Raw genomic sequence first — 45734 nt, 5'->3', positions numbered from 1 at the left:
GGGAGCAGACCTGGAGAGTTCGCGGAAATAGCGCATGGGACGCGATGGTGGCCGGCGTCGAGGACGACGACAACGCCAGCCGCTTCGCCGGCCAGTTGCACCTGTCCGCCGCCGACCGCGCCCGCCGCGGCGCCGCGCGCGGCAAGCCCAAGCCCGCCCGCCGCACGCTGGAGCAGTCGCGCAGCGGCGGCGGCGCGCACGGCTTCGAGCGCCCGACCGCGCCGGTGGTGCGCGAAATCGCCATCGGCGACGCGATCACCGTGGCCGACTTGGCGCAGAAGCTGGCGCTGAAGGGCGGCGACGTGGTCAAGGCGCTGTTCAAGATGGGCGTGATGGCCACCATCACCCAGACCATCGACCACGACACCGCGGTGCTGGTTACCGAGGAACTCGGCCACAAGGCGGTCGCCGCCGAGGCCAACGACGCCGAATCCGAACTGCTGGCGCACGCCGAAGCGGTGCAGGGCGACAAGGTCCCGCGTCCGCCGGTGGTCACCATCATGGGCCACGTCGACCACGGCAAGACCTCGCTGCTGGACTACATCCGCCGCACCAAGGTCGCCACCGGCGAAGCCGGCGGCATCACCCAGCACATCGGCGCGTACCACGTGGAAACGCCGAAGGGCGTGATCAGCTTCCTCGACACCCCGGGCCACGCCGCGTTCAGCGCGATGCGCGCGCGCGGCGCCAAGCTCACCGACATCGTGGTGCTGGTGGTCGCCGCCGACGACGGCGTGATGCCGCAGACCATCGAGTCGGTGCAGCAGGCCAAGGCGGCCGGCGTGCCCTTGATCGTCGCGGTCAACAAGATCGACAAGTCCGACGCCGATCCCCTGCGGGTCAAGAACGAGTTGCTGGCCCAGGACGTGGTCGCCGAGGAATTCGGGGGCGACACCCAGTTCGTCGAAGTTTCGGCCAAGACCGGCCAGGGCATCGACAACCTGCTCGACGCGATCTCGCTGCAGGCCGAAGTGCTGGAACTGCGCGCCGTGCCGGAAGGCCGCGCCAGCGGCGTGGTGATCGAATCCTCGCTGGACAAGGGCCGCGGCCCGGTGGCGACGGTGCTGGTGCAGCAGGGCTCGCTGAAGAAGGGCGACTACCTGGTCTGCGGCATCCAGTACGGCCGCGTGCGCGCGCTGTTCGACGAAACCGGCAAGCAGCCCGATGCGGCCGGTCCGTCGATCCCGGTGCAGGTGCTCGGTCTTTCCGGCGTGCCCGATGCCGGCGACGATTTCGTCGTCGTCGCCGACGAACGCCTGGCCAAGGACGTGGCCCAGCAACGCGACGCCAAGCGCCGCGAATCGCGCCTGGTCCAGTCGGCGGGCAGCCGCATGGAAGACATCATGGCCCAGCTCGGCAAGGGCGAAGGCCAGCTCAGCCTCAACCTGATCGTCAAGGCCGACGTGCAGGGTTCGGTGGAAGCGCTGCGCCACTCGCTGACCGCGCTGTCCAACGAATCGATCCGCATCAACATCATCGGTTCCGGCGTCGGCGGCATCACCGAGTCCGACGCCAACTCGGCGGTCACGTCCAAGGCCACGGTGATCGGCTTCAACGTCCGCGCCGACGCCTCGGCGCGCCGCATCATCGAGGCCAACGGCGTCGACCTGCGCTACTTCTCGATCATCTACGACGTGATCGACCAGGTGAAGCAGGTGGCTTCCGGCCTGCTGGGCGTGGAGATCCGCGAAGAGATCATCGGCATCGCCGAGGTCCGCGACGTGTTCCGCAGCTCCAAGTTCGGCGCGGTCGCGGGTTGCATGGTGGTCGAGGGCGTGGTCAAGCGGAACAAGCCGATCCGCGTGCTGCGCGACTCCACGGTCATCTTCGAGGGCGAACTGGAATCGCTGCGCCGCTTCAAGGAGAACGTCGACGAAGTGCGCAACGGCACCGAGTGCGGCATCGGCGTGAAGGCCTACGACGACGTCAAGCCGGGCGACCAGATCGAGTGCTTCGAGCGCATCGAGGTGCAGCGCACGCTGTAACCATGCCGACCAAGTCCTTCCATCGCACCGACCGCGTTTCCGCCCAGCTCCGCCGCGAGCTGGGCACCCTGGTGCACAACGCCGTGCGCGAACACCGGCTGCCTTCGGTCAGCGTGTCCGACGTGGAGGTCACCCGCGACATGGCCCATGCCAAGGTCTTCGTCACCGCATTGATGCCGGAAAAGTCGGCAGAGGCGGTGAAGGGGCTGAAGGAGCTGGCCAGGGAAATCCGCATGCAACTGGCGCGGGCGATGAAGCTGCGCCACGTGCCCGAGCTGCATTTCCACTACGACGATTCGGTCGATCGCGGCGAACGCATCGACAACCTGTTGCGCCAGCTGGACGAGGATTCCGTCCCCGGCGACGAATGAAGCCGGCGGCCGGCGCTACGGTGCCGCCCGCGTGGCCTGGGTGAACACCACCTGCCAGCGCCCGTCGCGCTTTCGCCAGATGTCGGAGAAACGTAGCCGCGCCGAGAACGGCTGGCCTTCGCTCACTCCCTTCAGCGTGGCCACGCCAGCCAGCACCGCGCCGTCGCCCCAGTAACGCACGGTTTCGTCCTCCACGGTGAACGGCTCGAGCTGCATTTGCGCGTAGTCGCGGAGGAAGTCGGCCTTGTTCTCGACCTTACCCTGGCTGTTGTACAGCACGTAGTCGTCGGCCAGCAGGCGTTGCAGTTCGGCGGCATCGCTGTGCAGTTGCGCGCGGTCGAAATCGGCGACCGCCTTCTGCAGGTCGGGAGGAAGCTGTGCGTGCGGATTAGCGGCCATCGTGGTGAAGGGCAGGGTGGAGAGCAGCAGGGTCGACAGGACGGTGGCGATCTTCATGGCGATTCCCGTGATGCGGTCGGGGGAAAGAATACGACCCAGGCCGTGAAATCCGCCGAGATCGATTCGAAGCGGTGGTCGATGCCGGCGGCGACGAATAGCGCATCGCCGCGGTTCGCTTCCAATACCCGCCAGCCGTCGCCCAGGTCGCGCACGTGCAGTACGGCATGGCCGCTGGCGACCAGGTAGAACTCGTCCTCGTCGTGGGCGGTCTGGTGGTCTTCGCCACGTGGCGCGAACAGGGACAGGCTAATGCCGGGCGCCGCGAACACTTCGGTATCGAATACGCCCTGCGGCCATTTCGCCGTCGCGGGCAATGGCAGCTGCGACAGCACCTGCGCCAGTGGCCAGCGTGCCGCGCCAGCGAATTGGGTGGAATCGTGGTTTGCCGGCGGCATCGCGGAAATCCCTAAGTAACGCGCACTCGTCGCAGCCTAAGCTCGACAGCCGGCGGGCGACAACTACAATCGCAAGATGAATGGGCCGCGCCAACGCTTCCGCAAACTCGACGGCATCCTGTTGCTGGACAAGCCGCAAGGCCTGAGCTCCAGCCAGGCCCTGCAACAGGCGCGCAAGTTGTTCCGTGCGGAGAAGGGCGGGCATACCGGCGCGCTCGACCCGCTGGCCACCGGCCTGCTGCCGTTGTGCTTCGGCGAGGCGACCAAACTCGCCGGCAACCTGCTGGGTGCGCGCAAGGCCTACGACACCGTGGCGCGGCTCGGCGTGGTCACCGATACCGACGACGCCGAAGGCCAGCCGCTGCGCGAACGCGAAGTGGGACGCTACACGCTCAAGCAGATCGACAAGGCCCTGCGAGGCCTGACCGGCAGGATCCAGCAGCGCCCGCCGATCTATTCCGCGCTCAAGCGCGGCGGCGAGCCGCTGTACGCCAAGGCGCGGCGCGGCGAGGCGGTCGAAGTCGAGGCACGGCCGGTCGAGGTCCACCGCTTCGACCTGTTGTCGGCGGCCGACCTGCTCGACGGCGGCGAACCGCTGCTGCGCCTGCAGGTGGAATGCGGATCCGGCACGTACGTGCGCAGCCTGGTCCGCGACCTGGGCGAGGCGCTGGGCTGCGGCGCGCACGTGGCCGAACTGCGCCGGCTGTGGGTCGATCCGTTCCGAGATCCGCGCATGTGGACGCTGGACGCGCTACGCCAGCTGGCCGAACGCGATCCCCACGCGCTCGATGCCTGCCTGCTGCCGCTCGAAGCCGGGCTGATCGGCCTACCGCGGATCGACCTGACCGAACCGGCAGCGGTGCGCTTCGGCCAGGGCCAGCGCCTGTCCGGCGTGCCCGGGCCGGCCGGCACCGTGGCCGTATTCGACGCGGCGGGAAGGGCCGTGGGCCTGGGCCAGCTGAACCCGGATCGCCTGCTGGCGCCGCAACGGCTGTTCAATCTCGCCCCTTCGCCGCGGGCCTGATCCGGTACCGGCGGGCGGGACGCGGAAGCCGGAGCGGGGCGGATTTTTCGCCTAAAACCTTGTTCCGAAAGGCCCGGGCGACTACAATGCCGGCCGCCCATTCCGGGCAGCCCGCCCACGGCGGGATATTCCAGTAACCGTAGACGGCGAGCCAGGCGGTGCGCGCGGAGGACAGACCGCGTTCCTGCAGGCCACGCATCGCTAAAGAGAAAACCTATGTCCATCGACACCCAGAAAGTCATCGCCGACAACGCCCGCGGCGCCAACGACACCGGTTCGCCGGAAGTCCAGGTGGCCCTGATCACCGCCCGCATCGAACAGCTCGGCGAGCACTTCAAGACCCACAAGAAGGACCACCACAGCCGTCGCGGCCTGTTGCAGCTGGTCAACCGTCGCCGCAGCTTGCTCGACTATCTCAAGCGCAAGGACGGCGAGCGCTACAAGGCCCTGATCGAAAAACTCGGCCTGCGTCGTTAATCCGAACACCCACCGCGGCGCAGCGATGCGCCGCGGTTTGTTTTTCCGCCCGGAAAATCCGCTCCACCCGCAACGCCCGCGCGCGGCAAGGGCCGTGCCGGTTCAACCGACAAAGCATTCCAAGGAACCCTCGTGGCAAAGATCACCAAAACCTTCCAGTACGGCAAGCACACCGTCACCCTGGAGACCGGCGAAATCGCCCGTCAGGCCAGCGGTGCCGTCATCGTCAACGTCGACGACACCGTACTGCTGGTCACCGCCGTCGCCGCCAAGAGCGCGCGCGAAGGCCAGGACTTCTTCCCGCTGACCGTCGACTACGTGGAGAAGTTCTACGCCGGCGGCCGCATCCCCGGCGGCTTCTTCAAGCGCGAAGGCCGTCCGACCGAGAAGGAAACGCTGATCTCGCGCCTGATCGACCGCCCGATCCGCCCGCTGTTCCCCGAGGACTACAAGAACGAAGTGCAGATCATCGCCCAGGTGATCTCGCTGAACCCGGAAGTCGACGGCGACATCCCGGCGATGATCGGCGCCTCGGCCGCGCTGTCGCTGGCCGGTACCCCGTTCCAGGGCCCGATCGGCGCCGCCAAGGTCGGCTACAAGGACGGCCAGTACATCCTCAACCCGACCGCTTCCGAGCTGAAGGAATCGCAGCTCGAGCTGGTCGTCGCCGGCACCAGCAACGCGGTGCTGATGGTCGAATCCGAAGCTGCGCTGCTGTCCGAGGACGTGATGCTCGGCGCCGTGACCTTCGGCCACCGCGAAATGCAGAAGGTCATCAACGCGATCAACGAGCTGACCGTCGAAGCCGGCACCAAGCCCAGCGAATGGGTCGCCCCGGCCAAGAACACCGCCCTGATCGCCGCGCTGAAGGAAGCCGTCGGCGGCCAACTGGCCGACGCGTTCAAGATCCACGACAAGCTGCAGCGCCGCGACGCCATCGCTTCGATCAAGAAGGACGTCACCGAACAGCTGGCGGGCCGTCTCGAAGCGGAAGGCTGGGACAAGGCCGAGCTGTCGAAGGAATTCGGCGAACTCGAATACCGCACCATGCGCGACTCCGTGCTCGATACCAAGGTCCGCATCGACGGCCGCGCGCTCGACACCGTGCGCCCGATCAGCGTGAAGGCCGGCGTGCTGCCGCGTACCCATGGCTCGGCGCTGTTCACCCGCGGCGAAACCCAGGCCATCGTGGTCACCACGCTGGGCACCGCCCGCGACGGCCAGATCATCGACGCCATCGCCGGCGAGTACAAAGAGAACTTCCTGTTCCATTACAACTTCCCTCCGTTCTCGGTGGGCGAGTGCGGCCGCTTCGGCGCGCCGAAGCGTCGTGAAATCGGCCACGGCCGCCTGGCCAAGCGCGGCGTGCTCGCGGTGATGCCGACCCTGGAAGAGTTCCCGTACACCATCCGCGTGGTCTCGGAAATCACCGAATCGAACGGTTCCTCGTCGATGGCCTCGGTCTGCGGCAGCTCGCTGGCGTTGATGGACGCCGGCGTGCCGGTCAAGGCGCCGGTCGCGGGTATCGCGATGGGCCTGGTGAAGGAAGGCGACCGCTACGTCGTGCTGAGCGACATCCTGGGCGACGAAGACCACCTGGGCGACATGGACTTCAAGGTGGCCGGTTCCGCCGAGGGCATCTCCGCCCTGCAGATGGACATCAAGATCGACGGCATCACCGAGGAGATCATGAAGGTCGCGCTGGCCCAGGCCCGCGCCGGCCGCCTGCATATCCTCGGCGAAATGTCGAAGGCCCTGACCACGCCGCGTGCCGAACTGTCCGAGTACGCCCCGCGCCTGCTGACCATCAAGATCCACCCGGACAAGATCCGCGAAGTGATCGGCAAGGGCGGCGCCACCATCCAGGGCATCACCAAGGAAACCGGCACCCAGATCGACATCCAGGACGACGGCACCATCGTCATCGCCTCGGTCAACGCCGCCGCGGCGCAAGCCGCCAAGGCCCGCATCGAGCAGATCACCAGCGACGTCGAGCCGGGCCGCATCTACGAAGGCAAGGTCGCCAAGATCATGGACTTCGGTGCGTTCGTCACCATCCTGCCGGGCAAGGACGGCTTGGTCCACGTCTCGCAGATCTCCAACGAGCGCGTCGAGAAGGTCGGCGACAAGCTGAAGGAAGGCGACGTGGTCAAGGTCAAGGTGCTGGAAGTCGACAAGCAGGGCCGCATCCGCCTTTCGATGAAGGCCGTCGAGGAAGGCGAGACGGCGTAAGCCGCGGCCTTCGCGATTACCGACGAAAAAGCGGGCTTCGGCCCGCTTTTTTCTTGCCGGCGCGACACTTGCCGGGCCGCGCCGCACACGTTCCAATGCGGCATGGACGAGATCACGCCTGTTTCACTGCGCCGCCGCCGGCTGTTGGCGACTTCAGTTGGATTCGCCACGCTCGCGACTGGGGCAGGACGGTTGTGGGCCGCGCCGCGATGCGCGGACGATGCCGACTGGATTCCTTCGACGCGGTCCCTGCAGGACCTGCCACGGCAGATGCAGGCGCTGGGCGTGCCGGGCATCGGCATCGCGGTGGTCGAGCAAGGCAGGCTGGCGTGGTCGCGCGGCTTCGGCCTGGCGAATGCGGAGCGCGGTACGCCCGTCGGGGAAGACACCCTGTTCGAAGCCGCTTCGCTCAGCAAGCCGGTGTTCGCCTACGTGGTCCTGCAACTGGTCGATCGCGGCGAACTGGCGCTGGACAAGCCGCTGGTGGCGTATCGACGGCCGGATTACCTGGCCGAGCATCCGTGGATCGACCGGATCACCGTGCGCGACGTGCTGCGCCATTCGACCGGCTTGCCCGACTGGCGCAAGGACCCGGCGAACGAGAAGTTGGTGCCGGCGGTGGCGCCGGGAACGCGCATCGATTATTCCGGCGAAGCCTTCGTCTGGCTGCAACTCGTGGTGGAAACGGTCACCGGCGAAAGCCTGGACGAAACCGCGCGACGGATGCTGTTCGCACCGGCCGGCATGCGCGACAGCAGCTATGCCTGGGATTCCGGCCTGGCGGCGCGTTCGGCGTATGGCCATTACGCGCCGGGCGATGCGCATCCCGGCATGCCGCCGCAGATGCTGCGCGAAGCGTTCGAAGCGGCCTTGCCTATCGCGACGCAGTGGAACAAGCCATTGGCGGCTTGGCGCTACGCCGATGCCGAGCGCGCCTTGCCCTTGGTGCAAGCCCATGCGCCGCCTGGCGTGGCCAATTGGCCCAGCGACATCCTGGCCAATGCCGCGGCCAGCCTGCGTTGCACCGCGCCGGATTACGCGCGCTTCATGGCCCTGATGGTCCATGCGGGTCCAGCCTCGTGGGAACTGCGGCCGGCGACGCGCAGCGCCATGCTCAGCCGGCAGATCGACGTGCCCGGCCGCTGGACCGAAAAAGGGCTGGGCTGGAACCTGGAAAGCACCGCCCGCGGGCCGGTGTTCTACCACTCGGGCAGCAATGGCGGCATCTTCAAGACCTTTGCGTTGGGCGATGCCGCACGCCGGCGCGCCCTGGTCGTGCTGACCAATGCCGCCAACGGCAACCTGCTGTACCGGCGCATCGTGCGCGCGGCAACCGGGCTGGACCTGCTCGCCTTCGATCTGTGACCGCCCGTCGCGCCGGTCGGCCGGATGGCCACGGACTGAACGGCATCGACCGATCCGGGTCCGGCCGCAAGGCCGGTATCGCCCGATTCGGCCCCACGGCACGGTAAACTGCACGGCTTACGCAATCAGGCAAGACGACGCCCCATGCTGCAGAAACTCCGCGACAAGACCTCCGGCTGGATCGCCACGCTGATCCTCGGCCTGCTGATCATCCCGTTCGCCTTCTTCGGCGTCGAGCAGTACTTCACCGGCGGCAGCGACAACTACGCGGCGAAGATCCAGGCGCCGCCGACCTGGTGGAGTTCGGCGCCGTCGTGGTGGCCGGTGTCGCTGCTGTGGCAGCACGACGAAATCGGCGTGGACCAGTTCCGCGAGCGTTTCGACCTGGTCCGCCGCCAGCAGAGCCAGGCCCAGGGCGAACGTTTCGACGCGCGCGCGTTCGAAAGCGTCGACAACAAGCGCAAGGTGCTGGAACAGATGATCGACGAGCGCGTGCTGCAGCTCGCCGCCGGCCGCGCCGGCGTGGTGGTCAGCGACGCGGCGGTGCGCGCGGAGATCGAGAAGATCCCGGGCTTCCAGGACGCCAACGGCAAGTTCGACAAGAACGCCTACCTGATGGCGCTGCAGACGATGAATCCGCCGCGCACGCCGAAGCAGTTCGACCAGCTGGTGCGCGAAAGCCTGCTGCAGTCGGTCGTGCTGGCCGGCGTCGGCGAATCGGCCTTCGCCACCGCCGGCGAAACCGAGCGCGTGCTGAAGCTCAGCGGCGAGACCCGCGACGTGGTCATCGCCGGCCTGCCGCAACCGGCCCCCGACACGGCGCCGGTCGACGAGGCCCAGATCAAGCAGTGGTACGACAGCCACGCCCGCGACTTCCGCCAGCCCGAGCAGGTCAGCATCGAGTACGTCGATGTCGACGGCAGCCAGCTGCCGGTGGCCGCGCCGGACGAAGCCGCGCTGCGCAAGCGCTACGACGAGGAGAAGGCCCGCTTCGTCAGCCCGGAACAACGCCTGGTTTCGCACATCCTGATCGCGGTGCCGGCCAATGCCGACCCGGCCAGGCAGAAGGCGGCCGAAGACAAGGCCAAGGCGCTGGCCGCGCAGGCGCGTGCGCCGGGCGCCGATTTCGCCGCGCTGGCCAAGGCCAATTCCGACGACACGGGTTCCAAGGCCAGCGGTGGCGACCTGGGCTGGATCGAGCGCAATGGCGCGATGGTCAAGCCGTTCGAGGACGCGGTGTTCGCCCTGCAGGGCGGCACGGTCAGCGAACCGGTCAAATCCGAATTCGGCTGGCACGTGATCCAGCTGCGCGAGATCAAGCCCGGCCAGGGCAAGCCCTTCGAGGAAGTCCGCGCCGACCTGGAGCGCGAGCTGACCGCCAGTGCGCGCGAACGCGCGTTCAACGACCTCGCCGGCCGCCTGGTCGACCAGATCAACCAGAACCCCACCACGCTGGCGCCCGCGGCCAAGGCGGTCGGCCTGCCGGTGCAGACGCTGGGTCCGTTCTCGCGCGGCAATGCCAGCGGCATCGCCGCCGTCCCGGCCGTGCTGCGCGAAGCCTTCTCCGAACAGCGCGTCCAGGACGGCACCGCCAGCGACCCGATCGAAGTGGCGCCGAGCCACAGCGTGGTGATCCGCGTAGCCAAGCACGTGCCGGAACAGGCGCTGCCGCTGGCGCAGGCGCGCGAGGCGGTGATCGCCGCGATCCGCGCCGACCGCATGCAGAAGGCCGCGGCCAAGGCCGCCGACGCATTGCTGGCCGAGGTCAAGGCGGGCGGGGACCTGCTGGCGCTGGGCAAGGCCAAGGGCTACCTGGTGCAGGAAGTGCCGGGCGTTCCGCGCGGTGCCCCGGTGCCGACGCCGCAGGCGAACGAAGCGATGTTCGCCGCGCCGCAGCCGGCCGCCGGCAAGGTTTCCCCCGGCAAGGTCGACCTGGGCCAGGGCCGTTTCCTGGTATTCGCGGTGAAGAAGGTCAACCCGCGCGACATGGCGCAGGTGACGCCGGCCGAGCGCCAGCAGGTCGGCCTGCAGCTGGGCCAGCTCGACGGCGTCAGCGCCGCCGAGGCTTACACCAAGGCGATGCGCCAGCGCTTCACCATCAAGGTGGCGGAAGACAAGCTCTGATTCCGCGCCTTATCGCAGCAAACAAAAAGCCCGGCGATTGCCGGGCTTTTTCGTTTACAGAACGACGCGACGTCTCAATCAACCCAATCGAGCGTCTTCAGCGAAGGGAAGTGGCATTCCTTGTTCCAGAAGAATCGACTTGTAATGGCTGAGGTATCCCCAAAGCGTGTTCCTTAACTCGTTAAGTTCGGCATATTCATCATCACTGAGCTTTCCTCTTGCGGCACTACATGCATCATCGGCTTGCGCGCAGAGCCCGTGAAGTGAATCGCCTTGAATCAAGACGCCTGGAAAACTCCGGCCAGGGTGACGCATGACCGCTGCGTTGGTCTGGTCCGAATAAATTTCCACGTTCTCTACACGCATGACGAGAGTCTCGATCCCGAGAAGTTACGGACGTTATTCGGTATCGATCCCGGTCATGCCGAGGATGTTGTAACCCGCATCGACATAGGTCACTTCGCCGGTGATGCCCGCGGCAAGGTCCGAGCACAGGAACGCGGCCGTGTTGCCCACGTCCTCGATGGTCACCGTGCGGTGTAGCGGGGCGTACTGCTCGACATGGCCGAGGATCTTGCGGAAGCCGGCGATGCCGGAAGCGGCCAGGGTCTTGATCGGGCCCGCCGAGACCGCGTTGACGCGGATGCCGTCGCGGCCCAGGTCCAGCGCCAGGTAGCGCGTGGTCGCCTCGAGGCTGGCCTTGGCCACGCCCATCACGTTGTAGTTCTGCAGCGCGCGTTCCGCGCCCAGGTAGCTGAGGGTCAGCAGCGCGCCGTTGCGGCCCTGCATGAACGGGCGTGCGGCCTTGGCCAGCGCGGCGAACGAATACGCGGAGATGTCGTGCGACAGGGCGAAGTTCTCGCGGGTCAGCCCGTCGAGGAAGTTGCCGGCGATGGCTTCGCGCGGGGCGAAGGCGATGGCGTGGACGAGGATGTCGAAACCGTCGCCCCAGTGCTTGCCGACTTCGTTGAAGCAGGCGTCGATCTGTTCGTCGCTGGCCACGTCGAGCGGCGCGACGAACTTGCCGCCGTATTCCTCGGCTGCCTTCTCGACCCGGGACTTGAGCTTGTCGTTCTGGTAGGTGAAGGCCAGTTCCGCGCCTTCGCGATGCATGGCTTCGGCGATGCCCGAAGCGATCGAACGCTCGCTGGCGATGCCGGTGATGAGTGCGCGCTTGCCCTGCAGAAAACCCATGGTGTGTTCCCGGTTCGAGTAATCGCTCCATTTTGCCATGGGTCAGGGCCACCCGTTCCCGCTGCGTCCCTGCAGGCGCAGATACGGCGCCGTACGCGGCGGCTACCACCGGTATCGAAGAGGCCTCACGGCGTCGCTTCGCCATCCACCTGCAGCACCATGCCCGGCCGCAGCACGCTGTTCGCTTGGAGATGGTTGCGCGTCTGCAGCTGTTGTGCGGTCAGGCCGTAACGACGGGCGATGGTCCAGGTGGATTCGCCACGCTTGACCACGTGCGAACGCGCGGCGGCTTCGCCGGCGGGCGACGGCGCGGCATCGGGCGGCGGCGGTGTGACCGCGACGGCGGTCTGCACCGGCGCGAGGTCGGGCATGGCAGGCGCTTCGTCCGCCGTGGTCGGGGCCAGCACGCGCAGCGGCTTGTCGCCCCGCGCGGGCGTGCCGCCGGCGAAGGCGGGGTTGAGCCGGCGCAGCAGGGCGGGGTCGTGGCCGTTGCGGCGCGCCCAGGTTTCCAATGGGCCATTCAATTCATGCGGTGCCAGGCGCGGCACCTGGCGGTCCAGCGCACGCATCCATTCGGCGCGGTCGTCGGCCTGCTGGAACAGGCAGGCCAGCGCGTGCAGTTTTTCCACGTAGGCGTAGGTGATGCCGGACAGCCCCGGCAATTCGGCGGGTCGCGCATTGCTGGCGTTCATGCCGGCGCGGCGCATCGATTGCAGCACGCGGTATTCGCCGGCGTTGTAGCCCATCACCGCCAGTCGCCAATCCTTGCCGAACATGTTGTGCAGGGTTTTCAGGTAACGCACCGCCGCCTGGGTCGATTCCACCGGCGACAGGCGTCCGTCGTAGCCGCCGCCCATGCTCACGCCGTGGTTGCGCGCGGTGGTGCCGATGAACTGCCATAGCCCGGCCGGGCCGCCGGCGCTGCGCGCGCCCGGCTTGTAGCCGCTTTCGACGAACGGAATGAGCGCGTATTCGGTCGGCAGGTTGGCTTCGCGCAAGGCATCGACGACGTAACCGAACAGCGGCAGCAGGTCGTCGTTGGGTTGCACCAGCCGGCTGGGGGCGTGGCTGAAGTGCTGCTTCCAGCGCCCCTTGGTGGCGGTGGCATCGCATTGCGGGGCGGCGAGGCCGTCGCGGAAGCGCTCGTAGATTTCGCGGCCGCTGCGCAGCTGCGAAACGGGAATCGAAGCGACATCGATCGGCGGCTCGGCCGGCAAGGGCACGGCAGTCGCAAGCGGAGACGCCAGCGTGGCGACGGGCGGGGTGGCCGGCGGTTCCCCGGCGTGCGCGCACAGCACGCACAGGCCGAAGACCGCGGCCCAGCCGCGGCGCGCGCTCATGCGCGGAAGCCGTCCTTCCAGCGCCGCAATTCGGCGAAAGTTTCGACCCGGTCGGCCGGTGGGCGGCCCAGCCGGCGCGCGACCGCGTCGCGCACCTCCGCGGCATCGACGCGCAGGAACGGATTGCAGGCGACTTCCGAGGCGAGGCTCGAAGGCAGGCTGGGGCGTCCGGCTTGGCGCATGGCGGTGGCTTCCTCGATTCGACGGCGCAAAGCCGGGTTGGCGGGGTCGACGGTACGGGCGAAGGCGGCGTTGGCCAGAGTGTACTCATGGCCGCAGCAAACCGCCGTGGAGCCCGGCAGCGTCGCCAGGTGGTCCAGCGAGGCCAGCATCTGCGCGGGCGTACCTTCGAACAACCGCCCACAGCCCAGGCTGAACAAGGTATCGCCACAGAACAGATGGCCCTCGCTGCCGTTCCCCGGACGATGGAAGGCGACATGGCTGAGCGTATGCCCGGGCACGGCCAATACCGAAAATTCCCAGCCATTCAATGGGATACGCGCGCCATCCCCGACGCGTTCGGTCGCCGTGTCGATGCGCGGGTCTTCCGGGGCGAACACCGGCAGGGTCGGCCAGCGCTCGCGCAGGGCGGCCACGCCGCCGGCGTGGTCGGGGTGGTGATGGGTCAGCAGCACCGCCGCCGGCCACAGGCCGTGGCCGCTGGCGGCCAGCACCGGGGCCGCGTCGCCGGGATCGACGACGACCGCGTTGCCCTCGTCGTCGACCAGGGCCCAGATGTAGTTGTCCTCGAAGGCGGGCAGGGCGGTCAGGCGCATCGGCACGGCTATCCGGCTGGACTGGCGGCAGAGGGTAAGCGATAGACGTGTCCGGGCGCAGGTCCGGCGATAATCCGGGCATGCCCAGCCTGTCCGACAGTTGTGTCGCCGAGCCCCTGGCCTGGTGGGGAACGCCCGCCGGGGAGACCCTGCTGGCCGCGGAGCAGGAGGTCATCGTTTCCAGCCTGCAGGGCCGGCCGGCGTCGCCATGGCTGTGGCTGGCCCCGGATTCGGTCGCGATCGGCGACGACCCGCCGCCGCGCGGCCTGCGCCTGCATCGTCGCGGCGACGCGTTTGCCGGGCCGTTGCAATGCCGCCTGCCGCTGCCGTTGCCGACCGAGGCCTTCGGCAGCGTGGTCGTCCAGCACGTGCTGGACGACGGCGCGTTCCACGAACTGCTGATGGAATGCGCGCGGGTACTGGAACCGGGTGGGCGGCTGTGGCTGTTCGCCCTGAATCCGTGGAGCCCCTACCGTGCGCACTGGCGCAAGTCGGCGCAGCGGGCCCGCGATCCGCGCGACTGGCAGTCGCGCCTGCGCGCCGCCGGCCTGCACCTGGCCGGTGGCGAAGTCCGCTATCTCGGTCCGGTCTGGCGCGCCGAGCCGACCGCTGCCCAGCCGCCATCGGTGCTGGCCGGCTTGCGCGCGATCTGTCTGCTCGAAGCCGAATCGCGCGTCGCCGCCCTGATTCCGCCCGCACCGGTGCAGCGCAGATGGAATACCGGTACGGCGCCCGCATGAACAATGCGAACATATCCGGATGAATCAGATTTCGATGAAGCAGATCAGCATCCACACCGACGGCTCCTGCCTCGGCAATCCGGGGCCCGGCGGCTGGGCCGCGCTGCTGCGCTACAACGGCCGCGAGCGCGAACTGAGCGGCGGCGAAGCGCTGACCACCAACAACCGCATGGAACTGATGGCGGCGATCGCGGCGGTGGAATCGCTGAAGGAGCCTTGCGCGGTGGCGCTGTACATCGATTCGCAGTACGTGCGTCAGGGCATTACCGAGTGGATGCCGAACTGGGTGCGGCGCGGCTGGAAGACCGCCGGCGGCGATCCGGTCAAGAACCGCGATCTGTGGGAACGCCTGCATGCGGCGGTACGGCCGCACCGGATCGACTGGCACTGGGTCAAGGGCCACAACGGCGACCCGGACAACGAACGCGTCGACCTGCTGGCGCGCGAGCAGGCGACGAAGTTCCGCGACGCCGCCTGAGCGCAGGCCGCACCCAGCCGGTGAGACGGCTCCCGGTTACCCTTCGTCCGACTTCCGATTTCCCGAACACCGCATGCGCCAGATCATCCTCGACACCGAAACCACCGGCCTGGAATGGAAGAAGGGCAACCGCGTGGTCGAAATCGGCTGTGTCGAGTTGCTGGAACGGCGCCCGACTGGACGCACCTACCACCAGTACATCCATCCGGATCGCGAATTCGAACCGGGCGCGGCCGAAGTCACCGGCCTGAGCCTCGAATTCCTCGCCGACAAGCCGCGTTTCGCCGAAATCGCCGACGATTTCCTCGCCTTCGTCGATGGCGCGGAACTGGTGATCCACAACGCCGCGTTCGACATGGGCTTCCTCGATTACGAACTGTCGTTGCTCGGCCCGCAATACGGACGCCTGAGCGATCGGGTGACGGTCGAGGATTCCCTGCTGCTGGCGCGACAGCGCTTCCCCGGCCAGCGCAATTCGCTGGACGCGCTGTGCAAGCGCCTGGGCGTGGACAACGCGCATCGCCAGCTGCACGGCGCGCTGCTCGACGCGCAACTGCTGTGCGAGGTCTACCTGCACCTGACGTCGGGGCAGAGCGAAATCGGTTTCGACGCATTCGAGGCGGCCTCGGCAACAGAGGTCGTCGCGGTTCGCCACGATTTCGGTCCGGCCACCGGCGCGCGTCCGCGGGTGCGGGTTTCCGAGGAAGAACTCGCCGCGCACGAGGCCAGGCTGGAGAAGTTGCGCAAGAAGGCCGGCGGCGCCTGCGTGTGGGATGCAGTCGAGGCTGCTCCCGCGGGATAGGAGCTAGTGGCAGCGCACCAGGATCGCGGTGACGTTGTCCGAACCGCCGCCATCCAGCGCCGCTGCGACCAGGCCGTCGACGCATTCCTGGGCGCTGCAATCGGACTGGCCCAGCACGCCGGCGATGCCGCGGTCGTCCACTTCCTCGGTCAGCCCGTCGCTGCACAGCAGTAGTTGCATGCCCGGACGCAACTCGCCGGTCATGGTCTCGACATTGAGGTGGGCCGGGTCGGTCACGCCCAGCGCCTGGGTCACCACGTTGCGCTGCGGGTGCGAACGGGCCTGTTCGCTGGTCAAGGCGCCGTTGGCGATCAGTTCCTGCACGTAGCTGTGGTCGTGGCTGAGCTGGGCCAGCTGGCCGTCGCGCCACAGGTAGGCGCGGCTGTCGCCGACCCAGGCCACTTCGAAGCGCGGGCCCTGCACGCGCACGGCGACCACCGTGGTGCCCATCGGCAGGGCATCGTTGCGGCGCCGCGAGGCGCGGATGATTTCTTCGTCGGCGATGCGGATCGCCTGCGGCAGGGGGGTGCCGTCGCGGACCTCGCGGACGATGGTTTCGCGGGCCAGCGCGCTGGCGACCTCGCCGTATTCGTGCCCGCCCATGCCGTCGGCGACCAGCCACAGGCCCAGCTCGTTGTCGCCGTAATAGGTGTCTTCGTTGAGTTCGCGGCGCAGGCCGGTATGGGTAAGGTGTCCGAACTCGATCATCGGGTGTCTGGTGCGGGGGATGCTTGTGTGGTCGAACGCAATCATTGCGGCAGAACGGCCGGCCGGCAAGCAAGTATTCGGAAAGGGTTCACGGCGAGGGTACGCCACGGGCCGTGGGGACGGAATGAGGGCCTTCGCCCTTGTCCGCGCGCGGCCCGCCCCGTATCATGCACGCCCCCTGTCGCGAGGCAGGGCTGCACCCGGGAAGGTGGCAGAGTGGTTGAATGTACCTGACTCGAAATCAGGCGTACGTTTATAGCGTACCGGGGGTTCGAATCCCCCCCTTCCCGCCAGATACGCAAGGGCCCCCGCAAGGGGGCTTTCGCATATTCGGGTTGGGGAAAGCCGTACCGGGCTAAACTGCTAGTTCCGAATGCTCCGGCCGAATCCATGTCCGAAATCCACACCCCTGTCTCCTTCGGCGAGTTGCTCGACAAGATCGCCATCCTGCAGATCAAGTCCGAGCGCATGACCGATCCGGCCAAGCTGGCCAACGTGCGCAACGAGCTGTCCGCGCTGGAGAAGACCTGGATGGCGCACCCCGCGGCCGGCCACGACATCGCCCAGTTGCGCGCCGACCTGAAGGCGGTCAACGAGCGCCTGTGGGTGATCGAGGACGACATCCGGATCAAGGAGAAGGCGCAGGAATTCGATGCCGAATTCATCCGCCTGGCGCGCAGCGTGTATTTCGAGAACGACGAGCGCGCGCGGATCAAGAAGGAAATCAACCTGGCGCTGGGGTCTTCCTACGTGGAAGAGAAGTCGTACCAGGACTACAGGACCGGCGCGGCGCCCTAAGCCGCTTCAGCCGTCCGTTTCCAGCTGAAGGTTGCCGTCCAGGTATTTCAGGTTGAAGCGGAACAGCGTGATCCGCCACGCCCCGTCCATGCGCGCCAGGCGGAAGTCGTAGCTGCCGACGAAGGTGCGCACGTTGCGGCCGCTGGCCGTGGGCCGGTAATGGGTGGCGGTGCCGTAGCAGAAGGCTTCGGCGGCATCGCCGTCGACCGCGATGCGCAGGTTGCCGGTCTGGTGATGGACAGCCTGGATCGGCCGCAGTCCCGTTTCCCACATCGCGGCCAATTCCGCGCCGTCGATTTCGGATGGTGAGCCGCCTGCGACCGAGGTCATGTCGACGTGCAGGCGCGGGGCCAGCGCGGCGCGTACCGCGGCCCAGTCGCGATCGTCGGTGCCGACGAACAAGCGGTTGATGACGTCGCCGATGGCGTCCTTGTCGAGCAGGGTCTGCAGGTTCACGGAAGGTCCCAGGTGCGGTCAGGTGCGGGGATGGTCGGAACGATAGCGTTCGAATGCGGCAATCGCATCCTCCACCCGGATCAGGTCCATCACGCCGTCGAACTCGATCTTGGTTCCCCACTTCAGCGCCTCGGCCGGCTTGCCGAGGTACTTGCGCGCGGCCGCGTCGTACTTGTCCACGCAATAACGGCGGTCGGAATACGGCCCGCTGCGCGCGGGGTTGCTGGCCGCATGCAGGCCCAGCACCTTCGCGCCCATCGCGTTGGCGATATGCATCGGGCCGGAGTCCGGCGTCATCACCAGACTGGCGCGTGCCAGCAGCGCGGGCAGTTGCTTCAGTGTGTCCTTGCCGACCAGGTCGAGGGCAGCGTGCTTCATCGAAGCGAGGATCGCATCCGCTGTGCTTCGTTCCAGGTCGCTGCGTCCGCCGCACAGCACCACGCGCCAACCTTTCGACGCGGCGTGGTCGGCCACGGCCGCATAACGGTCCGCGTACCAGTTGCGGCGCACGTGGCTGGAGCAGGGCGAGACCATCAGCACGGGCATTCCGTCGTCCGGCCATTGCGCCCGGGCCCACTCGAAGGCGGCCTCCGGCACCGGCATGTTCCAGACGACTTCGGTCTGCTTCAGTCCCAGTGGCTCGCAGAAGCTGCCGATCGCATCGAGCACGTGGATGCCCGGGCGGTCGGGAATGCGTTCGTTGATGAACAGGCCATGCAGGTCCTTCGAGCGCGCGCGGTCGTAGCCGATCCGCCGCTTCGCCGGGACGAACGCCGACAGCAGGTTCGCGCGCAGCGCCACCTGCATCTGCAGCAGCGCATCGAAGCCCGCCTTCGGCAACTGGCGACGCAACGCCCGCATCCCGGCAAGACCGCTGTTCTTGTCGTAGACGTGGAAGTCCACGCCGGGCAGGCCCTCCAGCAGGCGGAAGCCGGCCTTGTCGATGATCCAGTGCAGGCGCGCCTGCGGCCACGCCGAGCGCAGCGTGTGCACCAGCGGCAGCACATGAGTGACGTCGCCCAGTGCGGATAAGCGCAACAGGCACAGCGATTGCGGAGTCGAGCTTTCCAATGCCGCGTTTCCTAAATCCCGGACAAGTGTTGTTAGACTCGCCGGATGGCCGAATTCGACGCCAGCGAAGCCCTGACGCCGTTCCGCGAAGGCCGCGGCTATGGCGCGATTCTGTTCGACGGCAAACGCTTCAGGCAAGCCGATCCGGACTGGATGCGGCCCGAGCACTGGGGCGAACGCGCGCGGCCGGTGGCCGAAGGCGGTCGCGGCAGTGCGTGGTTCGTCGATGCCAGCTTCGGTCCGGCGGTCCTGCGCCAATACCGGCGCGGCGGCCTGGCAGCACGGATCAGCCATGATCGCTATCTGTGGCGCAGCGCGGCGCGCACGCGCAGTTTCAGCGAGTTCCGCCTGACCCGCGCATTGCTGGAGAAGGGCTTGCCGGTGCCGCAACCCTACGCGGCCAGCTACGTGCGCGATGGCCTGGCCTATCGCGCCGCCCTGTTGCTGGAGCGCCTGCCGGGGGTGCGCTCGCTGGCGACGCGCATGCACGACGATGCCGCCACGGCGCCATGGCAGGAAACGGGGCGATTGATCGCGCGCTTCCATCGCGCCGGACTGGACCATGCCGACCTCAATGCGCACAACATCCTGTTCGACGAACGCGGTCGCGGCTGGCTGATCGACTTCGACCGCGGCGCGCTGCGCATCCCGGCCACGCGCTGGCGCGAGGCCAACCTCGCGCGGTTGCTGCGTTCGCTGCTGAAACTGCGCGGCGAACGCGAGCAAGGGCAGGTACAAGAGGACTTCGCGAAACTGCGCCAGGCCTACGAAGACGCATGGGCGAGGGGTTATTGATGGCTTGGGCATTGCGTTTCCTCGGCGTCGGCAATGCGTCGGCGGTCGAACTGGGTTCGGCGATGGCGGTGATCGAACGCGACGGCACTCCGTGGCTGACCATCGACTGCGGTGCCGAGAGCCTGACTGCCTACCAGGCGCGTTATGGCCGCTTTCCCGACGCGCTGTTCGTCACCCACACGCACCTGGACCATGTCGGCGGCTTCGAACGCCTGTTCGTCGACAGCTATTTCAATGAGGTCCGGCGCGGCAAGGTCAGGCTGTACGTGCCCGCGCCGTTGCTGCCGTTGCTGCATAAGCGTGTCGGCGACTATCCGAACGCGTTGGCCGAAGGCGGGGCGAACTTCTGGGATGCGTTCCAGGTGATCCCGGTCGGCGAGGCGTTCTGGCACGACGGCGTGCGGCTCGAGGTTTTCCCGGTGCGCCACCATTGGCCGGACACCGCGTTCGGCCTGCGCCTGAAGGGCAGCATGGTCTGGACCGGCGATACCCGGCCGATCGCCGAAATGCTGGCGAAATTCGCCGACGACGGCGAGCAGATCGCCCATGACTGCGCCCTGCATGGCAATCCGTCGCACAGCGGCATAGAAGACCTGGAGCGCGAATACGCGCCGGCCCTGTTGCGGCGCTGCGTGCTGTACCACTACGCCAGCGCCGCCGATGGGGAGGCGCTGGCCGCGCGGGGCCACCGCGTGGCGAAACCGGGCGAAGCCCTGCCGCTGGCCGAGCCGACGGCGCCGCGATCCGCGCCGTAAGCTCGTCCCGGGAGGGGCGTTACGGTCGAGATTGGTTGTGGTAACTAGCTGATATTCATGGAGTTTGTGGCTCCCGTCCCGGGTCCGCGATACGCCAGACCGCAGTGCACCATGGATTGACACGAAGGGTGAATACCCTTCAAAATCACGCGCTTATGTCCACCGAATCACCGTCGTCGCGCGTGCCCGAGGCTGTCGATGCCTGGCGCATGGTTGCGGCGCGACGCGGTTTCGAGGGGCGGGTGGCCCTGTCGGCGCTGACCCGGCTGCAGGGGCTGTTGCACGACGCACAAGGCGAAGCGAGCTACACGCTCGAATTCGACCAGGATGCGTTGTTGCAGGTGCCTTACGTGCAGTTGCGGATCGAGGCCGAGCTGCCGTTGCTGTGCCAACGCAGCCTGGAACGTTTCCTGTTCCCGGTGCGGATCGAGCAGCGGCTGGGGCTGGTTCGCGACGAAGCGGAGGAATCCGCGTTGCCGCCGGACTATGAAGCGTTACTGGTGCCCGAGGATGGGCAATTGCATCCGCTCGACCTGATCGAGGACGAGCTGGTGCTGGCAGTACCGGTGGTGCCGGTGAACCCGGACGCGCCGGAAGTGCAGGCCGATTGGCCGGCACGGGAAGAGGAAGTCGCCAAGGCCAATCCGTTCGCGGCGCTGGCGACGTTCAAGAAGAACTGACCATCTCGGTGGCAGCATTTCCAAAATGCAATACAACTAAAAAACCACTTAGATCCAACTGATATCGGAGCAATACCATGGCTGTCCAGAAGTCCCGCGTCACCCCGTCCCGCCGCGGCCAGCGCCGCTCGCACGACGCCCTCACCGCCAAGCAGCTGTCGACCGATCCGACCAGCGGCGAGACCCACCTGCGCCACCACGTCACCGCCGACGGTTACTACCGCGGCAAGAAGGTGATCGCCAGCAAGGCCGTCGTCGTCGACGAAGAATAAGCTGCACTCCGCGCCGCGGCCCCATGCCGCGGCGCCAGCGGCGTCCCCGGCCCGCGGCCGGGCGGTGACATCCATTCGGAGAAAGCATGAGCGAGCCGGCAGCAACGGGACGTATTTATTCGCGCATCGCCGGAACCGGCAGCCATTTGCCGGCCAAGGTGCTGACCAACGACGACCTGTCGAAGATCGTCGATACCAGTGACGAATGGATTCGCACCCGCACCGGCATCCGCGAGCGGCATGTCGCCGGCGAAGGCGAGACGACCAGCGAGCTGGGCTACCAGGCCGCGCTCAAGGCCTTGCAGGCCGCCGGCGTCGAGGCTTCCGAAATCGACCTGATCATCGTCGGCACGACCACGCCGGACCTGATCTTCCCGTCCACCGCCTGCCTGATCCAGCACAAACTGGGCGCCTCCGGTTGCCCTGCGTTCGACGTCAACGCGGCGTGCTCGGGCTTCGTCTTCGCGCTCAGCACGGCCGACCAGTTCATCCGCGCCGGCACGGCGAAGACGGCGCTGGTGATCGGCAGCGAAACCCTGACCCGCATGGTCGACTGGACCGAGCGCACCACCTGCGTGCTGTTCGGCGACGGCGCGGGCGCGGTGGTGCTGAAGGCCGACAGCGAGACCGGCATCCTCAGCACCCACCTGCACGCCGACGGCGGCAAGAAGGAATTGCTGTGGAATCCGGTCGGCGTTTCCGCCGGTTTCCAGCCGGACCAGCCCAACGCCGGCGTACGCATCCTGATGAGCGGCAACGAGGTCTTCAAGCATGCGGTGAAGGCGCTGGATTCGGTTGTCGACGAGGCGCTCGATGCCAACGGCCTGGACAAGCACGACCTCGACTGGCTGATCCCGCACCAGGCCAACCTGCGCATCATCGAAGCCACGGCCAAGCGCCTGGACATGCCGATGGAGCAGGTCATCGTCACCGTCGACAGGCACGGCAACACCTCTTCCGGTTCGGTGCCGCTGGCGCTGGACGAGGCGGTGCGCTCCGGCAAGGTGCAGCGCGGCCAGTTGTTGCTGCTCGAGGCCTTCGGCGGCGGTTTCACCTGGGGCTCGGTGCTGCTGCGTTACTAGGCTTCAACCCTTCGCGCGCTTGAAGTACTGCACTTCGCGCTCGTGTCTTTCGGCGGCGGCGCGGGTCTTGAACGTGCCGAGGTTGCGCCGCTTGCCCGTGTCCGGATCGGGTTTTCGCGAATACAGGCGGTATTCGCCGGACGCCAGTTTGCGGATCATGTGCCACCTCCTTCGTCCATGCCAGCACACGACCGGTAAGCGGCCGGTGATGGCGGCGTAATCCCGACGATACGCACTCGTACAGACAAATCGCTTTGTCTGAACGTATCATCGCCGCTCGTTTTTCAGCCGGAATCCAGCGTGACCGCAGCGCAACTCGCTTTCGTATTCCCCGGACAGGGTTCGCAATCGGTGGGCATGCTCGCCGAGCTTTCCGAATTGCATCCGGTCGTGCGCGAGGCTTTCGCCGAAGCGTCCGACGGCGCCGGCGTCGACTTGTGGGCGCTGTCGCAGGGCGGCCCCGAGGAAATGCTCAACCGCACCGAGTACACCCAGCCGGCGCTGCTGGCCGCCGGCATCGCGGTGTGGCGCGCGTGGCAGCAGCAGGGCGGCGCGATGCCGTCGCGCCTGGCGGGTCACAGCTTGGGCGAATACACCGCGCTGGTCGCCGCCGGGGCGTTGTCGCTGAAGGACGGGGCGCACCTGGTGCGCCTGCGCGGCCAGCTGATGCAGGAGGCCGCACCGGCCGGCGTCGGCGCGATGGCGGCGGTGCTCGGTGCCGACGATGCCTTGGTCGCGGAAGTCTGCAAGGAAGCTTCTGATTCGCAGGTCGTCGTTCCGGCGAACTACAACTCGCCCGGTCAGATCGTCATTGGCGGCGACACCGCGGCGGTCGATCGCGCTATCGCCCTGCTGGGCGAGCGCGGCGTGCGCAAGGTGGTGAAACTGGCCGTCAGCGTGCCCTCGCACACGCCGTTGATGCGCGAAGCCGCCAACCGGCTGGCCGAAGCGATGGCGGGCCTGCAGTGGCACGCGCCGCGGCTGCCCGTGGTGCAGAACGTCGATGCGCAGGTCCACCAGGGGGTCGATGCGATCCGCGAGGCGCTGGTGCGCCAGTTGTACCTGCCGGTGCGCTGGACCGAATGCGTGCAGGCGCTGGCCGCGGGCGGCGCGACGCGCATCGCCGAGTGCGGGCCGGGCAAGGTGCTGGCCGGACTGGTCAAGCGCATCGACAAGGCGCTGGACGCGCGCGCATTGGGCACGCCGGCCGATTTCGCCGGCGCGCTGGAAGAGTGGAAATGATTTTTGGACACGGATCGACGCGGACAGGCGCGGATCAAGCTCTTTTTGGATGAGATGCTTTTGATCCGCATCCATCCGCGCAAATCCGCGTCAAGAAGGCTTTCTGGAGAAACTCGATGACTGAACCATTGAAAGGCGAAATCGCCCTCGTCACCGGCGCCACGCGCGGCATCGGTGCGGCCATTGCCGACGAACTGGCCGCGCAGGGCGCCACCGTGATCGGCACCGCGACCAGCGAAGCCGGCGCCGCCGCGATCTCCGAACGGTTGGCCGCCACGGGCGGAGCGGGGCGCGTGCTCGACGTCGCCGACGGCGCACAGATCGAAGCGCTGATCGACGCCGTCGCCAAGGAATTCGGCCCCGTGTCGATCCTGGTCAACAACGCCGGCATCACCCGCGACAACCTGCTGATGCGGATGAAGGACGAGGAATGGCAGGCCATCCTCGACACCAACCTCAGCAGCGTCTACCGCAGCAGCAAGGCGGTGATGCGCGGCATGATGAAGGCGCGCAAGGGCCGCATCATCAACATCGCCTCGGTGGTCGGCGTGACCGGCAACGCGGGGCAGGCCAACTATGCGGCGGCCAAGGCGGGCATCATCGCCTTCAGCAAGTCGCTGGCCAAGGAAATCGGCAGCCGTGGCGTCACCGTGAACGTGGTCGCCCCGGGCTTCATCGCCACCGACATGACCAAGGACCTGCCCGAGGAATCGAAACAGGCGCTGTCGCGGCAGATCGCGCTGGGCCGCCTCGGCGAGCCGGCGGACATCGCGCATGCGGTCGCGTTCCTGGCCAGTCCTGCCGCCAGTTACATCACCGGCGAAACCTTGCACGTCAACGGCGGCATGTACATGCCGTGATCACGAATCGCCCGTAAGCGATTGATTGCATTGCGGTTGCGAGCACCTGCCCGCAATCGCATGTTTACTCTAAACTATGCCCGGTGCCGTCGACCTGCGATGGCAAACCGAACAACCACCAACTCCGTCTGGAGCGAGAACACATGAGCACCATTGAAGAGCGCGTCAAGAAGATCGTCGTCGAACAACTCGGCGTTAAGGAAGAAGAAGTCACCAACAGCGCGTCGTTCGTCGACGACCTGGGCGCCGACTCGCTGGACACGGTCGAACTGGTGATGGCGCTCGAAGAGGAGTTCGAGTGCGAGATCCCGGACGAAGAGGCCGAGAAGATCACTTCGGTCCAGCAGGCCATCGACTACGTGAAGGCCCACGTCAAGGCTTGAAGGCCTGACGGGGTGAAGGATTGCCGGGGCCGCTCACGCGGCCCCGTGCATATGCGGCGCATGCTTGCGCGAAGCGTGCCCGCGCCGTGCCGCGCTGCGGACAGAACTTTGGAGAAACCGCAATGAGCCAACGTCGCGTCGTGATCACCGGTATGGGCATCGTCTCGCCGCTGGGCAACGACCTCGCCAGTAGCTGGGATGGCATCGTCAACGGCCGTTCCGGGATCGGCCCGATCACCCATTTCGACGCTTCCGCGTTCACCACCCGCATCGCGGGCGAGATCCGCGACTTCGACCCGACCAGCTTCCTCCCGCCCAAGGACGTGAAGAAGATGGAGCCGTTCATCCATTACGGACTGGCGGCTTCGTTCATGGCGCTGGAGGACTCGGGCCTGGAGGTCACCGAAGCCAATGCCGAGCGCATCGGCGCGATCCTGGGTTCGGGCATCGGCGGCCTGCTGGGCATCGAGGAGCAGACCATCAAGTACCACGAGGGCGGTCCGCGCAAGATCTCGCCGTTCTACGTGCCCAGCACCATCATCAACATGCTGCCGGGCCAGCTGAGCATCATCAAGGGCATCAAGGGTCCGAACTTCTCGGCGGTCTCGGCCTGCGCCACGTCCAACCATTCCATCGGCATGGCCATGCGCATGATCCAGTACGGCGACGCCGACGTGATGGTCGCCGGTGGCGCGGAGCGCGGTTCGTCGCCGACGTCGGTGGGCGGCTTCTGTTCGATGAAGGCCATGTCCACCCGCAACGACGATCCGACCCGCGCCTCGCGCCCGTGGGACAGGGATCGCGACGGCTTCGTCCTCGGCGACGGCGCCGGCGTGCTGGTGCTGGAGGAATACGAACACGCCAAGGCCCGCGGCGCGCGCATCTACGCCGAGCTGGCCGGCTTCGGCGCGAGTTCCGACGCCAACCACATGACCGCGCCCAGCGAAGACGGCGACGGCCCCGCGCGCTGCATGGCCGCGGCGCTGAAGGACGCCGGATTGGCGCCGGAACAGGTCCAGTACCTCAACGCGCACGGCACGTCGACCCCGTTGGGCGACGTGGCCGAAACCCTGGCGATGAAGCGCGCTTTCGGCGAGCACGCCTACAAGCTGATGGTCAGTTCGACCAAGTCGATGACCGGGCACCTGCTCGGCGCGGCCGGCGGCGTCGAGGCCATCTTCTCGGTGCTGGCGATCCACCATGGAATCGTTCCGCCGACCATCAACCTGGAGAATCCGGGCGAAGGCTGCGACCTCGACTACGTGCCCAATGTCGCGCGCCAAGCCAAGATCGACGTGGCCGTGTCGAACGGCTTCGGTTTCGGCGGCACCAACGGCACGCTGGTGTTCAAGCGCATCTGACCGCCGGAATAATGGATCGTCGTCCCGGCGCAAGCCGGGATCCATCTTGGTTTCCAAGCCACATGCGTTGACAGGCAAAGGCAAGGTGGATTCCAGCTTGCGCTGGAATGACGGCTGACATGATCGAAACCCGCCCGCTCCCACCCGATACCGACCTGCTTGCGTTGCATCGGCGCGCGCCTGCGCGCTATCCGTTGCTGCTGGAATCGGTCGCCTCGGGTACCACGCACGGACGCTGGGATCTGTTGCTGGCAAGCAATGGCGAGGGCCTGCGGCTCGGGCCCGATGGCGTCGTGCGCGACCTCGGCGGTACTCCCGTCGAGGGGGATTTCCTCGATGTGCTCGATGCGCAATGGCATGCGCAGCGCATCGCGCGCGAAGAGCCGCGCTGGCCGTTCCGCGGCGGCTGGGCCTTGCTGCTGGATTACGAACTGGCCGCACAGGTCGAACCGCTGCTGGAACTCCCGCGCCGCGACGACGCGCTCCCGTCGGCCGTCGCGCTGCGCTGCCCGGCCGCGGTATTGCGCGACCGCAACACCGGCGACTGCGTCGCCGTCGCCGAAGTGGGGCATGCGGAATTGCTGGACCTCGTCGAGGCCGATCTGTCCGCGCCGCCGCCGGCGTCGTCCGAATGGCGCACGCCGGCAAGCATCGACGAGGACGCGCCCGACGAATTCCTGCGCGGGGTCGGTCGCATCCTCGATTACCTCGCCGCCGGCGACGTGTTCCAGGTCAACCTCTCGCGCGGCTGGAATGCGCGCTTCGACGCGCCGGTCGATCCCACGGCCCTGTACGCGCGGCTGCGCAGCGCCAACCCGGCGCCATTCGCGGGCCTGTTCGTCGGCGCGGGCCGCGCGGTGGCCAGTTCGTCGCCGGAACGGCTGGTGTCGGTGCGCGGCGAGGTAGTCGAAACCCGGCCCATCGCCGGCACTCGCCCGCGTTTCGCCGGCGACGACGACGCGGCGCGTATCCGCGAACTGGCCGGGCATCCGAAGGAGCGCGCCGAACACGTGATGCTGATCGACTTGGAGCGCAACGACCTGGGGCGTGTCTGCGTGCCGGGCAGCGTCGAGGTCGACGAATTGATGACGGTGGAAAGCTACGCCCACGTCCACCACATCGTCAGCAACGTGCGCGGCCGCCTGCGCGCCGACGCGACGCCGGGCGCGGCGATCCGCGCGGTGTTCCCGGGCGGCACCATCACCGGTTGCCCGAAGGTGCGCTGCATGCAGATCATCGCGGAGCTGGAACGCACCCCGCGCGGCGCCTATACCGGCGCGTTCGGCTGGCTGAATCGCGACGGGGATCTCGACCTGAACATCCTGATCCGCAGCGCCGAGGTCATGCTTGCCGAAAGCGGGGGTCGCGAAGTCCGCTTCCGCACCGGCGGGGGCATCGTCGCCGACTCGGTTCCCGAACGCGAGCTGGATGAGACCCGGGCCAAGGCCCGGGGTCTGCTCAACGCCTTGTCGGGCTGACGGTCGGGCAAGGTATCCTTCCGGCTCGGAATTCCACAGGACCCACGCCGTGGCGTCAGGTTGCAAACGCGGTTGCCGCAATATCGTCCTCGTCGCCCTGCTGGTGCTGCTGGGCGCGGCGATCTTCGGCGCATGGATATGGCAGCGCTACGACCGTTTCGCCGACCAGCCCATCGCCGGATTGCATGCCGGCGACAGCATGTCGGTCGAACCGGGCGATTCCTTCGCCAAGGTATTGCGCAAATTGCGCCAGCACGGCATCCGCCAGGGCAACGACGTCGAATGGCAGTTGCTGGCGCGGCGCATGGACGTGGCCGGCCAGCTGAAGGTCGGCGAATATGCGCTGGATCCCGGCCTGACTCCGCGCCAGCTGTTGCTGGACATGCGCGAGGGCAAGGTCATCCAGCACCGCGTCACCATCGTCGAGGGCTGGAACATCCGCCAGCTGCGCACTCTGCTTAAGAATGCCACGCCCTTGCTGCAGAAGACCGCGCAGATGAGCGACGCCGAACTGATGGCGGCGCTGGGCCATGCCGGCCAGCACCCGGAAGGCCGTTTCCTGCCCGAGACCTACGTGTACACGCGTGGCGAAAGCGACCTGGACGTGCTCAAGCGTGCCTACGCGGCGATGGACAAGGCGCTGGTCGAGGCCTGGCGCGCACGCGATGCCGACGTTCCGCTGAAGTCGGCCGACGAGGCGCTGATCCTCGCATCGATCGTCGAGAAGGAAACCGGCAATCCCGACGAGCGCCGCCAGATCGCCGGCGTGTTTTCGCGACGGTTGAAACTGGGCATGAGGTTGCAGACCGACCCGACCGTCATCTACGGCCTCGGCAGCGCCTACGACGGCAACATCCGCAAGACCGACCTGCTGGCCGACACGCCATACAACACGTACACGCGCGCCGGCCTGCCACCGACGCCCATCGCCATGCCTGGCCGCGACTCGCTGAAGGCCGCGGTCGACCCGGCCGGCGGCGACGCGTTGTATTTCGTCGCCCTGGGCGACGGCAGCGGCCGGCATGCCTTCACCGCCACGCTGGGCGAACACAACGCCGCAGTCGCAAGCTATCTGCAGCAACTGCGTGCCGCGCGCGAACGTGCCGTTCAAGAGCCGGAAGCGAAGAAACAATGACCGAAGCCGTGGTCAGCCATCCGCATTTCATCAGCCTGGAGGGCGGCGAGGGCGCCGGCAAGACCAGCGCGCTGGCCGCGATCCGTGACCTGCTGCAGGCGCGCGGCTTCGAGGTCGTCGTCACCCGCGAACCGGGCGGCACGCCGCTGGCCGAGCGCATCCGCGAACTGCTGTTGAACGCGAAGGACGAGCCGTTGGCGCCGGAGACCGAACTGCTGCTGATGTTCGCTTCGCGCGCGCAGCACGTGCGCGAAGTGGTGCGGCCGGCGTTGCAGCGCGGCGCGTTCGTGCTCAGCGATCGCTTCACCGATTCCAGCTACGCCTACCAGGGCGATGGCCGCGGCCTCGACAAGGCGTGGATCGAAGCGCTGGAGCGCCGCGCCGTCGGTCTGAAGCCGGGCCTGACTTTGTTGCTGGACCTGGACGTCCGCGAAGGTCGCGCCCGCACCGCGGGCCGCGACCTGTGGCCGGACCGGATCGAAAGCGAACAGGACGATTTCTTCGAACGTGTGCGCGAGGGATTCCGCCGGCGCGCCGCGGCCGAACTGCAACGCTTCCGGGTGATCGACGCCGCGCAATCGCCGGCGCAGGTCGCCGCCGCGGTATCGGCGGCGGTTTCGCAATGGCTGGACGCGCCGAAGTGAGCAGAGCCTTCGCGCCCTGGCAGCAACGGGCCTATGAACAGGCCGTCGCTGCATTGCAGGCCGGTCGCCTGGGCCATGGCCTGCTGGTTTGCGGGCCGGGCGGGCTGGGCCAGCGCGCCGTGGTCGAACGGCTGGCGCGCTACGTGCTGTGCGGTGGCGAACCGGCGCCGGGCGACCGCAACTTGCAGCTGATCGACGCCGGCACGCATCCCGACCTGCAGCTGATTTCGTTCATCCCGACCAAAACCGGGGACAAGCTGCGCACCGAGATCGTGATCGAGCAGATCCGCGAGCTGTCGCAGAAGCTGGCGCTGACCCCCCAATACGGCCACGCCCAGGTTGCGATCATCGATCCGGCCGATGCGGTCAATCGCTCCGCATTCAACGCCCTGCTGAAGACGCTTGAAGAGCCTGCGCCGGGCCGTTACCTGTGGCTGGTCAGCGCCGAACCGATGCGCTTGCCGGCGACCATCCGCAGCCGTTGCCAGCGCCTGGAATTCAGGCTGCCGCCGCGCGAGGAAGCGCTGGCCTGGCTGCAGGGGCAGGGTTTCCCGGAGAAGACCGCGAACGAAGCGCTGGATTTCGCCCGCGGTCATCCGGGCCTGGCCAGCGAATGGCTACAGGGCGAAGGCCTGGCCCTGCGCCGGCAGGTCGCCGGCGACCTCGACAAACTGGAGCGTGGCGAAGCCGCCGTGGTGGAAACCGCGCAACGCTGGACGGCCGACGAGCACGCCGACCTGCGTTTGCGTCATGCAGCCGACCTCGCGCTAGCGCGCGCGACGGATGCCGGGTTGACCGATCCGGCCCGATTGCACAAGCTGGCGGCGTGGTTCGACGCGGCCAACCGCACCCGCGACCTGTTGCGCACCACGGTGCGCGGGGACCTGGCGGTGGCGGAACTGCTCCTGCGCTGGCGCGGGCCGGCCGGGGGCGCGATGGAAAACGACAGGGGGCAGGGCAGATGACTTCGGCAGCAGGCGCAGGCGCACGGCAGGGCATCCTCTCGCTGGTGCTCAAGGACAAGGCGGCGCTGTATGCGGCATACATGCCGCAGGTGAAGGGCGGGGCGATCTTCGTGCCCACGCCGAAACGGTATTTCCTCGGCGACGAGGTGTTCCTGTTGCTGAGCCTGCCCGAAACCAGCGACCGCCTGCCGGTGGTCGGCAAGGTGGTGTGGACCACGCCGGTGGGCGCGCAAGGCAACCGCAGCGCCGGCATCGGCGTCCAGTTCGCCGACTCGGGCGAAGGCGAAGCGGTGCGCAACCGCATCGAGACGCTGCTGGCGGGCTCGCTCAATTCAGACAAGCCGACGCATACGATGTAGTGCCGACGTAGGGTGGGCACGCTCTTCGTGCCCACCATCCAGCTACTCGCCTGCCCGGATGGCTCCATAGGCAGCTACTCCTGCCCAGTTCTCGGGATACGTGCCATTCGCAACGAGCCGATGGAAGGTCGAATACGGCCAGTCCCCGGCCTTGGCGGCTAGCCCGTGCTTCACCGGGTTGTAATGGATGTAATCCATGTGGCGGACGAAATCGTCTTCGTCACGGATCATGTGTTCCCAATAGCGGCGTTGCCACAACGTCGATTCGCGTCGTTTTCGCCTTGACGGCGTCGATAGATGATCATCGCGATAGGCTTCGCGACAAGCCATGCTTGTACGACGTTTGATCTTGGACCAGCGCAACGGGAAATCTGCGTCATCGGGCGGCAGCGTCCAGATACAATGCAGGTGGTCGGGCAATACCACCCATGCGTCTATCGAGAACGGGTGTTCCTTGCGAGTCGTTTCCACGGCGTTCCGCAAAGCTTGGCGAACGATGTCGTCGCAAAGTATGGGCCTGCGGCGGTATGCGATCAGCGTGAAGAAGTAACTCGCGCCGCCGACTCTCGTGCGTCGGTAGTTCGACATTGATGGCTTCCATGCCTTGCGGAGGTTGGCGCGGTGGGCACGAAAAGCGTGCCCACCCTACGGTCATAATCCCTTGAACAGGTTGCCCAGCAACAACGCCGCCAATCCGGCAGTGACGACCCAGAACGCGTGCGGGGCCAATGCCGGGATGTAGCCCAGCTTCGCGGCTACGCCGATGCCGCCGAGCAGCAGGGAGATGAAGAACATGCCGGCGGTGGGCGCGCTGAGGTTGAACATGCGTAGTCCTGTGCGAAGGGGATGAACGATTCCGGGGCCTGGCTGGTCCCGGATCGATTATCGCCGATGCTGCGCGGATGTCAGGCCGGTGGCTGCCGCAGCAGCGGCGAATCCCAGCCGGGGCGCGGGGCGAAGCGGTCGCCGTAGCGCGCCTGCAGCACCTTCAGTTTTTCCACCAGCGCATCGGCGCCCGCGCTGCGGATGTACTGGATCGGGCCGCCGCGGAACGGCGCGAAGCCGGTGCCGAAAATCACGCCCGCATCCAGCAGGTCCGCATCGGCGACCACGCCATCGTGCAGGCAGGCCACCGCTTCGTTGAGCAACGGCAGGATCAGTCGATCCTCCAGGTCGGAAGGCGCGGCATAGTCCTTCGCCACCTCCGGCTTCACCGGTTTGCTGCCCCTTTCGTTCTCCACCCACTTGTACAGGCCCTGGCCGTCCTTCTTGCCGCGCTTGCCGGGCTCGACGTTGCTCAACGCAGCCGGCACGGCCAGGCCTAGGAACGGCGCCAGCTCGCGGCCCACGCCGGCCGCGACGTCGAGGCCCACGGTGTCGAGCAGTTCGATCGGGCCCATCGGCATGCCGAATTTCACCGCGGCCTTGTCGATGACCGGGCCGGGAATGCCTTCGGCGTAGGCGGTGCCGGCTTCCAGCATGTACGGGAACAGCACGCGGTTGACCAGGAAGCCCGGCGTGCCGGCGACCGGCACCGGCAGCTTGTCGATGGCCTTGCAGAACGCGGCCAGGCGTTGCCCGGTCGTTTCGGCCATCGCGTCGTGGTGGATGATTTCGACCAGCGGCATCAGCGCGACCGGGTTGAAGTAGTGCAGGCCGGCGAACTGCGCGGGACGCGCAATGTGTTCGCGCAATTCGGTCAGCGGAATCGACGAGGTGTTGGTAGTCAGCAGCGCGTCGGGCTTCATGCGCGGTTCCAGCGCCTGGTACAGCTCGCGCTTGGCTTCCGGATTCTCGATGATCGCTTCTATCACCAGGTCCGCGTCCGGCACGCCGTCGCCGTTGAGGTCGCCTTTCAGGCGAGCGGCGACATCGATGCGCTTGGCCTCGTCCTTCACCCGTTTTTCGAACAATCCCCGCGCGCGCGTCAATGCCGGGTCGATGAAGCGTTGCTCGCGGTCCTGCAGGGTCACTTCGAAGCCCTTGTACGCCGCCCACGCCGCAATGTCGCCGCCCATCACGCCGGCGCCGACCACGTGCACATGCTTGATGTCATGACTCTTCCCGCCCAGGCCTTTCAGGCGCTCGGTCAGGAAGAAGATCCGGATCAGGTTGCGCGCGGTGGGCGTGCCGGCCAGTTTCACCACGGCGCGGCGCTCGGCATCGAGGCGGCCCTGGATGCCCTTGCCGCCGGCCCGCTGCCAGTTGGCGATCAGCGCGTAGGGCGCGGGGTAATGCGCCTTGGGCGCCTTGCGCGCGACCTGCTTGGCCATCTGCGGGGCGAGGATCTTGCGCGCGAGCCAGCAATTGGTGGCCCAGGCGGTGAAGCGTTGCTTGAAACTGCGCTGCGGGCGCGAGGCGATCAGGCCGATGGCGACGTCGACCAGCAGCGCAGGTTCGGCGAGCTTGTCGACCAGGCCCATCGCCTTGGCCGCACCGGCCGACAACGTGCGTCCGCTCAGCATCACGTCCATCGCCGCCGGCGCGCCGACCAGCCATGGCAGGCGCGAGCTGCCGCCCCAGCCGGGGAAGATGCCCAGCTTCACTTCGGGCAGGCCGATGCGGGTCGACGGATCGGTGCTGGCCACGCGGTAGCGGCAGGCCAGCGAGATCTCGGTGCCGCCGCCCATGCAGAAGCCGTGGATCGCGGCAACCGTGGGGCAGGGCAGCTCGGCGAGCTTCTGGAACACGTTCTGGCCGCGACGGATCGCGTCCTCGACCGTGCCCTTGCGGTCGAACTCCTGGAACTCCTTCAGGTCCGCGCCGGCGATGAAACCCGAAGCCTTGGCAGAGCGCAGCACCAGTCCCTTCGGCGGATCGATCGCCAGGCGTTCGATGATTTCGCCCAGTTCGATCAACACGTCCTGGGAAATGGCGTTGACGCTGGCGCCATGCCGGCCGAAGGACAATACGACGATGCCGTCCCCGCGCACTTCGGTCTGCCAGTGGCTGAACCGCAGCCCATCGAAATTCGCCGCCATGCCCGCACCATCCGATTGCGTATGGAAAGGCGAATATCATCCCGAGGTTGTTTGGCCCGCGTCAAATCCCCATGCTGGGGTTGGAGCCCGCGGCTCGGCGACCATGCCTTTCGGGCCTGACCCGTCGCCGCCGCGTGCGATGTAATCCCAGCATCAGAACTTTCCCGCGCTCGCGCGGTCACAAGGCCCGGTCCCGCCGAGCCGACAGGGAGTACGGCCCGGCATGGCCGAAATGGTCATTAAAACCGAATCCACCGCTTCAACCGCGCAGGAACCGGCCGCCGAGGGGCGGCAGGCCTCGCCCGAACTCGACCTGGAACTGGTCAAGCGGGTGCAGCGCGGCGACAGCGCGGCCTTCGACCTGCTGGTGCGCAAGTACCAGCACCGGGTGGTGGCGCTGGTCGGCCGTTACGTGCACGACTGGAGCGAGGCCCAGGACGTGGCCCAGGACACCTTCCTGCGCGCCTACCGCGCGATAGGCAGTTTCCGCGGCGACGCCCAGTTCTATACCTGGTTGCACCGCATCGCCGTGAACACCGCCAAGAACCACCTGGTCGCCCATAACCGCCGTCCGCCCGGCGAGGACATCGACGCCAGCGACGCCGAGCAGTACGAGACCGGCGCGCGCCTGCGCGACACCGACACGCCGGAACGCGAGCTGATGCGCCAGGAACTGGAGCGCACGGTGATGAAGGCGGTGGAGGCGCTGCCCGAGGAGTTGCGCACCGCGATCACCCTGCGCGAGGTCGAGGGCCTGAGCTACGACGAGATCGCCGAGAAGATGGGCTGCCCCATCGGCACGGTGCGTTCGCGCATCTTCCGCGCCCGCGAGGCGATCGATGCGGAACTTCGGCCGCTGCTCGATGTCGAAAGCGCTACCCGTGAACGGGGACGCCCCTGAAGCGCCCCCTGAACAGAAGTCCATGAGCCGCCATCCATGAGCACCGACAAGTTCGAATTGCATTACCGCCTGCAGCTTTCCGCGCTGATCGACGGCGACCTGTCGCCGGACGAGGCGCGCTTCCTGCTGCGCCGGCTGCAGCACGATGGCGAGCTCAACGCCTGCTGGGAACGCTGGCAACTGTGCGGCGACGTGCTGCGCGGCCAGGCCCATGCCCCGGCGCCGGCGGGTTTCGCCGATCGCGTGATCGCGGCGATCGCCGCCGAGACGCAGACGGTCGCGGTGTCCGCGCCCGTGGCCAGCCGCCCCCGCCGTAGCCTGGCGAAGTGGGGCGGTGGCGCGCTGGCGGCATCGGTCGCGCTGATCGCGCTGTTCATGGCCCGCCAGCAGGTACCGGAAGAGAGCACCGAGGCGCCGGCCGTCGCCAGCCAGGCGCCCGCCGTGGCCCCGGTCGGAGCGCCGGCGGCTAGCGATGCCGTGGCGACTGCGAGCGTAGCCGCCGTCGCGACCGCCAGCGTCCCGCGCAAGGCCAATCGCAGCAGCCGCGGCAGCGCCACCCGTAACCAGCAGGTAGCCCGTGTCGCCAATCGCATGCCGCAGCGCGAACGTGCCACCGGCACGCAGGCTCCGGCGCCGGCGCTGGTCGCCATCGCGCCCCAGGCCCACGATCCGTTCCGTCCGACGCAAGCCACGACCGAGCCCACGGCGCGCCCCTGGCCGCGTTCGGTGTTGCAGCAATATCCGTCGGCCAGCGGCGCGTTCAACGCCAGCTATGGCAACGACCGCAGCACGCAGGCGTTCTATCCGTTCCAGCCGCGGCTGCCGCAAAGCCCACCGGTGGAATTGCCGGATTCGCCGCAGGACTGAACGAAGCGGGGCGGCCAACGTCCGCCCCGTAGCGCAATCCCTTCCGTTACCTCCAATCGAGGCATGCATTCGATGAACCCGTGTGTCCGTAATCCCCTGTTTGGCTTGCTGGTGCTGACCATGCCGCTTGCCGCCTGCGCGCGTCCGGCCGCCGACGCAGCGCCTGCTTCCGCCGCCATCGCCAGCACCATCGCGCAGAGCAGCGCGCCGCAGATCGTCACCGGCCTGCCGGACTTCACCACCCTGGTGCAGCAAGTGGGGCCGGGCGTGGTCAATATCGAAGCCAAGGTCACGCCGAAGAAGGTGTCGCGCCAGCAAATGCCCGACGACGAGGAAATGCCGGAATTCTTCCGCCGCTTCTTCGGTCCCGGCTTCCAGATGCCGGGACCGCAGCAACCGCGCGGCGGCATGTCGGCGGGCAGCGGCTTCATCATTTCGCCGGACGGTTACGTGCTGACCAACCAGCACGTGGTCGACGGCGCGGATACGGTCACGGTGAAGTTGACCGACCGGCGCGAATTCAAGGCCAAGGTCGTCGGCGGCGATCCGCAGTACGACGTGGCCCTGCTGAAGATCGATGCCACCGGCCTGCCGAGCATCCGCATCGGCGATTCCAACAAACTGAAGCCGGGCCAGTGGGTGGTCGCGATCGGTTCGCCGTTCGGCATGGACCACTCGGTCACCGCCGGCATCGTCAGCGCGGTCGGCCGCAGCCAGGGTGCGGACCAGCGCTACGTGCCGTTCATCCAGACCGACGTGGCGATCAATCCGGGCAACTCCGGCGGTCCGCTGCTGAACACCAGCGGCGAAGTGGTCGGCATCAATTCGCAGATCTTTTCGCGCTCCGGCGGCTACATGGGCATCAGCTTCGCGATCCCCATCGATCTGGCGATGGGAGCGGCGGAGCAGTTGAAGAAGACCGGGCGGGTCGAGCGAGGGCTTATAGGCGTGGGGTTGCAGCCTATCACCACGGAAGAAGCCAAAGGCCTGGGCATGTCCGACACGCGTGGTGCGTTGATTGGGAGCGTTACCGCCGGTGGCGCAGGCGAAAAGGCAGGGCTGGAACCAATGGATGTGATTCGGTCGGTTAACGGCAGGGAAATAGCGGATTACAGCGAGCTTCCGCCGATCATTGGCGCAATGCCGCCAGGAACCAAGGTCAAGTTGGGAGTTTTGCGTGACGGCAAATTGCGAAATGTCGAGGTCACGCTGACTGCCCTGACCGAGGACAACGTCGCCACCAATGGCGATGACTCCGACGATTCGACGCCCGGCGCGCCGGCCACAGCCACTTCGGACATCCTCGGCATCGCCGTGGCCGAGATTGGCCCCGACGTGCGCAAGCAACTCGGCCTGAAAGCGGGCGAAGGCGTGCGCATCATCGGCGTCGAAGGCGACTCGGCGATAGAAGCGGGGCTGCAACCGGGCCTGATCATCCTGCAGGTCGGCCGCACCCCGGTCGGCAGCGTGGCTGCGTTCAACCAGCAGTTGCGCGGGGTCAAGGCCGGCGACGTGGTCATGCTGCTGCTGCGCAGCCCGCAAGGCGGCACGCGCTTCGCGGCGGTGACCGCGGGCAAGGACTGAGTCGGATACCGTAGGAGCGGGCCTGCCGCGACGCCTTTTCTCGCGACCAAGCGGAAGAGCATCGCGGGCAGGGCCCGCTCCTGCCGCGACGGGGGAGGGGCCTGGCATGCGATAATGTCCCGTTCCCCCGACGACGGCCCGAGCCGCCGCCCCACATGTCTTCCGATTCGATGCGGAATATCCGCAATTTCTCCATCATCGCGCACGTCGACCACGGCAAATCGACCCTGGCCGACCGCATCATCCAGCTCTGCGGCGGCCTCGAGGCCCGCGAGATGGAAGCGCAGGTGCTCGACTCCAACCCGATCGAGCGCGAGCGCGGCATCACCATCAAGGCCCAGTCCGTCTCCCTGCCGTACAAGGCGAAGGACGGCCAGACCTACCAGCTCAACTTCATCGACACCCCCGGTCACGTCGACTTCAGCTACGAAGTCAGCCGCTCGCTGGCCGCCTGCGAAGGCGCGCTGCTGGTGGTCGACGCCGCCCAGGGCGTCGAGGCGCAGTCGGTCGCCAACTGCTACACCGCGGTGGAGCAGGGCCTGGAAGTGGTGCCGATCCTCAACAAGATCGACCTGCCCACCGCCGACATCGACCGGGCCAAGGCCGAGATCGAGGCCGTCATCGGCATCGATGCCACCGATGCGGTGGCGATCAGCGCCAAGACTGGCCTGAACGTGCCCGACGTGCTGGAAGCCATCGTCCAGCGCATCCCGCCGCCGAAGCCGCGCGACACCCCCAAGCTGCAGGCGCTGATCATCGACTCGTGGTTCGACAACTACCTCGGCGTGGTTTCGCTGGTGCGGGTGATGCAGGGCGAGATCAAGCCCGGCGACAAGCTGCTCGTGATGAGCACCGGTCGCACCCACCAGGTCGACAACGTTGGCGTCTTCACGCCCAAGCGCAAGGTGCTGCCGAAGCTGGGCGCCGGCGAGGTGGGCTGGGTCACCGCCAGCATCAAGGACGTGCACGGCGCGCCGGTCGGCGACACCCTAACCCTGGCGGGCGATCCGGCCCCGGGCCCGCTGCCGGGCTTCCAGGAAATGCAGCCGCGCGTGTTCGCCGGCCTGTTCCCGGTCGACGCCGAGGACTACCCGGCGCTGCGCGAGGCGCTGGAGAAGCTGCGCCTGAACGATGCCGCGCTGCGCTTCGAGCCGGAAAGCTCCGAGGCCATGGGTTTCGGCTTCCGTTGCGGCTTCCTCGGCATGCTGCACATGGAGATCGTGCAGGAACGCCTGGAGCGCGAGTACGACCTCAACCTGATCACCACCGCGCCGACGGTGGTGTACGAAGTCCTGAAGACCGACGGCACGGTCGTGTCGCTGGACAACCCGGCCAAGCTGCCCCAGACCAACCTGATCGAGGAAGTGCGCGAGCCGATCATCCGCGCCAACATCCTGACGCCGGAAGCCTACATCGGCAGCATCATCACCCTGTGCGAAGAGAAGCGCGGCAGCCAGATCGGCATCACCTACATGGGCAGCCAGGTGCAGATCGCCTACGAACTGCCGATGGCCGAAGTGGTGCTGGACTTCTTCGACCGGCTGAAATCGGTCAGCCGCGGCTACGCCTCGCTGGACTACCACTTCCTGCGCTTCCAGGCCGGCCCCTTCGTCCGTCTGGACACCCTGATCAACGGCGACAAGGTCGACGCGCTGTCGCTGATCGTGCACCGCAGCCATGCCGACCGCCGCGGCCGCGAACTGTGCGAGAAGATGAAGGACCTGATTCCACGGCAGATGTTCGACGTGGCCATCCAGGCGGCGATCGGCGCGCAGATCATCGCCCGCAGCACGGTCAAGGCGATGCGCAAGAACGTGCTGGCCAAGTGCTATGGTGGCGACATCACCCGCAAGAAGAAGCTGTTGGAAAAGCAGAAGGAAGGCAAGAAGCGCATGAAGCAGGTCGGCCGGGTGGAAATCCCGCAGGAGGCCTTCCTGGCAGTGCTGCAGGTGGACGGCAAGTAAGCTGGGACCGGGTCCGGCGCAAGCCGGTCGTGGTCCCGAATTCCCAATCGCGTTGCGAAGGAACATTAGATGGTCTGGTTCGAAACAATCCTCGTCGTGGTCACCCTGTTCACCGGCGTGGTCTGGCTGCTGGACAAGCTGTTCCTGGCGCGGCGCCGCAAGGCGCGCGGCGGGCTGCTCGATGAGGAACCGGTGCTGGTCGACTATTCGCGCGCGTTCTTCCCGGTGCTGGCCCTGGTGCTGGTGCTGCGCAGCTTCGTCGCGGAGCCGTACAAGATCCCGTCGGCATCGATGTACCCGAACCTGCACATCGGCGACTTCATCCTGGTGAACAAGTTCGCCTACGGCCTGCGCCTGCCGATCAACAACCAGAAGTTCATTCCGGTCGGCGAGCCCAAGCGCGGCGACGTGGTGGTGTTCCACTATCCGGGCTACCTGTGCCGGAACGGCGAGCAGGAAGTGCGCAGCCAGACCGGCGATTGCGCGATGCCGCAGCCGGTCAACAACGAGAACTGGATCAAGCGGGTGATCGGCCTGCCGGGCGACCGCATCGGCTTCGACGGCAGCGCGCTGTCGGTCAACGGCCAGCGCGTGGCCTACAAGCCGCTGGGGACCTACGAAGACCCGAAATCCGGGGTGCCGGGCGCGCAATTGCTGGAAGAGGGCCTGCCGGGCCGCAGCCACTGGATGCTGGAAAGCCAGGACCGGGTGCTGCCGCCGGGCGAATGGGTGGTTCCGGCCGGGCAGTATTTCGTCATGGGCGACAATCGGGATAATAGCGAGGACGGCCGTTTCTGGGGTTTCCTGCCGGAGACCGAACTTCGCGGCAAGGCTTTCCTGATCTGGCTCAATTGTTCCAACTGGTTCTGCAAGGACGGTTTCGATCCGTCGCGGATCGGCACCAAGATCAATTGAACGCACCGCAACCTGGGGGATTGGCAATGAAAAGCGCGCAAAGGGGCATGACCCTGCTGGGGTTCATCATCTGCCTGGCCATCGCCGGCGTCTTCGCCTACATCGGCATGAAGCTGGTGCCGATGTACACCGAGTTCTTCTCGGTCAAGGCGGCGATGAAGGACCTGGCCAGCCAGCCGGGGATCGTCGACCAGGACCCGGGCAAGATCAAGGACCTGTTCTTCCGCAAGCTGTACATCAGCTATTCGGACGACAACATCAAGCCGGAAAACATCACCCTGACCCGCCAGGACGGCGGCTGGAAGATGGAAGTGAACTACGAAGTGCGCAAGCCGATGATCGCCAACATCGACGTGGTCGGCCGCTTCAACCGCACCGAAATGCTGGCGCGCAAGAGCGTGGCGGACTGATTTGGAAGACCGGCTGCGACATCGCTTCGCCCGCCCCGAGTTGCTGGCGCAGGCGCTGACCCACCGCAGCGCCGGGGCGCCGCACAACGAAAGGCTGGAATTCCTCGGCGACGGCGTGGTCAACCTGCTGGTCGCCGAGGCGCTGTACCAGCGCTGGCCCAAGGCCGACGAAGGCGCGCTGACCCGCGCCCGCGCCGAGCTGGTGCGCGAAGCCGCGCTGGCCACCATCGCACGCGAGCTGCAATTGGGCGAACGCCTGACCCTCGGTCCCGGCGAGATGAAATCCGGCGGGCATCGCCGCGATTCGATCCTGGCCGACGCGCTGGAGGCGGTGGTCGCGGCGATCTACCTCGATGCCGGCTTCGAAGCCTGTCGCGCCGTGGTGCTACCGTGGTTCGAGGCGTCGATGGCCGCGCTGCCGGTCGGCAAGCCGGAGAAGGACGCCAAGACCCGCCTGCAGGAATGGCTGCAGGCCCGGCAGAAGCCGCTGCCGTCGTACGATCTGGTCGGCGAAAGTGGCGAGGAACACGCCAAGCTGTTCCAGGTGCGCTGCAGCACGCCCGAGCCGCCGCTGTCGGCCGAAGGCGAGGGCAGTTCGCGCCGCAACGCCGAACAGGCCGCCGCCGCGGCGATGATGGAATTGTTGAGCCAATCGAAATGAACGCATCCCACCGCGCCGGCAGCATCGCCGTCATCGGCCGTCCCAACGTCGGCAAGTCGACCCTGACCAACGCCCTGGTCGGGGCCAAGATCAGTATCGTCTCCAACCGCCCGCAGACCACGCGCCACCGCCTGCTCGGCATCGCCACGTTCCCCGAAGGGCAGATCGCCCTGGTCGACACGCCCGGCCTGCACAAGCAGCAGAAGACCGCGATGAACCGGGTGATGAACCGCGCCGCGCGCGGTGCGCTGGAAGGCGTCGATGCCGGCCTGCTGGTGGTCGAGGCCGGGCGTTGGGACGAAGAGGACACGCTGGCCTACAACGTGCTGTCCGACGCCGGCATCCCGGTGGTGCTGGCGGTCAACAAGGTCGACCGGCTGAAGGACAAGGGCGCGTTGCTGCCATTCCTGGCCCAGGTCAGCGAAGGTCGCAATTTCGCCGCGATCCATCCGGTGTCCGCGATGAAGCGCAACGGCCTGGAAGCCCTGGTCAAGGACCTGTTGAAGGCGCTGCCGGAAGCGCCGCCGATGTTCGGCGAAGACGAGATCACCGACCGCAGCGAGCGTTTCCTCGCCGGCGAACTGGTGCGCGAGCAACTGATGCGCCAGCTCGGCGCGGAACTGCCTTACGCGACCACGGTGGAGATCGAGCGTTTCGCCGAGGATGGCGAACTGCTGCGCATCGGCGCAGTGATCTGGGTCGAGCGCGATGGGCAGAAGGCCATCGTCATCGGCAAGGCCGGCACGCGCTTGAAGGAAATCGGCGCCAAGGCGCGCCTGCAGATGGAGCGGCTGTTCGGGCGCAAGGTGTTCCTCGAGACCTGGGTGCGCGTGCGCGAGGGCTGGTCGGACGACGAAGCGGCGTTGAAGGCGTTCGGCTACGGCGAATGACCGTGGCGGAAGCGGCGGCGATGCGGGATTCGGGAAAGCGCGAGCGGAAGACGCATGCCGGCAGTTGCCATTGCGGTGCGGTGCGCTTCGAGATCATCAGCGATTTTCCCGAGCTCACCACCTGCGACTGTTCGATCTGCCGGCGCAAGAACGCCTTGATGGTGAAGGTCCACGAAAGCGATTTCCGCCTGCTGTCGGGCGCGGAATCGCTGGCGGAATACCGGTTCCATACGCATACCGCCCGGCATTATTTCTGCAAGACCTGCGGCATCTACCCGTTCCATCGCAAGCGGGTCACGCCCGATTACTACGGCATCAACGTGTTCTGCCTGGAGGACTTCGATCCATCGGGCATCCCGGTGCGGGCGACCGTGGGCGCGGGCATGCCCTGAGCCGATGCGCATCGCCGCCGAACCCGCCTTCGTCCTGCACGCGCGCGCCTGGCGCGAAACCAGCCTGCTGGTCGAGGTGTTGAGCGCGGAGCACGGCCGCGTCGGCATCGTCGCGCGCGGAGTGCAGGGGCCGAAGAAGCATCTGCTGCGCGCCGCCTTGCAGCCGCTGCAGCACATTCGTTTCGACGCCGTGCAGCGCGGCGAGCTGGCGCAACTGAATGCGGCCGAGGCGCTGGATGCCGCGCCCAGGCTGACCGGCGACGCGGCCCTGGCCGGGTTCTACATCAACGAGCTGGTGCTGCGCCTGGCGCCGCGCCACGATCCGCATCCGGAGCTGTATTCGGCCTACGCGGCCACGCGCGAACGCCTGCGCGAAGGCGGAGCGCTGGCCTGGACCCTGCGCCGCTTCGAACGCGACCTGCTCGAGGCGCTGGGCTTCGGCTTCGACTTCAGCCGTGACGGCGACGGCGCCGAAATCGATCCGGCCGCGCGTTACCGGCTCGACCCCGAGCACGGGCCGCGGCGCTTGCTCAGCGATCGCGGGCATGACGAGCGCAGCAGTGCCGCAACAGGTCGGGCCTTGCTCGCATTGGCTACCGACGCGGCGCCCGAGCACGACGACCTCGCCAGCCTGCGCCTGCCGATGCGCGGCGTGCTGTCGCACCACCTCGGCGCGCGTGGGTTGAAGTCGTGGGAGATGATCGGCGAGTTGGGGCGTTTGAAGAAGTAGGCTTGGTTCACGTCGTCGATACGTCATCGTCGTGGGAGCGACGTGAGTCGCGAACAAGCCGCCACGATCTCGCCGAAAGGCTTCGCGACTTACCGGTGGCTACGCCACCACTCCCAAAACGGAGTGGATCGTCGATCGTGTGGCTTCTTCGAATGCGTCAAGCAGTTCCGCGTTGCTCGGTGATTCGCTCAGCCTGCCTGCGGCTGCCTGCAAGCGCACCGCACCGACGAAACCGCTGCTGGCCTTCAGTCGATGCAATTCGCCTCGCGCGGCCTCGGTGTCGCCGGAGCGCAGCGCGGCGGCGATGCGTTCGCACTGGCCCGGCAGCTCGGCGAGGAACAGGGTGCGGAGTTGCTCGACCGCGCTGCGATTGCCATTCAATGCCGTCATTGCCGCGTCGTCGTCCCATAACGGCAGAACGGCAACGCCGTCGTTCCCTGGCGTCGGGGACGGGGCGGGCGAGGAGAAACCCAGGAGCGAACGGACTTTCGCCTGCAGCGCCACGGCGGCCACCGGCTTGACCACCACGCCATCGAAGCCGACTTCGCCCAAGCGCTGCGCCAAGGCGGGGGAATCGTCGGCGGTGTGGGCAAGTGCGGGTGTCGCCGCCGATTTCGCGCGCAACAGCGCCAGCAGGGTGGCGCCGCTGCCATCGGGCAGGTTGGCGTCGATCAGCCACAAATCGTGGTCCGGTGCCGCGGCTTGCGCTTCGGCCATCGACATCGCCGTTTCGACCGTCGCCGGCAGCGCTTCCAGCGCGGCGCGCAGGAAGGCCAGGCTGACCGGATCGTCTTCCACCAACAGCAAGCGCGGCTTCATGGCCGAAGTTTAAGGCGCGCGGCCGCATCTGCGACAATAGCCGGCCTTGTTTCGCCCGCAGCCCCCGCCACGTGGCCAGAACCCGCGCCCCCCGCATCGACAAGACCCCGTTCGAAGCCGAAATCACCGACCTGAGCCATGACGGCCGCGGCGTCGCCCGCCGCGACGGCAAGGCTGTGTTCGTCGCCGGTGCGCTGGCCGGTGAGCGCGTGCTGGCCGAACAGACCGCCAAGAACCGCCACTTCGACGAGGCCCGCACCCTCGAAGTGCTGCAGCCGTCGCCGGACCGGGTCGAACCGCGCTGCCCGCATTTCGGCACCTGCGGCGGCTGCGTGCTGCAGCACCTGGCCGAAGACAAACAGATCGACGCCAAGCAGCGCGTGCTGCTGGAGAATTTCGAACGCATCGGCCACGTCAGGCCGGAGACCGTGCTGCCGCCGCTGACCGGCGCCAGTTGGGGCTACCGGCGCAAGGGCCGCTTCTCGGTCCGCCGCGTCGAGAAGAAGCAGAAGACCCTGGTCGGTTTCCGCGAGCAGGATCCGCGCTTCGTCGCCGACCTGTCGGTGTGCCATACGGTGATACCGCAGATCGGCGAGCGTGTCGCCGACCTGGCCACGCTGGTCGATGGCCTCGATGTGCGCGCGGACATACCGCAGATCGAATTCATCGCAGGCGACACCACGGGTGAATTCGACGGCGTTGCCCTGGTGTTCCGCCATCTGCAGCCGTTGGGCGAGAAGGACAAGGCGGCCCTGGTCGAATTCGGCAAGAAGCATCGCTTCGCGATCTTCCTGCAACCCGGCGGCGTCGAGAGCGTGCATCCCTTGTGGCCCGACGCGCCGGAGCTGGCGTTCGGTTTGCCGGCCTGGAATGTGGAGCTGGCGTTCCGTCCGCTGGATTTCATCCAGGTGAATGCCGCGCTGAACGAGAAGATGATCGCGCATGCGTTCCAACTGCTGGATCCGCAGGCGCAGGATCGCGTGCTGGACCTGTTCTGCGGGCTGGGCAATTTCACCCTGCCGCTGGCGCGGTTGGCGGGCGAGGTGGTAGGCGTGGAAGGCGAGGCCGGCCTGGTCGCGCGGGCGCGCGACAATGCGCAGCGCAACGGGCTGGGCAATGCGCAGTTCTTCGCCGCCGACCTGACCCAGGACCAGCGCGGCACGCCGTGGATGCGCGCCGGTTTCGACAAGCTGCTGCTGGACCCGCCGCGCTCGGGCGCGATCGAAGTGTTGCAGCAGCTGCCGCTGAAACAATTCGGCCGCATCGTCTACGTCAGCTGCCATCCCGGCTCGCTGGCGCGCGATGCCGGCTACCTGGTCAACGAGCAGGGCTTCAGGCTGAAGGCGGCCGGGGTGATGGACATGTTCCCGCACACCGCGCACGTCGAGAGCATCGCGTTGTTTGAGAAATAGAAGCGAGGACTGGACGCGGATCAGGGTCGATGACACGGATAAAGCAATAGTCCAGAGTGCTTTATCCGTGTCATCCGCGTAATTCGTGTCAAATGGCTTTTCGGGATCGAAGTGATGGGTATCGAAATAGAAAGAAAATTCCTGGTCACCGGCGACGCATGGCGCGCAGCCGCGCACAGGGTCGTGGCGATGGCGCAGGGCTACCTGAACGACATCGACGCGGTCGAAAGCGGCGCGCAGCGCGCCTCGGTGCGGGTGCGGATCGAAGGCGACGAGGCGCACCTGAACCTGAAGTCGCGCGAACTGGGTCACACCCGGCAGGAGTTCGACTACGTGATCCCGGTCGCCGACGCAAGGGCCATGCTGGCGCTGTGCACCGGCGGGCTGATCGACAAGCGTCGC

51 protein-coding genes and 1 tRNA gene (1 of these 52 only partly in view) are annotated in these 45734 nt (G+C 67.2%); 38 read left to right on the top strand and 14 right to left on the bottom strand.

Annotated elements, in window-relative coordinates; translation table 11 throughout:
* Together infB and rbfA are read left to right on the top strand one after the other, a co-directional pair.
* The coding region (gene infB, locus J5837_RS14970; protein ID WP_244755973.1) for a translation initiation factor IF-2 at positions 1-1985 on the top strand (1985 nt) is incomplete at its 5' end.
* Positions 1986-1987: 2 nt separating this feature from the next.
* Entirely contained in the window at positions 1988-2356 is a 369-nt protein-coding gene (rbfA, locus tag J5837_RS14965; protein ID WP_210537555.1) for a 30S ribosome-binding factor RbfA, read from the top strand.
* Positions 2357-2371: 15 nt separating this feature from the next.
* On the opposite strand, the gene J5837_RS14960 is transcribed toward rbfA, so the two are convergent.
* On the bottom strand, positions 2372-2812 hold the full coding sequence (locus J5837_RS14960) for a nuclear transport factor 2 family protein (RefSeq protein WP_210537554.1): 441 nt from the start codon (positions 2810-2812) through the stop codon (positions 2372-2374).
* Entirely contained in the window at positions 2809-3210 is a 402-nt protein-coding gene (locus J5837_RS14955; protein ID WP_210537553.1) for a cupin domain-containing protein, read from the bottom strand. The genes J5837_RS14960 and J5837_RS14955 overlap by 4 nt, the downstream gene beginning before the upstream one ends.
* A 76-nt stretch (positions 3211-3286) precedes the next feature.
* Here J5837_RS14955 and truB point away from each other — a divergent pair, with 76 nt between their 5' ends.
* The 5 genes from truB to J5837_RS14930 all read left to right on the top strand — a co-directional run bounded on the left by truB (position 3287) and on the right by J5837_RS14930 (position 10432).
* Positions 3287-4234, top strand: a complete 948-nt coding sequence (truB, locus tag J5837_RS14950; protein WP_210537552.1) for a tRNA pseudouridine(55) synthase TruB — start codon at positions 3287-3289, stop codon at positions 4232-4234.
* A gap of 216 nt (positions 4235-4450) precedes the next feature.
* Positions 4451-4711: a 30S ribosomal protein S15 gene (gene rpsO, locus J5837_RS14945; protein ID WP_210537551.1), complete on the top strand. Its 261-nt coding sequence runs from the start codon at positions 4451-4453 to the stop codon at positions 4709-4711.
* Between the two features lie 132 nt (positions 4712-4843).
* The gene (pnp, locus tag J5837_RS14940) at positions 4844-6943 is read left to right on the top strand and encodes a polyribonucleotide nucleotidyltransferase (protein WP_210537550.1); all 2100 of its coding nucleotides are present in this window, start codon (positions 4844-4846) and stop codon (positions 6941-6943) included.
* Between the two features lie 102 nt (positions 6944-7045).
* A complete protein-coding gene (locus tag J5837_RS14935) occupies positions 7046-8308 on the top strand; it encodes a serine hydrolase domain-containing protein (protein ID WP_210537549.1) in 1263 nt (420 codons plus the stop codon).
* 144 nt (positions 8309-8452) lie between these two features.
* On the top strand, positions 8453-10432 hold the full coding sequence (locus J5837_RS14930; protein ID WP_210537548.1) for a peptidyl-prolyl cis-trans isomerase: 1980 nt from the start codon (positions 8453-8455) through the stop codon (positions 10430-10432).
* 78 nt (positions 10433-10510) lie between these two features.
* Here J5837_RS14930 and J5837_RS14925 read toward each other — a convergent pair whose 3' ends face one another.
* From J5837_RS14925 to gloB, 4 genes are all read right to left on the bottom strand, one after another.
* Positions 10511-10798 carry a DUF6959 family protein gene (locus J5837_RS14925; protein ID WP_210537547.1) on the bottom strand — a complete coding sequence of 96 codons (288 nt, stop codon included), beginning with the start codon at positions 10796-10798 and terminating at the stop codon, positions 10511-10513.
* A gap of 33 nt (positions 10799-10831) precedes the next feature.
* A complete protein-coding gene (locus J5837_RS14920) occupies positions 10832-11626 on the bottom strand; it encodes an enoyl-ACP reductase FabI (protein ID WP_210537546.1) in 795 nt (264 codons plus the stop codon).
* 125 nt (positions 11627-11751) lie between these two features.
* Positions 11752-12966, bottom strand: a complete 1215-nt coding sequence (locus J5837_RS14915) for a lytic transglycosylase domain-containing protein (RefSeq protein WP_210537545.1) — start codon at positions 12964-12966, stop codon at positions 11752-11754.
* Complete coding sequence (gene gloB / locus J5837_RS14910) at positions 12963-13742, bottom strand: hydroxyacylglutathione hydrolase (protein ID WP_210537544.1); 780 nt, start codon at positions 13740-13742, stop codon at positions 12963-12965. The genes J5837_RS14915 and gloB overlap by 4 nt, the downstream gene beginning before the upstream one ends.
* Before the next feature lie 80 nt (positions 13743-13822).
* Between gloB and J5837_RS14905 the strand changes: the two genes are divergently transcribed.
* The 3 genes from J5837_RS14905 to dnaQ all read left to right on the top strand — a co-directional run bounded on the left by J5837_RS14905 (position 13823) and on the right by dnaQ (position 15762).
* Positions 13823-14482, top strand: coding sequence for a class I SAM-dependent methyltransferase (locus tag J5837_RS14905; RefSeq protein ID WP_244755972.1), 660 nt, complete (start codon positions 13823-13825; stop codon positions 14480-14482).
* Between the two features lie 34 nt (positions 14483-14516).
* On the top strand, positions 14517-14960 hold the full coding sequence (gene rnhA, locus J5837_RS14900) for a ribonuclease HI (protein WP_210537592.1): 444 nt from the start codon (positions 14517-14519) through the stop codon (positions 14958-14960).
* A gap of 73 nt (positions 14961-15033) precedes the next feature.
* On the top strand, positions 15034-15762 hold the full coding sequence (gene dnaQ / locus J5837_RS14895; protein WP_210537543.1) for a DNA polymerase III subunit epsilon: 729 nt from the start codon (positions 15034-15036) through the stop codon (positions 15760-15762).
* Between the two features lie 3 nt (positions 15763-15765).
* On the opposite strand, the gene J5837_RS14890 is transcribed toward dnaQ, so the two are convergent.
* Entirely contained in the window at positions 15766-16470 is a 705-nt protein-coding gene (locus tag J5837_RS14890) for a PP2C family protein-serine/threonine phosphatase (RefSeq protein WP_210537542.1), read from the bottom strand.
* Positions 16471-16672: 202 nt separating this feature from the next.
* Here J5837_RS14890 and J5837_RS14885 point away from each other — a divergent pair.
* Positions 16673-16763: transfer RNA gene (locus tag J5837_RS14885), tRNA-Ser, on the top strand.
* A 97-nt stretch (positions 16764-16860) separates the two neighbouring features.
* Positions 16861-17268: a DUF6165 family protein gene (locus tag J5837_RS14880; RefSeq protein WP_210537541.1), complete on the top strand. Its 408-nt coding sequence runs from the start codon at positions 16861-16863 to the stop codon at positions 17266-17268.
* A gap of 6 nt (positions 17269-17274) precedes the next feature.
* Here J5837_RS14880 and J5837_RS14875 read toward each other — a convergent pair whose 3' ends face one another.
* Positions 17275-17724 carry a nuclear transport factor 2 family protein gene (locus J5837_RS14875; RefSeq protein WP_210537540.1) on the bottom strand — a complete coding sequence of 150 codons (450 nt, stop codon included), beginning with the start codon at positions 17722-17724 and terminating at the stop codon, positions 17275-17277.
* Positions 17725-17742: 18 nt separating this feature from the next.
* Positions 17743-18795, bottom strand: coding sequence for a glycosyltransferase family 9 protein (locus tag J5837_RS14870; protein WP_210537539.1), 1053 nt, complete (start codon positions 18793-18795; stop codon positions 17743-17745).
* Between the two features lie 45 nt (positions 18796-18840).
* Here J5837_RS14870 and J5837_RS14865 point away from each other — a divergent pair, with 45 nt between their 5' ends.
* From J5837_RS14865 to J5837_RS14845, 5 genes are all read left to right on the top strand, one after another.
* Entirely contained in the window at positions 18841-19590 is a 750-nt protein-coding gene (locus J5837_RS14865) for a 3-deoxy-D-manno-octulosonic acid kinase (RefSeq protein WP_210537538.1), read from the top strand.
* On the top strand, positions 19590-20345 hold the full coding sequence (locus J5837_RS14860; protein ID WP_210537537.1) for an MBL fold metallo-hydrolase: 756 nt from the start codon (positions 19590-19592) through the stop codon (positions 20343-20345). The genes J5837_RS14865 and J5837_RS14860 overlap by 1 nt, the downstream gene beginning before the upstream one ends.
* A 155-nt stretch (positions 20346-20500) precedes the next feature.
* Entirely contained in the window at positions 20501-21025 is a 525-nt protein-coding gene (locus tag J5837_RS14855; RefSeq protein ID WP_210537536.1) for a YceD family protein, read from the top strand.
* A gap of 77 nt (positions 21026-21102) precedes the next feature.
* The gene (gene rpmF / locus J5837_RS14850) at positions 21103-21297 is read left to right on the top strand and encodes a 50S ribosomal protein L32 (protein ID WP_210537535.1); all 195 of its coding nucleotides are present in this window, start codon (positions 21103-21105) and stop codon (positions 21295-21297) included.
* An 86-nt stretch (positions 21298-21383) separates the two neighbouring features.
* Complete coding sequence (locus J5837_RS14845) at positions 21384-22379, top strand: beta-ketoacyl-ACP synthase III (RefSeq protein WP_210537534.1); 996 nt, start codon at positions 21384-21386, stop codon at positions 22377-22379.
* A gap of 3 nt (positions 22380-22382) precedes the next feature.
* Here J5837_RS14845 and J5837_RS14840 read toward each other — a convergent pair whose 3' ends face one another.
* Positions 22383-22538 carry a hypothetical protein gene (locus tag J5837_RS14840; protein WP_210537533.1) on the bottom strand — a complete coding sequence of 52 codons (156 nt, stop codon included), beginning with the start codon at positions 22536-22538 and terminating at the stop codon, positions 22383-22385.
* A gap of 141 nt (positions 22539-22679) precedes the next feature.
* Here J5837_RS14840 and fabD point away from each other — a divergent pair, with 141 nt between their 5' ends.
* The 9 genes from fabD to J5837_RS14795 all read left to right on the top strand — a co-directional run bounded on the left by fabD (position 22680) and on the right by J5837_RS14795 (position 30806).
* The gene (gene fabD / locus J5837_RS14835; protein ID WP_210537532.1) at positions 22680-23621 is read left to right on the top strand and encodes an ACP S-malonyltransferase; all 942 of its coding nucleotides are present in this window, start codon (positions 22680-22682) and stop codon (positions 23619-23621) included.
* Positions 23622-23737: 116 nt separating this feature from the next.
* Positions 23738-24481: a 3-oxoacyl-ACP reductase FabG gene (gene fabG / locus J5837_RS14830; RefSeq protein ID WP_210537531.1), complete on the top strand. Its 744-nt coding sequence runs from the start codon at positions 23738-23740 to the stop codon at positions 24479-24481.
* 143 nt (positions 24482-24624) lie between these two features.
* Positions 24625-24864, top strand: coding sequence for an acyl carrier protein (acpP, locus tag J5837_RS14825; protein WP_210537530.1), 240 nt, complete (start codon positions 24625-24627; stop codon positions 24862-24864).
* A 122-nt stretch (positions 24865-24986) separates the two neighbouring features.
* Positions 24987-26225, top strand: coding sequence for a beta-ketoacyl-ACP synthase II (gene fabF, locus J5837_RS14820; RefSeq protein ID WP_210537529.1), 1239 nt, complete (start codon positions 24987-24989; stop codon positions 26223-26225).
* Between the two features lie 119 nt (positions 26226-26344).
* Positions 26345-27703 carry an aminodeoxychorismate synthase component I gene (locus tag J5837_RS14815; protein ID WP_210537528.1) on the top strand — a complete coding sequence of 453 codons (1359 nt, stop codon included), beginning with the start codon at positions 26345-26347 and terminating at the stop codon, positions 27701-27703.
* Between the two features lie 49 nt (positions 27704-27752).
* Complete coding sequence (mltG, locus tag J5837_RS14810; protein WP_342345555.1) at positions 27753-28838, top strand: endolytic transglycosylase MltG; 1086 nt, start codon at positions 27753-27755, stop codon at positions 28836-28838.
* Positions 28835-29482 carry a dTMP kinase gene (tmk, locus tag J5837_RS14805; RefSeq protein ID WP_210537526.1) on the top strand — a complete coding sequence of 216 codons (648 nt, stop codon included), beginning with the start codon at positions 28835-28837 and terminating at the stop codon, positions 29480-29482. Before mltG ends, tmk begins: the two co-directional genes overlap by 4 nt.
* Positions 29479-30447, top strand: coding sequence for a DNA polymerase III subunit delta' (locus tag J5837_RS14800; RefSeq protein WP_210537525.1), 969 nt, complete (start codon positions 29479-29481; stop codon positions 30445-30447). The genes tmk and J5837_RS14800 overlap by 4 nt, the downstream gene beginning before the upstream one ends.
* Positions 30444-30806 (top strand): PilZ domain-containing protein, encoded by a 363-nt coding sequence (locus J5837_RS14795; RefSeq protein ID WP_210537524.1) that lies wholly within the window; start codon positions 30444-30446, stop codon positions 30804-30806. Before J5837_RS14800 ends, J5837_RS14795 begins: the two co-directional genes overlap by 4 nt.
* A gap of 42 nt (positions 30807-30848) precedes the next feature.
* Here the strand turns inward: J5837_RS14795 and J5837_RS14790 are convergent, their stop codons facing one another.
* The 3 genes from J5837_RS14790 to J5837_RS14780 all read right to left on the bottom strand — a co-directional run bounded on the left by J5837_RS14790 (position 30849) and on the right by J5837_RS14780 (position 33787).
* Entirely contained in the window at positions 30849-31394 is a 546-nt protein-coding gene (locus tag J5837_RS14790; RefSeq protein ID WP_210537523.1) for an REP-associated tyrosine transposase, read from the bottom strand.
* Positions 31395-31457: 63 nt separating this feature from the next.
* The gene (locus J5837_RS14785) at positions 31458-31631 is read right to left on the bottom strand and encodes a hypothetical protein (RefSeq protein ID WP_210537522.1); all 174 of its coding nucleotides are present in this window, start codon (positions 31629-31631) and stop codon (positions 31458-31460) included.
* A gap of 80 nt (positions 31632-31711) precedes the next feature.
* Complete coding sequence (locus J5837_RS14780) at positions 31712-33787, bottom strand: 3-hydroxyacyl-CoA dehydrogenase NAD-binding domain-containing protein (RefSeq protein ID WP_210537521.1); 2076 nt, start codon at positions 33785-33787, stop codon at positions 31712-31714.
* Between the two features lie 223 nt (positions 33788-34010).
* Between J5837_RS14780 and rpoE the strand changes: the two genes are divergently transcribed.
* The 10 genes from rpoE to recO all read left to right on the top strand — a co-directional run bounded on the left by rpoE (position 34011) and on the right by recO (position 43101).
* Positions 34011-34688 carry an RNA polymerase sigma factor RpoE gene (gene rpoE / locus J5837_RS14775; protein WP_244755970.1) on the top strand — a complete coding sequence of 226 codons (678 nt, stop codon included), beginning with the start codon at positions 34011-34013 and terminating at the stop codon, positions 34686-34688.
* A gap of 36 nt (positions 34689-34724) precedes the next feature.
* Positions 34725-35555 (top strand): sigma-E factor negative regulatory protein, encoded by an 831-nt coding sequence (locus tag J5837_RS14770; RefSeq protein ID WP_210537520.1) that lies wholly within the window; start codon positions 34725-34727, stop codon positions 35553-35555.
* Between the two features lie 72 nt (positions 35556-35627).
* On the top strand, positions 35628-37139 hold the full coding sequence (locus J5837_RS14765) for a DegQ family serine endoprotease (protein WP_210537519.1): 1512 nt from the start codon (positions 35628-35630) through the stop codon (positions 37137-37139).
* A 155-nt stretch (positions 37140-37294) separates the two neighbouring features.
* Positions 37295-39103 carry a translation elongation factor 4 gene (gene lepA / locus J5837_RS14760; protein WP_210537518.1) on the top strand — a complete coding sequence of 603 codons (1809 nt, stop codon included), beginning with the start codon at positions 37295-37297 and terminating at the stop codon, positions 39101-39103.
* Positions 39104-39172: 69 nt separating this feature from the next.
* On the top strand, positions 39173-40018 hold the full coding sequence (lepB, locus tag J5837_RS14755; protein WP_210537517.1) for a signal peptidase I: 846 nt from the start codon (positions 39173-39175) through the stop codon (positions 40016-40018).
* A 26-nt stretch (positions 40019-40044) separates the two neighbouring features.
* Positions 40045-40428, top strand: a complete 384-nt coding sequence (locus J5837_RS14750) for a DUF4845 domain-containing protein (RefSeq protein ID WP_210537516.1) — start codon at positions 40045-40047, stop codon at positions 40426-40428.
* 1 nt (position 40429) lies between these two features.
* Positions 40430-41089 (top strand): ribonuclease III, encoded by a 660-nt coding sequence (rnc, locus tag J5837_RS14745; RefSeq protein WP_210537515.1) that lies wholly within the window; start codon positions 40430-40432, stop codon positions 41087-41089.
* A complete protein-coding gene (era, locus tag J5837_RS14740) occupies positions 41086-41979 on the top strand; it encodes a GTPase Era (RefSeq protein WP_210537514.1) in 894 nt (297 codons plus the stop codon). The genes rnc and era overlap by 4 nt, the downstream gene beginning before the upstream one ends.
* Positions 41976-42371 (top strand): GFA family protein, encoded by a 396-nt coding sequence (locus J5837_RS14735; protein ID WP_210537513.1) that lies wholly within the window; start codon positions 41976-41978, stop codon positions 42369-42371. Before era ends, J5837_RS14735 begins: the two co-directional genes overlap by 4 nt.
* 4 nt (positions 42372-42375) lie before the next feature.
* Positions 42376-43101, top strand: a complete 726-nt coding sequence (gene recO, locus J5837_RS14730) for a DNA repair protein RecO (RefSeq protein ID WP_210537512.1) — start codon at positions 42376-42378, stop codon at positions 43099-43101.
* A gap of 99 nt (positions 43102-43200) precedes the next feature.
* On the opposite strand, the gene J5837_RS14725 is transcribed toward recO, so the two are convergent.
* Entirely contained in the window at positions 43201-43920 is a 720-nt protein-coding gene (locus tag J5837_RS14725; protein ID WP_210537511.1) for a response regulator, read from the bottom strand.
* 71 nt (positions 43921-43991) lie between these two features.
* Here J5837_RS14725 and rlmD point away from each other — a divergent pair, with 71 nt between their 5' ends.
* Complete coding sequence (rlmD, locus tag J5837_RS14720; RefSeq protein ID WP_210537510.1) at positions 43992-45332, top strand: 23S rRNA (uracil(1939)-C(5))-methyltransferase RlmD; 1341 nt, start codon at positions 43992-43994, stop codon at positions 45330-45332.
* Positions 45333-45446: 114 nt separating this feature from the next.
* Positions 45447-45734: the 5' portion of a CYTH domain-containing protein gene (locus tag J5837_RS14715; RefSeq protein ID WP_210537509.1), read on the top strand. The gene runs 231 nt beyond the window's last position; the window shows 288 of its 519 coding nt (coding positions 1-288); the start codon lies at positions 45447-45449; its stop codon lies off the right edge, out of view.

It is taken from the genome of Pseudoxanthomonas helianthi (assembly GCF_017939625.1).
Taxonomy (GTDB): domain Bacteria; phylum Pseudomonadota; class Gammaproteobacteria; order Xanthomonadales; family Xanthomonadaceae; genus Pseudoxanthomonas_A; species Pseudoxanthomonas_A helianthi.
This window is presented reverse-complemented; position numbering and strand designations above follow the sequence as displayed.

Excerpts from the sequence above, each read along its gene's own strand:
- rbfA (WP_210537555.1), top strand. The coding sequence starts at position 1,988 with ATGCCGACCAAGTCCTTCCATCGCACCGACCGCGTTTCCGCCCAGCTC.
- J5837_RS14960 (WP_210537554.1), bottom strand. The coding sequence starts at position 2,812 with ATGAAGATCGCCACCGTCCTGTCGACCCTGCTGCTCTCCACCCTGCCC.
- J5837_RS14955 (WP_210537553.1), bottom strand. The coding sequence starts at position 3,210 with ATGCCGCCGGCAAACCACGATTCCACCCAATTCGCTGGCGCGGCACGC.
- truB (WP_210537552.1), top strand. The coding sequence starts at position 3,287 with ATGAATGGGCCGCGCCAACGCTTCCGCAAACTCGACGGCATCCTGTTG.
- rpsO (WP_210537551.1), top strand. The coding sequence starts at position 4,451 with ATGTCCATCGACACCCAGAAAGTCATCGCCGACAACGCCCGCGGCGCC.
- J5837_RS14935 (WP_210537549.1), top strand. The coding sequence starts at position 7,046 with ATGGACGAGATCACGCCTGTTTCACTGCGCCGCCGCCGGCTGTTGGCG.
- J5837_RS14930 (WP_210537548.1), top strand. The coding sequence starts at position 8,453 with ATGCTGCAGAAACTCCGCGACAAGACCTCCGGCTGGATCGCCACGCTG.
- J5837_RS14925 (WP_210537547.1), bottom strand. The coding sequence starts at position 10,798 with ATGCGTGTAGAGAACGTGGAAATTTATTCGGACCAGACCAACGCAGCG.
- J5837_RS14920 (WP_210537546.1), bottom strand. The coding sequence starts at position 11,626 with ATGGGTTTTCTGCAGGGCAAGCGCGCACTCATCACCGGCATCGCCAGC.
- J5837_RS14915 (WP_210537545.1), bottom strand. The coding sequence starts at position 12,966 with ATGAGCGCGCGCCGCGGCTGGGCCGCGGTCTTCGGCCTGTGCGTGCTG.
- gloB (WP_210537544.1), bottom strand. The coding sequence starts at position 13,742 with ATGCGCCTGACCGCCCTGCCCGCCTTCGAGGACAACTACATCTGGGCC.
- J5837_RS14905 (WP_244755972.1), top strand. The coding sequence starts at position 13,823 with ATGCCCAGCCTGTCCGACAGTTGTGTCGCCGAGCCCCTGGCCTGGTGG.
- rnhA (WP_210537592.1), top strand. The coding sequence starts at position 14,517 with ATGAAGCAGATCAGCATCCACACCGACGGCTCCTGCCTCGGCAATCCG.
- dnaQ (WP_210537543.1), top strand. The coding sequence starts at position 15,034 with ATGCGCCAGATCATCCTCGACACCGAAACCACCGGCCTGGAATGGAAG.
- J5837_RS14890 (WP_210537542.1), bottom strand. The coding sequence starts at position 16,470 with ATGATCGAGTTCGGACACCTTACCCATACCGGCCTGCGCCGCGAACTC.
- J5837_RS14880 (WP_210537541.1), top strand. The coding sequence starts at position 16,861 with ATGTCCGAAATCCACACCCCTGTCTCCTTCGGCGAGTTGCTCGACAAG.
- J5837_RS14865 (WP_210537538.1), top strand. The coding sequence starts at position 18,841 with ATGGCCGAATTCGACGCCAGCGAAGCCCTGACGCCGTTCCGCGAAGGC.
- J5837_RS14860 (WP_210537537.1), top strand. The coding sequence starts at position 19,590 with ATGGCTTGGGCATTGCGTTTCCTCGGCGTCGGCAATGCGTCGGCGGTC.
- J5837_RS14855 (WP_210537536.1), top strand. The coding sequence starts at position 20,501 with ATGTCCACCGAATCACCGTCGTCGCGCGTGCCCGAGGCTGTCGATGCC.
- rpmF (WP_210537535.1), top strand. The coding sequence starts at position 21,103 with ATGGCTGTCCAGAAGTCCCGCGTCACCCCGTCCCGCCGCGGCCAGCGC.
- J5837_RS14845 (WP_210537534.1), top strand. The coding sequence starts at position 21,384 with ATGAGCGAGCCGGCAGCAACGGGACGTATTTATTCGCGCATCGCCGGA.
- J5837_RS14840 (WP_210537533.1), bottom strand. The coding sequence starts at position 22,538 with ATGATCCGCAAACTGGCGTCCGGCGAATACCGCCTGTATTCGCGAAAA.
- fabG (WP_210537531.1), top strand. The coding sequence starts at position 23,738 with ATGACTGAACCATTGAAAGGCGAAATCGCCCTCGTCACCGGCGCCACG.
- acpP (WP_210537530.1), top strand. The coding sequence starts at position 24,625 with ATGAGCACCATTGAAGAGCGCGTCAAGAAGATCGTCGTCGAACAACTC.
- fabF (WP_210537529.1), top strand. The coding sequence starts at position 24,987 with ATGAGCCAACGTCGCGTCGTGATCACCGGTATGGGCATCGTCTCGCCG.
- J5837_RS14815 (WP_210537528.1), top strand. The coding sequence starts at position 26,345 with ATGATCGAAACCCGCCCGCTCCCACCCGATACCGACCTGCTTGCGTTG.
- tmk (WP_210537526.1), top strand. The coding sequence starts at position 28,835 with ATGACCGAAGCCGTGGTCAGCCATCCGCATTTCATCAGCCTGGAGGGC.
- J5837_RS14795 (WP_210537524.1), top strand. The coding sequence starts at position 30,444 with ATGACTTCGGCAGCAGGCGCAGGCGCACGGCAGGGCATCCTCTCGCTG.
- J5837_RS14790 (WP_210537523.1), bottom strand. The coding sequence starts at position 31,394 with ATGTCGAACTACCGACGCACGAGAGTCGGCGGCGCGAGTTACTTCTTC.
- J5837_RS14785 (WP_210537522.1), bottom strand. The coding sequence starts at position 31,631 with ATGTTCAACCTCAGCGCGCCCACCGCCGGCATGTTCTTCATCTCCCTG.
- J5837_RS14780 (WP_210537521.1), bottom strand. The coding sequence starts at position 33,787 with ATGGCGGCGAATTTCGATGGGCTGCGGTTCAGCCACTGGCAGACCGAA.
- rpoE (WP_244755970.1), top strand. The coding sequence starts at position 34,011 with ATGGCCGAAATGGTCATTAAAACCGAATCCACCGCTTCAACCGCGCAG.
- J5837_RS14770 (WP_210537520.1), top strand. The coding sequence starts at position 34,725 with ATGAGCACCGACAAGTTCGAATTGCATTACCGCCTGCAGCTTTCCGCG.
- J5837_RS14765 (WP_210537519.1), top strand. The coding sequence starts at position 35,628 with ATGAACCCGTGTGTCCGTAATCCCCTGTTTGGCTTGCTGGTGCTGACC.
- lepA (WP_210537518.1), top strand. The coding sequence starts at position 37,295 with ATGTCTTCCGATTCGATGCGGAATATCCGCAATTTCTCCATCATCGCG.
- lepB (WP_210537517.1), top strand. The coding sequence starts at position 39,173 with ATGGTCTGGTTCGAAACAATCCTCGTCGTGGTCACCCTGTTCACCGGC.
- J5837_RS14750 (WP_210537516.1), top strand. The coding sequence starts at position 40,045 with ATGAAAAGCGCGCAAAGGGGCATGACCCTGCTGGGGTTCATCATCTGC.
- era (WP_210537514.1), top strand. The coding sequence starts at position 41,086 with ATGAACGCATCCCACCGCGCCGGCAGCATCGCCGTCATCGGCCGTCCC.
- J5837_RS14735 (WP_210537513.1), top strand. The coding sequence starts at position 41,976 with ATGACCGTGGCGGAAGCGGCGGCGATGCGGGATTCGGGAAAGCGCGAG.
- recO (WP_210537512.1), top strand. The coding sequence starts at position 42,376 with ATGCGCATCGCCGCCGAACCCGCCTTCGTCCTGCACGCGCGCGCCTGG.
- J5837_RS14725 (WP_210537511.1), bottom strand. The coding sequence starts at position 43,920 with ATGAAGCCGCGCTTGCTGTTGGTGGAAGACGATCCGGTCAGCCTGGCC.